This is a genomic window from Nonomuraea sp. JJY05 (assembly GCF_043496855.1).
Taxonomy (GTDB): Bacteria; Actinomycetota; Actinomycetes; order Streptosporangiales; family Streptosporangiaceae; genus Nonomuraea.
On record NZ_JBIEIS010000011.1, the window covers coordinates 1 to 57,671 of the forward strand.

At 71.9% G+C, this 57,671-nt stretch carries 42 protein-coding genes and 3 pseudogenes (1 of these 45 running past the window's edge); 23 read left to right on the plus strand and 22 right to left on the minus strand.

Annotated elements, in window-relative coordinates:
* Positions 1–56: 56 nt before the first annotated feature.
* Positions 57–1,529: an RICIN domain-containing protein gene (locus tag ACFKCF_RS18650; protein ID WP_394495119.1), complete on the minus strand. Its 1,473-nt coding sequence runs from the start codon at positions 1,527–1,529 to the stop codon at positions 57–59.
* A 361-nt stretch (positions 1,530–1,890) separates the two neighbouring features.
* On the opposite strand from ACFKCF_RS18650, the gene ACFKCF_RS18655 reads away from it, so the two are divergent.
* From ACFKCF_RS18655 to ACFKCF_RS18670, 4 genes are all read left to right on the plus strand, one after another.
* On the plus strand, positions 1,891–5,730 hold the full coding sequence (locus tag ACFKCF_RS18655; protein ID WP_394495121.1) for a Pls/PosA family non-ribosomal peptide synthetase: 3,840 nt from the start codon (positions 1,891–1,893) through the stop codon (positions 5,728–5,730).
* Positions 5,727–6,998, plus strand: coding sequence for a M1 family metallopeptidase (locus tag ACFKCF_RS18660; RefSeq protein WP_394495581.1), 1,272 nt, complete (start codon positions 5,727–5,729; stop codon positions 6,996–6,998). Before ACFKCF_RS18655 ends, ACFKCF_RS18660 begins: the two co-directional genes overlap by 4 nt.
* A 344-nt stretch (positions 6,999–7,342) precedes the next feature.
* On the plus strand, positions 7,343–7,639 hold the full coding sequence (locus tag ACFKCF_RS18665) for a DUF3817 domain-containing protein (protein ID WP_394495123.1): 297 nt from the start codon (positions 7,343–7,345) through the stop codon (positions 7,637–7,639).
* Between the two features lie 209 nt (positions 7,640–7,848).
* Positions 7,849–8,640 (plus strand): ArsR/SmtB family transcription factor, encoded by a 792-nt coding sequence (locus tag ACFKCF_RS18670; protein ID WP_394495124.1) that lies wholly within the window; start codon positions 7,849–7,851, stop codon positions 8,638–8,640.
* A 96-nt stretch (positions 8,641–8,736) separates the two neighbouring features.
* Here ACFKCF_RS18670 and ACFKCF_RS18675 read toward each other — a convergent pair whose 3' ends face one another.
* Both ACFKCF_RS18675 and ACFKCF_RS18680 read right to left on the minus strand, forming a co-directional pair.
* Positions 8,737–9,951, minus strand: a complete 1,215-nt coding sequence (locus tag ACFKCF_RS18675) for an RNA polymerase sigma factor (protein ID WP_394495126.1) — start codon at positions 9,949–9,951, stop codon at positions 8,737–8,739.
* Positions 9,951–10,366, minus strand: a pseudogene (locus ACFKCF_RS18680) (YciI family protein). Before ACFKCF_RS18680 ends, ACFKCF_RS18675 begins: the two are co-directional and overlap by 1 nt.
* Positions 10,367–10,675: 309 nt before the next feature.
* Between ACFKCF_RS18680 and ACFKCF_RS18685 the strand changes: the two are divergent.
* Positions 10,676–11,287, plus strand: a complete 612-nt coding sequence (locus ACFKCF_RS18685; protein ID WP_394495127.1) for a DUF3105 domain-containing protein — start codon at positions 10,676–10,678, stop codon at positions 11,285–11,287.
* Positions 11,284–11,910 carry a DUF305 domain-containing protein gene (locus tag ACFKCF_RS18690; protein ID WP_394495129.1) on the plus strand — a complete coding sequence of 209 codons (627 nt, stop codon included), beginning with the start codon at positions 11,284–11,286 and terminating at the stop codon, positions 11,908–11,910. The genes ACFKCF_RS18685 and ACFKCF_RS18690 overlap by 4 nt, the downstream gene beginning before the upstream one ends.
* A 68-nt stretch (positions 11,911–11,978) precedes the next feature.
* On the opposite strand, the gene ACFKCF_RS18695 is transcribed toward ACFKCF_RS18690, so the two are convergent.
* Positions 11,979–13,532, minus strand: coding sequence for a M28 family metallopeptidase (locus ACFKCF_RS18695; protein WP_394495131.1), 1,554 nt, complete (start codon positions 13,530–13,532; stop codon positions 11,979–11,981).
* Between the two features lie 105 nt (positions 13,533–13,637).
* Positions 13,638–15,440, minus strand: a complete 1,803-nt coding sequence (locus ACFKCF_RS18700; RefSeq protein ID WP_394495133.1) for a cytochrome c oxidase assembly protein — start codon at positions 15,438–15,440, stop codon at positions 13,638–13,640.
* 184 nt (positions 15,441–15,624) lie between these two features.
* On the opposite strand from ACFKCF_RS18700, the gene ACFKCF_RS18705 reads away from it, so the two are divergent.
* Complete coding sequence (locus ACFKCF_RS18705) at positions 15,625–17,586, plus strand: beta-N-acetylglucosaminidase domain-containing protein (protein WP_394495135.1); 1,962 nt, start codon at positions 15,625–15,627, stop codon at positions 17,584–17,586.
* Positions 17,587–17,598: 12 nt separating this feature from the next.
* Here the strand turns inward: ACFKCF_RS18705 and ACFKCF_RS18710 are convergent, their stop codons facing one another.
* Both ACFKCF_RS18710 and ACFKCF_RS18715 read right to left on the minus strand, forming a co-directional pair.
* Positions 17,599–17,829: a beta galactosidase jelly roll domain-containing protein gene (locus ACFKCF_RS18710; RefSeq protein ID WP_394495137.1), complete on the minus strand. Its 231-nt coding sequence runs from the start codon at positions 17,827–17,829 to the stop codon at positions 17,599–17,601.
* Between the two features lie 63 nt (positions 17,830–17,892).
* Complete coding sequence (locus ACFKCF_RS18715) at positions 17,893–18,600, minus strand: TetR/AcrR family transcriptional regulator (RefSeq protein ID WP_394495138.1); 708 nt, start codon at positions 18,598–18,600, stop codon at positions 17,893–17,895.
* Between the two features lie 136 nt (positions 18,601–18,736).
* Between ACFKCF_RS18715 and ACFKCF_RS18720 the strand changes: the two genes are divergently transcribed.
* On the plus strand, positions 18,737–19,399 hold the full coding sequence (locus ACFKCF_RS18720; protein ID WP_394495140.1) for a dihydrofolate reductase family protein: 663 nt from the start codon (positions 18,737–18,739) through the stop codon (positions 19,397–19,399).
* Positions 19,400–19,598: 199 nt separating this feature from the next.
* On the opposite strand, the gene ACFKCF_RS18725 is transcribed toward ACFKCF_RS18720, so the two are convergent.
* The 3 genes from ACFKCF_RS18725 to ACFKCF_RS18735 all read right to left on the minus strand — a co-directional run bounded on the left by ACFKCF_RS18725 (position 19,599) and on the right by ACFKCF_RS18735 (position 21,102).
* On the minus strand, positions 19,599–20,132 hold the full coding sequence (locus tag ACFKCF_RS18725; protein ID WP_394495142.1) for a hypothetical protein: 534 nt from the start codon (positions 20,130–20,132) through the stop codon (positions 19,599–19,601).
* 6 nt (positions 20,133–20,138) lie between these two features.
* Positions 20,139–20,321, minus strand: a complete 183-nt coding sequence (locus tag ACFKCF_RS18730) for a hypothetical protein (protein ID WP_394495583.1) — start codon at positions 20,319–20,321, stop codon at positions 20,139–20,141.
* 328 nt (positions 20,322–20,649) lie between these two features.
* Entirely contained in the window at positions 20,650–21,102 is a 453-nt protein-coding gene (locus ACFKCF_RS18735) for a hypothetical protein (protein ID WP_394495594.1), read from the minus strand.
* Here ACFKCF_RS18735 and ACFKCF_RS18740 point away from each other — a divergent pair.
* Positions 21,053–21,791 (plus strand): annotated as a pseudogene (locus ACFKCF_RS18740) (recombinase family protein). The gene ACFKCF_RS18735 and the pseudogene ACFKCF_RS18740 overlap by 50 nt on opposite strands.
* A gap of 206 nt (positions 21,792–21,997) precedes the next feature.
* Positions 21,998–22,417, plus strand: a complete 420-nt coding sequence (locus tag ACFKCF_RS18745) for a VOC family protein (RefSeq protein ID WP_394495143.1) — start codon at positions 21,998–22,000, stop codon at positions 22,415–22,417.
* 231 nt (positions 22,418–22,648) lie between these two features.
* On the opposite strand, the gene ACFKCF_RS18750 is transcribed toward ACFKCF_RS18745, so the two are convergent.
* Both ACFKCF_RS18750 and ACFKCF_RS18755 read right to left on the minus strand, forming a co-directional pair.
* Entirely contained in the window at positions 22,649–23,158 is a 510-nt protein-coding gene (locus tag ACFKCF_RS18750; RefSeq protein WP_394495145.1) for a GNAT family N-acetyltransferase, read from the minus strand.
* Between the two features lie 250 nt (positions 23,159–23,408).
* Positions 23,409–27,050, minus strand: a complete 3,642-nt coding sequence (locus ACFKCF_RS18755) for an NACHT and WD repeat domain-containing protein (RefSeq protein WP_394495147.1) — start codon at positions 27,048–27,050, stop codon at positions 23,409–23,411.
* Between the two features lie 369 nt (positions 27,051–27,419).
* On the opposite strand from ACFKCF_RS18755, the pseudogene ACFKCF_RS18760 reads away from it, so the two are divergent.
* The 4 genes and pseudogenes from ACFKCF_RS18760 to ACFKCF_RS18775 all read left to right on the plus strand — a co-directional run.
* Positions 27,420–27,740: pseudogene (locus tag ACFKCF_RS18760) on the plus strand (cytosine permease); the annotation flags it as partial.
* Positions 27,741–27,792: 52 nt separating this feature from the next.
* Positions 27,793–28,386, plus strand: a complete 594-nt coding sequence (locus ACFKCF_RS18765) for a cytosine permease (RefSeq protein WP_394495584.1) — start codon at positions 27,793–27,795, stop codon at positions 28,384–28,386.
* Positions 28,387–28,406: 20 nt separating this feature from the next.
* The gene (locus ACFKCF_RS18770) at positions 28,407–28,847 is read left to right on the plus strand and encodes a hypothetical protein (RefSeq protein WP_394495148.1); all 441 of its coding nucleotides are present in this window, start codon (positions 28,407–28,409) and stop codon (positions 28,845–28,847) included.
* Positions 28,844–29,356 carry a hypothetical protein gene (locus tag ACFKCF_RS18775; RefSeq protein WP_394495150.1) on the plus strand — a complete coding sequence of 171 codons (513 nt, stop codon included), beginning with the start codon at positions 28,844–28,846 and terminating at the stop codon, positions 29,354–29,356. Before ACFKCF_RS18770 ends, ACFKCF_RS18775 begins: the two co-directional genes overlap by 4 nt.
* A gap of 22 nt (positions 29,357–29,378) precedes the next feature.
* Here ACFKCF_RS18775 and ACFKCF_RS18780 read toward each other — a convergent pair whose 3' ends face one another.
* Positions 29,379–30,128, minus strand: a complete 750-nt coding sequence (locus ACFKCF_RS18780) for a response regulator transcription factor (RefSeq protein ID WP_394495152.1) — start codon at positions 30,126–30,128, stop codon at positions 29,379–29,381.
* 9 nt (positions 30,129–30,137) lie between these two features.
* Between ACFKCF_RS18780 and ACFKCF_RS18785 the strand changes: the two genes are divergently transcribed.
* On the plus strand, positions 30,138–30,323 hold the full coding sequence (locus ACFKCF_RS18785) for a hypothetical protein (protein WP_394495154.1): 186 nt from the start codon (positions 30,138–30,140) through the stop codon (positions 30,321–30,323).
* A gap of 100 nt (positions 30,324–30,423) precedes the next feature.
* Entirely contained in the window at positions 30,424–30,654 is a 231-nt protein-coding gene (locus tag ACFKCF_RS18790) for a hypothetical protein (protein ID WP_394495156.1), read from the plus strand.
* Here ACFKCF_RS18790 and ACFKCF_RS18795 read toward each other — a convergent pair.
* The gene (locus tag ACFKCF_RS18795) at positions 30,635–31,825 is read right to left on the minus strand and encodes an FAD-dependent monooxygenase (RefSeq protein WP_394495158.1); all 1,191 of its coding nucleotides are present in this window, start codon (positions 31,823–31,825) and stop codon (positions 30,635–30,637) included. The genes ACFKCF_RS18790 and ACFKCF_RS18795 overlap by 20 nt on opposite strands.
* Before the next feature lie 112 nt (positions 31,826–31,937).
* Between ACFKCF_RS18795 and ACFKCF_RS18800 the strand changes: the two genes are divergently transcribed.
* Positions 31,938–32,630 (plus strand): hypothetical protein, encoded by a 693-nt coding sequence (locus ACFKCF_RS18800; protein WP_394495160.1) that lies wholly within the window; start codon positions 31,938–31,940, stop codon positions 32,628–32,630.
* Between the two features lie 7 nt (positions 32,631–32,637).
* Here ACFKCF_RS18800 and ACFKCF_RS18805 read toward each other — a convergent pair whose 3' ends face one another.
* A complete protein-coding gene (locus ACFKCF_RS18805) occupies positions 32,638–33,264 on the minus strand; it encodes a TetR/AcrR family transcriptional regulator (RefSeq protein ID WP_394495161.1) in 627 nt (208 codons plus the stop codon).
* An 84-nt stretch (positions 33,265–33,348) separates the two neighbouring features.
* Between ACFKCF_RS18805 and ACFKCF_RS18810 the strand changes: the two genes are divergently transcribed.
* Together ACFKCF_RS18810 and ACFKCF_RS18815 are read left to right on the plus strand one after the other, a co-directional pair.
* Positions 33,349–34,551, plus strand: coding sequence for a cytochrome P450 (locus ACFKCF_RS18810; RefSeq protein ID WP_394495163.1), 1,203 nt, complete (start codon positions 33,349–33,351; stop codon positions 34,549–34,551).
* A gap of 78 nt (positions 34,552–34,629) precedes the next feature.
* Positions 34,630–35,529, plus strand: a complete 900-nt coding sequence (locus tag ACFKCF_RS18815; protein WP_394495164.1) for a CHRD domain-containing protein — start codon at positions 34,630–34,632, stop codon at positions 35,527–35,529.
* Here the strand turns inward: ACFKCF_RS18815 and ACFKCF_RS18820 are convergent.
* The 3 genes from ACFKCF_RS18820 to tatA all read right to left on the minus strand — a co-directional run bounded on the left by ACFKCF_RS18820 (position 35,511) and on the right by tatA (position 38,131).
* Entirely contained in the window at positions 35,511–37,475 is a 1,965-nt protein-coding gene (locus ACFKCF_RS18820; protein WP_394495166.1) for a cation-translocating P-type ATPase, read from the minus strand. The genes ACFKCF_RS18815 and ACFKCF_RS18820 overlap by 19 nt on opposite strands.
* Entirely contained in the window at positions 37,459–37,800 is a 342-nt protein-coding gene (locus ACFKCF_RS18825) for an ArsR/SmtB family transcription factor (RefSeq protein ID WP_394495168.1), read from the minus strand. The genes ACFKCF_RS18820 and ACFKCF_RS18825 overlap by 17 nt, the downstream gene beginning before the upstream one ends.
* A gap of 67 nt (positions 37,801–37,867) precedes the next feature.
* On the minus strand, positions 37,868–38,131 hold the full coding sequence (gene tatA, locus ACFKCF_RS18830; protein WP_394495170.1) for a Sec-independent protein translocase subunit TatA: 264 nt from the start codon (positions 38,129–38,131) through the stop codon (positions 37,868–37,870).
* A 209-nt stretch (positions 38,132–38,340) separates the two neighbouring features.
* On the opposite strand from tatA, the gene ACFKCF_RS18835 reads away from it, so the two are divergent.
* Both ACFKCF_RS18835 and ACFKCF_RS18840 read left to right on the plus strand, forming a co-directional pair.
* The gene (locus ACFKCF_RS18835) at positions 38,341–43,041 is read left to right on the plus strand and encodes an amino acid adenylation domain-containing protein (protein WP_394495172.1); all 4,701 of its coding nucleotides are present in this window, start codon (positions 38,341–38,343) and stop codon (positions 43,039–43,041) included.
* Positions 43,038–52,538: an amino acid adenylation domain-containing protein gene (locus ACFKCF_RS18840; protein ID WP_394495174.1), complete on the plus strand. Its 9,501-nt coding sequence runs from the start codon at positions 43,038–43,040 to the stop codon at positions 52,536–52,538. Before ACFKCF_RS18835 ends, ACFKCF_RS18840 begins: the two co-directional genes overlap by 4 nt.
* A gap of 55 nt (positions 52,539–52,593) precedes the next feature.
* Here ACFKCF_RS18840 and ACFKCF_RS18845 read toward each other — a convergent pair whose 3' ends face one another.
* Together ACFKCF_RS18845 and ACFKCF_RS18850 are read right to left on the minus strand one after the other, a co-directional pair.
* On the minus strand, positions 52,594–53,346 hold the full coding sequence (locus tag ACFKCF_RS18845) for a BTAD domain-containing putative transcriptional regulator (RefSeq protein WP_394495175.1): 753 nt from the start codon (positions 53,344–53,346) through the stop codon (positions 52,594–52,596).
* Positions 53,283–54,182 carry a hypothetical protein gene (locus ACFKCF_RS18850; protein WP_394495177.1) on the minus strand — a complete coding sequence of 300 codons (900 nt, stop codon included), beginning with the start codon at positions 54,180–54,182 and terminating at the stop codon, positions 53,283–53,285. Before ACFKCF_RS18850 ends, ACFKCF_RS18845 begins: the two co-directional genes overlap by 64 nt.
* Before the next feature lie 140 nt (positions 54,183–54,322).
* On the opposite strand from ACFKCF_RS18850, the gene ACFKCF_RS18855 reads away from it, so the two are divergent.
* A complete protein-coding gene (locus ACFKCF_RS18855; protein ID WP_394495178.1) occupies positions 54,323–55,051 on the plus strand; it encodes a DUF3592 domain-containing protein in 729 nt (242 codons plus the stop codon).
* A gap of 133 nt (positions 55,052–55,184) precedes the next feature.
* Here ACFKCF_RS18855 and ACFKCF_RS18860 read toward each other — a convergent pair whose 3' ends face one another.
* Together ACFKCF_RS18860 and ACFKCF_RS18865 are read right to left on the minus strand one after the other, a co-directional pair.
* Positions 55,185–55,715 carry a pyridoxamine 5'-phosphate oxidase family protein gene (locus ACFKCF_RS18860; protein WP_394495179.1) on the minus strand — a complete coding sequence of 177 codons (531 nt, stop codon included), beginning with the start codon at positions 55,713–55,715 and terminating at the stop codon, positions 55,185–55,187.
* Between the two features lie 130 nt (positions 55,716–55,845).
* A complete protein-coding gene (locus tag ACFKCF_RS18865; protein WP_394495181.1) occupies positions 55,846–57,237 on the minus strand; it encodes a cytochrome bc complex cytochrome b subunit in 1,392 nt (463 codons plus the stop codon).
* A 226-nt stretch (positions 57,238–57,463) separates the two neighbouring features.
* On the opposite strand from ACFKCF_RS18865, the gene ACFKCF_RS18870 reads away from it, so the two are divergent.
* Positions 57,464–57,671 carry the start of a SigE family RNA polymerase sigma factor gene (locus ACFKCF_RS18870; RefSeq protein ID WP_394495183.1) on the plus strand. Its footprint extends 278 nt past the window's final position, so 208 of the gene's 486 nt are visible here — the first part of the coding sequence; the start codon lies at positions 57,464–57,466; its stop codon lies beyond the right edge, outside the window.

The following is a 57,671-nucleotide window of genomic DNA, read 5'->3' on the forward strand; positions in this document are numbered from 1 at the left end:
CCTTTCCTGAGGTGGGGGTGCCTCGGGCCGGCCCTGGGACCGGCCCGAGGGGTCGGTCACAGGCCGATGCCGGCCTGCGGGCCCGCGTAGGTGCGAAGGAGCGCCGGGACCTGCGCCGCGGGGTCCAGGGTGTAGGAGTAGAAGGAGGACGGTGTGAAGGCGGAGCCGCCGGTCTCCCGCCGGCCCGTCGAGTTGACCACGATGCTGCCGCTCTGGCGGAGCTGGGCGGCGTCGTCCCTGTAGTAGGGGTCCTTGACGTTGTCGTAGTAGCTGTTCTCGATCACCATCTTGGTGGCGCCGCGCGAGTAGTTGCCGTAGCCCGTGATGTTCTGCAGGTAGTTGTTGTACAGGTGGGCGTAGGCGACGTTGTCGGTGCTGGGGTTGCGCTGGTTGTTGTCGTGGATCCAGTTGTGGTGGATCGTCATCCGCGACGTGACGTTGTCGGTCCAGCCGATGCCGAACGCCTTGTTGTTCTCCGACAGGACGTTCCAGGAGACGGTCAGGTAGCTGGTGTCCTTGCGGCTGTCGATCAGCCCGTCGTTCATCCGGGTGATCGTGTTGTGGTCGATCCAGATGTGGTGGGCGGTGTCCATCTGGATGCCGTCGTAGTCGTACAGCTTGTCGTCGGGGTCGTCGTCGGCCATGCGGGTGTCGCGGATGGTCAGGTTGCGGATGATGACGTTGCTGACGCCCGCTCCGAGGAAGAAGCCGCCGTTGACGATGTGGCCCCGGGTGCCGACGCCGACGATGGTCTTGTTGGAGGCGACCTTGATCTCGGTGCCGTACGGCGTGACGGTGACCGCGCCGTTGACCTTGATGACGTATGGCTCGGCGGCGGTGGCGTACCTGACCAGGTCGGCGTAGGTGGTGACGGTGACCGTGGCGCCGGCCGCGCCTCCCGTGGTGGTCGCCAGGCCGTTGCCGCTGGTGGCGGCGAACCCGTCGGCGTTGTTGGACCAGACCCGGTCGCCGGAGGCGGAGTTGACGGACCACTGCATGCGGGCGACGTCGGAGCAGGTCTCCTGGACGATGGGGTTGTTGCCCGCCGTGGAGCCGTCCTTGTCACTCACGCACAGCCCGGTCGCGACGCTCTTCACCAGGTACTTGCCCGAGGTGGAGGAGGGCGTGAAGGTCCAATGCTGGTTGGTCTTGCCGCCGTCGCCGCAGCCCCACTGCTGCAACTGCGTACCGGAGACCGTGGACGCGCCCGGCACGTCGACGCACCGGCCGCTGCCGCCGTTGACCAGATTGAACGCACTCCCCCGCGCCACCGCCTTGAACTGCTGGCCGGCGGCGGAGGGGACGCAGGCGGTCTGGACGAGCAGGGCGCCGTTGTCGGCCGACGCGCCCGTCACCTCGACGCACTTGCCGCTCGCCCCGGAGGCGAGCGTGTACACGCCGCCGTCGGCCGGGGCCGCCGCCTGCGCCGGTCCGGCGGAGGCTACCAGCACGGTGGCGGTGACCAGGACGGCTGCCGCGGGGACGGCGATCGATCGGGTACGGCCTTTGATGGTCAAGAGCAAATTCATTGATTGCATCCTCGAAGGTCGAGAGGAATCTCGCATCGGACGAATCAGCGCGCTTCACTGACGCGGAGGTTACGACCGCGTTTCCGATTACGTCAATCTATGAAACAAACAGGCGACACCTGGTCGAACCCTGGTTTTCCGCCCCGCTGACGGCCGGTCAGCCCGTCCTTCCGGCGTTTTTCGCTGGTCATTGCATGACGCGGGGCGAGGGGCGGTCGTCGCCACGGAGGGCCGTCGTCCGAAAAATTTCGATGATTCGACGGCGCGCCGATTGAAACTTTCCCCGGTCACCCGCCGGCCTGATCCTCGACGCGGTGGGCGTACCCTGGCATGTCCCCGTCGTCCATCCAGGGAGCACCGCTTGCGCAGCAATCCGGCCGACTTACGCCTGAGGGCCGCGACCGCGGTCTACCCCGCGGGCGTGCTGGCACCGCCGCCCCGTACCCTCATCGACGTCCTCGACGAGACCGCGCGCCGCCACCCGCACGCGCCGGCGATCGACGACGGCACCGTGATCCTCGACTACCGCTCGCTGCGCGCCGAGGTGGACCGGCTGGTCTCCGGGCTCGCCGACGCCGGGATCGGCCGCGGCTCCCGGGTCGGGGTGCGCCTCGCGTCGGGAACCGCCGAGCTGTACGTGTCCATCCTCGCCGTGCTCGCCGCCGGCGCCGCCTACGTGCCCGTCGACGCCGACGACCCGGCCGAACGCGCGGAGACGGTTTTCGCCGAGGCCGGCGTGGACGCGATCGTCTCCGGGGAGCTCACGGTGACCGGCACCCCCGGCCGGGCTCCCGCGCCGCCGGAGCCCGACGACGACGCGTGGATCATCTTCACGTCCGGCTCGACCGGCAAGCCGAAGGGCGTCGCGGTGACGCACCGGTCCGCCGCCGCGTTCGTGGACGCGGAAGCGGGGCTGTTCCTGCAGGAGCGGCCGCTGGGCCCCGGTGACCGGGTGCTGGCCGGGCTCTCGGTGGCCTTCGACGCCTCCTGCGAGGAGATGTGGCTGGCGTGGCGGCACGGCGCCTGCCTCGTGCCGGCGCCCAGAGCCCTGGTGCGCACCGGGATGGACCTGGGCCCGTGGCTGGCCGGCCACCGGATCACGGCCGTCTCGACCGTGCCCACGCTGGCCGCGCTCTGGCCGGCCGAGCACCTCGACGGCATCCGGCTGCTCATCTTCGGCGGCGAGGCCTGCCCGCCCGAGCTGGCCGAGCGGCTGGCCGTGCCGGGGCGCGAGGTGTGGAACACCTACGGCCCCACCGAGGCCACCGTGGTGGCCACGGCGGCACGGCTCACCGGCGACGGCCCGGTCCGCATCGGCCTGCCCCTCGACGGGTGGGACCTCGCGGTCGTCGACGGTGCGGGCGAACCGGTGGCCATGGGCGAGACGGGCGAGCTGGTGATCGGCGGCGTCGGCCTGGCCCGCTACCTGGACCCGGTCAAGGACGCCGAGAAGTACGCGCCGCTGCCCTCGCTGGGCTGGCAGCGCGCCTACCGCAGCGGCGACCTGGTACGCGCCGAACCCGAGGGGCTCATCTTCGCGGGCCGGGCCGACGACCAGGTGAAGCTGGGTGGCCGCCGGATCGAGCTGGGCGAGGTGGACGCCGCGCTGCGGGCGCTGCCCGGGGTCGCGGGCGCGGCCGCCGCCGTCCGCACCGCCGGCGGTGGCCACCAGGTGCTCGTCGGCTACGTCGTCACCGAGCCGGGGTTCGACCTCGGACAGGCCCGCGACCGCCTCGCGGACACGCTGCCCGCGGCCCTGGTGCCGCGCCTGGCGCCGGTCGATTCGCTGCCCACGAGGACCTCGGGGAAGATCGACCGGGCCGCGCTGCCGTGGCCGCTGACCGAGCCGGCCGCCGCCGAGGTCGCGCTGAGCCCGGCCGAGGCGCGGCTGGCCGGGCACTGGACCGCTGTGCTCGGCGTGCCGCCGAGCGGCCCCGACGCCGACTTCTTCACCGACGGCGGCACCAGCCTGGCGGCGGCCCGGCTGGTGTCGGTCCTGCGCGCCGACCATCCCGACGTGGCCGTGGGCGACGTGTACGCCCAGCCGACGCTCGGCGCGCTGGCCCGGCTGCTGTCCCACAGGGGCGAGGCCGAGCCGGCGCGGCGGCCGGTGGCCCCGATGCCCAGGCGGGCCGAGCTGGCCCAGGCGGCGCTCATGGTCGTGCTGCTGAGTGCCGGCGCGGCGCGCTGGATCGTGCTGCTCGCCGCGCTCGGCAACCTGCTCGCGCCCCCGTGGGCCCCGGCGTTGTCGTGGTGGTGGGTGGCGCTGGGCGCGCTGCTGTTCGTCACCCCCGCGGGGCGGATGGGCCTGTCCGCGGCCGTGGCCCGGCTGGTGCTGCGCGGCGTGCGGCCCGGCGCCTATCCGCGCGGCGGCGGCCTGCATCTGCGGGTGTGGTTCGCCGAGCGGTTCGCGGAGCGGCTCGGCGTGCCCGACCTGGCCGGGGCCCCGTACATGGCGTGGTACGCCCGGCTGCTCGGCGCCCAGGTGGGCGCCGACGCCGACCTGCACTCGCCGCCGCCCGTCACGGGGCTGCTCAAGCTCGGCAGAGGCGCCTCGGTCGAGCAGGAGGTCGATCTCAGCGGCTACTGGTACGACGGCGACCTGCTGCGCGTCGGCGAGATCAGGATCGGCGCGGGCGCGACCGTCGGCTCCCGCTCGACGCTGCTGCCCGGCACCAGGATCGGGAAGAACGCCCAGATCGCTCCCGGATCGGCGGTCGCCGGCACCGTTCCGGCGGGCCGGCACTGGGCCGGCGCGCCGGCGTTCCGGCAGGGCAAGTCCCGCCGGTGGCGCCCGGCGGAGCGGCCCGCCCGCTCCCGGTTCTGGGCCGCCGTGTACGGGGTGAGCGCCATGCTGCTCAGCCTGCTCCCCGCCGTCGCGGCCGCGGCCGGGCTCGCGGTCCTGGCCGCGTTCGCCGGTGACGCGCGCACGATCGGCGAGGCCCTGGCCGCCGCCCTGCCGGGCGTGCCGGCCGCGACCCTCGCGGGCATGGCGGCCTTCGCCCTGGTCACGCTGGTCAGCGTGCGGCTGCTCGGGCTGGGCCTGCACGCGGGCCGTCATCCGGTCCACAGCCGCCAGGCGTGGCAGGCGTGGGCGACCGGACGGCTGATGGCCTCGGCGCGCGTCTGGCTGTTCCCCCTGTACGCCAGCGTCCTGACGCCCGTGTGGCTGCGGGCGCTCGGCATGAAGGTGGGCCGTGGCGTCGAGCTGTCCACGGTTCTGGCGCTGCCCACGATGACGTCCGTCGGCGACGGCGCGTTCCTGGCCGACGACACGATGGTGGCCCCGTACGAGCTGGACGGCGGGTGGATGCGCATCGCCTCCGCGCGGATCGGCAAGCGCGCCTTCCTCGGCAACTCGGGGATGACCGCGCCCGGCCGCAAGGTGCCCAAGGACGGCCTGGTCGGCGTGCTGTCGGCGACGCCGAAGAAGGCCAGGTCCGGCTCGTCGTACGTGGGCATGCCGCCCATGGAGCTGCGCCGCATCGCCGAGGACGCCGACCGCAGCCGCACCTACGACCCGCCCGCCCGGTACAAGGCGGCCAGGGCGCTGGTCGAGGCGTTCCGCGTGGTGCCCGCGATGTGCGCGGTCGCGCTCGCCGTCCTGGTCGCCGCCGCCTTCGAGTGGCTCGCGGCCGGCCACGGCTTCGCCGTGACGCTGGCGCTCGGCGGCGTGGTGCTGCTGGCCGCGGGTGTGGCCGCCGCCCTGGTCGCGACGGCCGCCAAATGGCTGCTGGTCGGCCGGATCCGGGCGGGCAGCCGGCCGCTGTGGAGCTCGTTCGTGTGGCGCAACGAGCTCGCGGACAACTTCGTGGAGGTGCTGGCGGCGCCCTGGTTCGCGCAGCCGTGGCTGGGGACCGCGCCGCTGAACGTGTGGCTGCGTTCGCTCGGGGCGCGTATCGGGCATGGGGTCACATGTGACACGTACTGGCTGCCAGAGGCGGATCTGGTGACATTGGGTGATGGCGCCTGCGTCAACCGGGGCTGCGTCCTGCAGACCCACCTGTTCCACGACCGGGTCATGAACATGGACACCGTGACCCTCGAGACGGGCGCGACGCTGGGCCCGCACGGCGTGGTGCTGCCCGCCGCGCGGGTGGGCGCCGACACCACGATCGGGCCGGCCTCGCTCGTCATGCGCGGGGAGTCGGTGCCCGGCCGTACGCGATGGTTCGGCAATCCCATCTCGGCGTGGCGATGACACCGTACTTCCCCGGGCACGGCGACCACCGCTACATGGTGTCGCGCTACGACCTGACGCTGAAGTACCGGCTGGCCAACAACCGGCTCGAGGGCACGGCCCTGCTGACGGTGACGGCCGCCGAACCCCTCAGCGTGCTCGACCTGGATCTCGGCCGCTTCCGGGTCGAGGGCGTCACCGTGGACGGCATTCCCGCCCGCCACCTGCACGGCCAGGGCAAGCTGCGGGTGACGCTGCCCTGGTCGCTGCCGGCGGGCGCCGTCGCCGGTGTCGAGGTCCGCTACTCGGGCAGGCCGGTGCCGGTGTCGAGCCCGTGGGGCGGGCTGGGCTGGGAGGAGCTGTCCGACGGCGCGCTGGTCGCCGGGCAGCCCATCGGCGCGCCGTCCTGGTTCCCGTGCAACGACCGGCCCGGGGACAAGGCGTCGTACCGGATCTCCGTGACGACCGCGTCGCCGTACCGGGTCGTCGCGAACGGGGCGCTCGTCGACCAGCACCGCGCGGGCGGGACCACGACGTGGGTCTACGACCAGCCCGAGCCCATGGCGAGCTATCTGGCCAGCGTGCAGATCGGGCGCTACCGGCTCATGGAGGTCGCGGGCGCCCAGGTGGCCCATCCGGCGCGCCTGGCCACCCGCGTCCGGTACGACTTCGGACGGCAGGGCGAGATGATGGCGGCGTTCACCGACCGTTTCGGGCCCTATCCGTTCGGCGGCTACGTCGTCGTCGTGGCCGACGACGAGCTGGACATCCCGGTCGAGGCGCAGGGCATGTCGATCTTCGGCAGGAACCACGTGGACGGGCGGCGCGGGTCCGAGCGGCTGGTCGCGCACGAGCTGGCGCACCAGTGGTTCGGCAACAGCCTCACGGTGGCCTGCTGGAGCGACATCTGGCTGCAGGAGGGGTTCGCCACCTACGCCGAATGGCTCTGGTCGGAGGCCTCGGGCGGGCAGCCCGCCGCCGCCCACGCCCGGCGCTGGCACCAGCGCCTCACCGCCCTCCCGCAGGACTTCGTGCTGACCGACCCCGGGGTGGGCACGCTCTTCGACGACCGCGTGTACAAGCGGGGGGCCCTGACCGTGCACGCGCTGCGCCAGGCTCTCGGCGACGGGGCCTTCTTCCCCATGCTGCGCGCCTGGACGGCCGGGCGCCGGCACGCGAACGTCACCACCCCGGACTTCGCCGCACACGTCCAGCGGCACGCCACCCAGCCGGTGGGACCGCTGCTGTCGGCCTGGCTCCACGACCAGCCGCTCCCCCCGCTCCCCTGACGGGCTCCAAGCCCGCCCGCGCCCGGACTGGATCCGGTCCTTGGCGATCTGCCCGAGTGTGGGCAGGCTCCTGCGGTCCGGCCAGGTCTCGGGCTTCCACAGGGACGAGCGCAGGAACGCCGCGCGGCCGTTCACCCGCAGGGTCTCGTTCATCCCCCGCACGATGAACGGCAGCCCGACGTGGGGGTTGTCCAGCACGTTGCGGAAACTGTCGAGCCGGTGGTCGCCGGCAGCACGAACCGGTAGGGGGAGGCGACATCGCCCGGCGTTGCGTCCGGACCAGTGATCGGGTCGTGCTCTACGGCTTGTAGAGTAAGGGCGTTAACCGGACGAAAGGGTGGATTGTGCTGCGCTGGTTTCGACTCGTGGCGGTGGCCGAGGCGTGCTCGTGGGCGGGGCTGCTGGTCGGGATGTTCTTCAAGTACGTGACCGAGACCGGCGAGCTCGGCGTGAAGGTGTTCGGGCCGATCCACGGCGCGCTGTTCGTGCTGTACGCGGCGGGGGTGGTGCTCTCGGCGCGGGAGGCGGGCTGGAGCCGGGGCGCCGTGGTGCTGGGCCTGGTGTGCGCGGTGCCGCCGTTCACCTCGGTGTGGTTCGAGCGGCGGATGGCGGCGCGCACGGCGGCCGGGCAGCTCGCCTGATCCTGGAGGCGGGCTCGGTTGAGGGTGCCTGCCCGGGCGATGGCGATGCGGTGCCCACCGACCCGCCCGGAGCAGGCGTTCACGAATGGGCGCGGGGGAACGGGCACAGCGTAGCCGCATGCCTTGACAGGCAGCCATCTGGCTGCCTAAATTAAAGGCAGCCGGAAGGCTGCATATTGACAGGCGGCAACCTGAATGCGGGGGCGGGCATGGACGAGGTGTTCAAGGCGCTGGCCGATCCGAGCCGGCGCGCGCTGCTCGACTCGCTCAACGCCCGCAACGGGCAGACGCTGCGCGAGCTGTGCGCCGGACTCGACATGGCCAGGCAGTCCGTCAGCAAGCACCTCGCGGTGTTGGAGGAGGCCGGGCTCGTCACCACCGTGCGGCGGGGCCGGGAGAAGCTGCACTACCTCAACGCCGCGCCCGTGCACGAGATCGCCCACCGGTGGATCAGCCGCTACGACCGGGCCAGGGTCCAAGCCCTGGCGGACCTGAAACTCGCCCTGGAGGAGACCCCGATGGACGCGCCGACCTTCGTCTACACCACCTACATCCGCACCACCCCGCAGAAACTTTGGCAGGCGCTGACCGAGCCCGCCTTCACCCGCCGCTACTGGGCCACGGAGTTCACCACGGACTGGTCCGTCGGCTCGCCGATGACCTGGGACAACCACGGCGTGCTGATCAGCGACCCGGAGCAGGTCGTGCTGGAGGCCGATCCCTACAGCCGGCTCTCCTACACCTGGCACGCCGTCACCCCGGAGCTCGCCAAGCGCTTCGGCTGGGACGAGGAACTGCTCGCCCGGCTGTCCGGCGAGGCCCGCTCGAAGGTCACCTTCACGATCGAGGAGGCCGCGCAGGTCGTGAAGCTCACCGTCGTGCACGACGGCTTCGAGCCCGGATCGAGCCTGGCCGAGATGGTCAGCCACGGCTGGCCGAACGTGGTGTCGAGCCTGAAGTCGCTGCTGGAGACCGGCGAACCGCTGCCGGACGATGCGTGACCTCCCCCATCGGCTCGACGACGTCGCGAGGCGCCGCCGGGCCGGCCCGACCGGCACCAAGCTGCGCAGCGGGCACGACCGGCCGAGCTGGAGAAGTCAACTCAGCGTGGCCGCCTTGCGCAGCAGCACTGAGCGTTCGCGCTGGTTGGCGCACAGCCGGGCCGCCAGTTCCAGCTCGGCGCGCGCTTCCGGTCGCCGTCCGAGCCGGGCCAGCAGCTCACCGCGTACGGTCGGGACCAGATGCGAACCGGGGAGCCGGTCCGAGGCGATCAACTCGTCCACGATGGCCAGGGCTTGCGCCGGGCCCGAGGCCATGGCAACGGCGACGGCCCGGTTGAGCTCGACCACCGGCGAGGGCGCGACCCGGCCGAGTGCCTCGTAGAGCACCACGATCCGGTCCCAGTCGGTCGCCTCGACCGAGGGCGCCGACGCGTGGGTGGCGGCGATCGCGGCCTGCAGGCCGTAGGGGCCGAGGCCCCGAGTCGATGCCTTGGCCAGCGCGGCCAGCCCACGGCGGATCGCCGAGAAGTCCCACCGCCGCCGGTCCTGCTCGTCCAGCAGGACCGGCGAACCGTCCGGGCCGGTCCGGGCCGGGAAACGCGCGGCCGTCAGCTCGAACAACGCCAGCAGGCCGTGCACCTCCGGCTCGTCCGGCTGCAGCGCGGCCAGCGTGCGGGCCAGCCGGATCGCCTCGTACGCGAGGTCGGGGCGCAGCAGCCGGTCGCCCGACGTGGCCGTCGACCCCTCGGTGAAGATCACGTAGAGGACGCTGAGCACGCCGCCCAGCCGCTCCCGGCGCTCGGCGGCCGGCGGCAGCTCGAACGGCACTCCTGCCGCCGCGATCGTCTTCTTGCCCCGGGTGATGCGGGCCTGCACGGTCGGCACGGGTACGAGGAACGCGCGGGCGATCTCCTCGCTGGACAAGCCGCCGACCACGCGCAGGGTCAGCGCCACCCGGGCCTCGGGGGAGAGCATCGGGTGGCAGCTGATGAACATCAGCGCCAGCACGTCGTCATCGATCTTGTCGGGATCGATTTCTTCGTCAACCGCCAAGTCGGCCGCCAGCAGGGCGTACCGGTCCTGGAGGGCGGTCCGGCGGCGGATCGCGTCGATCGCCCGCCGCCGGGCCGTGGCCATCAGCCAGCCGGCCGGATTCGCCGGAGAGGCGAGCGGCCACGACACCAGCGCCTCGGCCACCGCCTCCTGGGCCGCGTCCTCGGCCAGCCCGAAATCGCCGGTGAACCGGGTCAGCGCGGCGACGATCCGCGCCGACTCGATCCGCCAGACGACCTCGACATCGGCCGCATCCATCAGATCCGGCCGTTGCTCTCGCGCCCGGCCCTGTCCTTGATGATCATTGGCCGACCTGCGGCACCTCGTCGCTCCCGGGCACCCGCCGGACCTCGATCTTGGACCCGGGGGCCGCCGGGACCCGCTTGGCCCACTCGACCGCCTCCTGTTTCGAGGCGACGTCGAGCAGGAAGAAGCCCCCGAACAGTTCCTTGGTCTCGCCGTACGGCCCGTCCGTGACCACCGGGGCCTCGCCGCTGAAGTCGACCACGACGCCCTGACCCGGATCGTCCAGCCCTTCCGCCGCGAGGAGAACGCCGGCCTTGACCATCTCCTCGATGAACTGGCGGGTCATGGCCATCATCTCGTCGATGTCGGCCATCATGGCCGCGTTCGACTCGTCGGTGCCCCGCATGATCAGCAGGTACTTCGGCATCGCGTTCTCCTCGTCCGGCGCGGCCGCCTCTCGGCCCTCGCACCCACACGTCGAACGAGCGGCCCGCGGATCGACACGGCCCCGGAGAAATCTCTCGCCGCGACGCGGCCGATCCCTCCCACCCGCGTTTCGCCCGTCAGAGCGGCCCCTGAGCGATGGCTGACGCGGACGCCCTGCTGATCAGCAGCTTATCGTCGCATCTTCGTAAGGCGCCAAGGCCAGTAGAGGTCCGTCGCCCTTATGGCCCCTGTATTCGACATGCGGTAGAACTTCTACGCAACGTAGAAGTTCGCAGGGAGAGGCAGTCGAATGGGCGACAAGCCGCAGGGCACGATCAAGGAGCGGCTCTCCGCGCTGCAGGCTCAGCAGCGACGGCAGGAGCTGCGGCGCCGGGTCGTCACGATCGGCGTCTCGGTGGCCGGGGTGGGCGCGCTGGCCGCGGCGGGAACGGTGTTCTGGCTCAACGACCGCGCCCGCACGTCGCTGGACGCGGTGCAGACGATCAACGTGACGCAGCGCAATCACACCAGCGATCCGGTCACGTATCCGCAGGCGCCGCCCGTCGGCGGGGACCATTCCCCGGCCTGGCAGAACTGCGGCGTCTACACCGATCCGGTCCGCAACGAGAACGCGGTCCACAGCCAGGAGCACGGAGCGGTCTGGGTGGCCTACCGGCCGGGACTGCCGAAAGAGCAGCTCGACATGCTGCTCGACCATGCCAGGGGACGCGACTTCGTCCTCCTGTCCCCCTACCCGGGGCTGTCGTCCGCGGTCGCGCTCAGCTCCTGGGGCAAGCAGCTCAAGCTGGACAGCGCCGACGATCCGCGCCTGCCGGCGTTCCTGAAAGCCAACATCAACGGCCCGGGGACGCCCGAGCCTGGGGCTACGTGCACCGGCGGGGTCGGGGAGCCGTCCGCATGAGGGTGCCGGCCGCTCTGCCGCGGCGCCGCGTGCTGGTGCCCGCGACCGCCGCGCTGGCGTTCGCGGTGGCCGCCCTCGGCCTCGCGCTGCTCTGCCCCCGGCCGCCCGCGGACACCTCGGTGGAGGCGGGTTTCGCCCGTGACATGCAGGCTCATCACGCTCAGGCCGTGCAGATGGCGCTGATGGTCCGGGATCGGACCGGCGATCGGGAGGTCAGGACGCTCGCGTACGACATCGCGACCACTCAGCAGCAGATCGGGCAGATGTACGCCTGGCTGGACATGTGGGGCCTGTCCCAGGCCTCGTTGCAGCCGCGCATGGCCTGGATGGGACAGAGCCACCACAACGTGACCAAGGCCGCGCCCATGCCCGGGATGGCCACCGCGGCCCAGATCAAGGAGCTGGAGCAGGCCGACGGCAAGGACGCCGAGGTCCTGTTCCTGCGCCTGATGATTCCCCACCATCAGGGCGGCGTGCAGATGGCTCAAGCGGCCGTCGGGAGCCGGCAGCCGCAGGTCCGCCGCATGGCCGGAGCCGTCCTGGCCGCCCAGAAGGCCGAGATCGACCTGATGCGGCGCATGCTCGCGGCACGCGGCGCCTCCGAGACCTCGGCCGCCGGCTGACGCGCCACCGAGCCGCTGACCTGCGGGATGAGGCGCCCGCACCACGCGGGTGCGGGCGCCGTCGAAGATCAGCTCGCCGAGTCGGCGGGCTTGTGGGTGTGCCTGGCGTCACCGCTCCGGGAGGCGGCGGTGGGCGCCGGGTCGGCGGGGATCGCGCTTGTGTCGAACGCGTACGTGCCCACCAGGGTCGCGATCGCGTCCGAGTTCACGTCGAGCGCCTTGTCGTCGATGTTCTTGATGGTGTCGCAGGCGGAGTGATAGCAGGGGTCGAGCGGGGCGCCCGCAGTGCCGCCGAAGACGGCGGCCTCTTCCTCGGTCTTGAGCTCCTCCGCCCCGGTGAACAGGCCGCCCGCCGGGATCCCGGCCGCGATGAACGCCCCGTAGTCCGAGCGGCCGGTGAACGCCGTCGCCGTGAACGGCAGCCCGCGCCGGGCGAAGAACTTCTCGAAGTCCTGCTCGATCACGTCGGATCCGGGAGGACCGGCGGTGCCGAACGCGTCGCCGTCACCGTCGTAGATCCCGAACGTGTAGTTGGTCGAGGCGATCATGTCGAAGTTGAGGTAGAGGGTGATCCTGGCCCGCTCCTCCGGCGACAGCGAGGCGACGTAGTGCTCGGAGCCGAGCAGCCCGAACTCCTCGGCGCCCCAGAAGGCGAAGCGCACCCGGTTCTTCGGCTTGGTCTTGGCGAACTGGAGCGCGACCTCCAGGGTGCCGGCGCTGCCCGAGCCGTTGTCGTTGATGCCGGGCCCCTCCTGGACGCTGTCGAGGTGGGCGCCGAGCATGACCACGTTGTCCGGGTTGCCCTTTCTGGTCTGCGCGATCACGTTGTACGTGGTCCGGGTCTCGACGATCGGGTCCCAGTTCAGCTGGACCGTCGTGCCCGCGGCGGCGGCCAGCTCCTGGCCGACCGAGAAGCGGGTGAAGAACGACGGGATCGTGATGCCCGGCCCGCCGAGCACCGGGTTGAAGTCGATCTCGGTGCGGCCCTCCTGCCCCTCGTTGAACACGACGGCCGCCGCCGCGCCCGCCGCGATGGCGTTCTCCACCTTGACGCGGAAGCTGCAGGTGCCGCGCTGCATGAGCGCGATGTTGCCGGCGGTGAAGCCGGCGAAGTCGCTCGCCTCGCAGCCCGAGCTCGAGCTGTTGGCCGCCGGACCGGGCGGCAGCACGAGGTCGACGGCCTGGAGCGTGCCGCTGACGGCGCCCGCCGGCGAGTCCTGCATCGCCACGTAGTCGCTGAAGAACCCGTACGTGTACGCCTTCGGGTCCGGGCTGGTCCGCTTGAGCACCGGCGGCGTCTTGTATCCGTCGAAAGTGAACTCGAACGGCTGGATCGTCACGTCGTACCCGGCGGCGCGGAGTTTGCGCGCCACGTAGTCGCGGGAGGCGTCGAAGCCGGGAGTGCCGGACACGCGGGTCCCGCCATTGGCTTTCGCGATGGCCTGTAAAGCCCACAGGTGCTTCTTGACGTTCTTACCGGAAACGGCTTTGACGAGCTTGCGGACGGCGGACTCACCACCCCCGTGGGCTCTGGCCGGGCCGGTGAACGCCAGTGGCGACAGGGCCACGGCCACGGCTGTCACGGCGCCGAGCACGCCCTTGCGCAGTCGGGAACGCATCATTGCTCCTCGGAACGTGGAGGGAGGACCCGGGTCGAAAATGCGCGCGTTTCCCGAACGTATTTATTAATCCCCACATAATGGAAGATTGACCATGTATCTCTTGGATCACGGACTTGGAACGTGCCGCGCCGGACGTACGACCAGGAGGGCGAGCGGGAGCAGCGGGACGAGCAGGTGGACGGCCCCGGCCAGCTGCTGGTCGGTGCGGAGGTCCGGCGCGTCGTCGGGGCCCACCAGGTAGAACCAGTCGGCCGCGACCGGCGGGCCGAGCAGCAGCAGCGCCCCCACGGCCAGTTGCGCCACCAGCACGCCGCCCAGCAGCCCGGCACGCAGCGGCCGGGAGACGGGGCGCGGCATCGGGTCCGCCCCGGCCAGCGCCCAGAAGACCAGCAGCCCGCCGCCCAGGAACAGGGCCATGGTGAACAGGTGGGCGGCGTGGCCGGCCAGCGACCAGGCCAGCCAGCCGGTGCGGTACAGCAGCGGAAACGCCACCATGTACGCCGCCGGCAGCAGGGCGAGGAAGGTCAGCCTGCGCTTGCGGAGCCAGGCGCCGAGGTCGCCGTACTGGGAGGACTCCGAGGTGGCCCGGGCGGCGAGGGTGAGCGGGGCGCCGAGGCAGAGCAGGAGCGGAGCGACGACGGCCAGCACGACGTGCTGCAGGGCCTGGACCGACAGCATCGCCCGCGCGTAACCGCCGATCCCGCTGAGCAGGACCAGCGCCAGGAGCGCCAGGCCGGCGTACCAGGCGATCGTGCGGCCCGGTGGCCAGTCCCCCACGCGGCGCACGCCGACCAGGTACCCGACCGCGGGCAGGGCCAGGAGCAGCAGGACGAGCGAGTCCGGGCGGAGCTCGGTGAGCAGCGCGCCGGGCGTGAAGGGCGGCAGGTCGTACTCCAGCAGGCGCTCATGCGCGTCGACGGCGCCCGGAGGCGGGGGCGGCGGCGGGGTGCGGGACAGGCCGACGGCCAGGCCCATGGCCGCCGTCATCACGATCATCTCGCCCGCCGCCAGCCGGACGAAGACGTGGCGCGCGCTCCGGTCGGCGACGTGCGCGACCGTGCGGCGCCGGTGGGTCCAGCCGAACAGGCCGAGCAGGGCGAGCGCGGCGGTCTTGGCCAGCAGGAACTGGCCGTACTCGGTCCGCCAGAGATCGGACACCGCGCTCAGCCGCACCCACGCCCCCACCGCCCCGGAGACGGCCACGGCCGCGAAACAGCACAGGGCGATCGTGCTGAACCGGGACAGCACGACCCGCAGGTCGCCGGCGCGGCGGAAGTGGATGAGGACGGCGCCCAGCCCGCCGACCCACAACGACACCGCGATCAGGTGAGCCGTCAGCGCGGAGACCGCGACGTCGTGGTCGGCGGCCGAGGCGGCATGCCCGACGTAGGCGGGCGGCAGCAGCCCGAACGCGGCGACCGCGAGCGCGATCCAGCCGGGCAGGCGCGGCAGCCGCGTGGCCAGGACCACCATGGTGATCGCGCCCAGCACCGGCAGCAGCGCCCGCGCCTGCGGGATGGTCAGGCCGTAGCGCAGCAGGCCGGGATCGGCGACCAGATCCGTGACGGGCAACGGCAGCACGTACGACATGGTCAGCGGGTAGCTCAGGGCGGCGGTGACCGCCCATCCCAGCGCCCACCACCGGGCCGCCCGCAGGCAGGCCGCCTTCTCGGGCGAGCCGGCCGGAGCCAGGACGACGGCGGCCAGCAGCGTTCCCAGGGTGGCCACCGCGCACAGGTCGTAGCAGAGCTTGACCAGCGGCAGGCCCCACTCGGTGACCGGGCCGGCGGTGGGCAGGCCGGCGATCACCGGCTCCGTCCTCGCACCCCCGAACCGCAGGGCCGCGACCAGCACCACGACGCCCGCCGCCACCACCCAACCGGCGTAGATCCGCGTCGCTGCCCTCATATCCATCGGATACGCGGAGGGGCACAGGCCGGTTCATTCGCGAGGTTTGCCGGACATGTGCTGCATCGCAACTCTTGACAGTAAAGATCCCGATATTAGGGTGATGATCAGATTGCCGGTCTAGACCGCGGCAAGAAAGGCGCGAGCCCTCACCCGTCATGGGTATGGACCAGTGGAGACTTCCGTGAGAAGACGCAAGATCACCCCTGCGGCGTGCCTCGCGCTGGCCGCGACCCTGGGTGCCGGGGCGCTCCTGCCCGTCCCCGCGGCCCATGCCGCTCCCGCCCCGCCCCTACCCTCGGTGTCGCCGACCCCGCAGTCGCTGACCGGCCTCGGCGCCGCCGCCGCCGTCACCGGACGGGTGCTCGTGGTCGCCGACGCGCAGACCGACCCCGCCGCCCGAGACCGCCTCGTACAGGAGCTCAAGTCGCACGGCGCCGGCCGGGTGGACACGGTCGCCCCCGACCGGATCCCCGCGGGCACGTCCGGCCTGCTCAAGGTGCGCCTCGGCCCAGCGGCCCGCCCGGACATCGCGCAGGCGCTCGGCGACACGGTCGTGCCCGGCCAGGCCGAGGGATACGCGCTGCGGGTCTCGGGCGGCACGCCGCGCCAGATCGCGCTCGGCGGCAAGGACGCCGCGGGCCAGTTCTACGCCGTGCAGACGCTGCGCCAGCTGTTCGTCCCGTCCGGCGGCGGCTGGAAGGTGGCGGGGGTCCAGGTCAGCGACTTCCCGTCCATGCCGCTGCGCGGCACCATCGAAGGCTTCTACGGCGCGCCGTGGACCCACGCCGAACGCCTCGACCAGATGGACTTCTACGGCGACGTCAAGGCCAACACCTACATCTACGCCCCCAAGGACGATCCCTACCACCGCGACAAGTGGCGCGACCCGTACCCGGCGGACAAGCTCGCCGAGCTGGGCGAGCTGGTGGCCCGGGCCGGCGCGAACCACGTCCGCTTCACCTTCGCGCTCTCCCCGGGCGTGTCGATCTGCTACTCCGACCGCGCGGACCGCGACATCCTCAAGCGGAAGCTGCAGGCGCTCTACGACCTGGGCGCCAGGGCGTTCTCCATCCCCCTGGACGACATCAGCTACACCCGCTGGAACTGCGCGGCCGACGAGGCGGCGTACGGCGCGGCCGGGCGCACCGCCGCGGCCAAGGCCCAGGTCGACCTGCTCAACGACCTGCAGCGCGACTTCATCGCCACCCACGAGGGCGCCCGGCCCCTGCAGATGGTGCCCACCGAGTACGGCGACCTGACCGACACCACGTACAAGCAGACCATGCGGGCCTCCCTCGACCCCGCGGTCGAGGTGATGTGGACCGGCACCGACACCGTGCCGCCGGAGATCACCAACGCGCAGGCCGAGAAGGCGGCGCAGCTGTTCGGGCGCAAGGTCTTCGTCTGGGACAACTACCCGGTCAACGACTACGGCAACACCAGCGGCCGGCTGCTGCTGGCGCCCTACGACAAGCGTGAGGGCGGCCTGGCCGCGCACCTGTCCGGCATCGTGGCCAACCCGATGAACCAGCCGTACGCGAGCAAGGTCGCGGTCTTCGGCGCCGCGGACTTCACCTGGAACGACAGGGCGTACGACGCGAGGAGGAGCTGGCCGCGCGCCATGGCCTATCTCGCCGGCGGCGACCAGGCGGCCACCGCGGCCCTGCTGGTCTTCGGCGACCTGGAGCACATGGCTCCGACCTTCGGCGGCACCCCCTGGCAGACCCAGGCGCCCGAGCTCGCCGCGCGGGTGGCCGCGTTCTGGCAGGCATGGGACTCCGGGCGGCGCGCCCAGGCGATCGCCGCGCTGCGGCCGTACGCGAAGGCCATCGCCACGGCGCCGGCCACCATCCGCGGCGGAGCGGTGCAGAAGGGCTTCGCCGACGACGCCGCGTCCTGGCTGGACGCCACCGAGCTGTGGGGCAGGGCGATGGCAGACCTGCTGGACGCGCTCCAGGCCCGGGAGGCCGGGGACGAGGCCAAGGCGGCCGCGTTGCTCGCCGAGTCGCGTGACCTGCAGCGGCAGGCGCGCGCCGTCCGGGTCAGCCCGCCGCGCAACCGCTGGGGCGCGGCCCAGCCCCGGATCGGGGACGGGGTGCTCGACGTCTTCCTGGCCGAGGCCGAGGCCCGGCTCCAGCGGTGAGCGGCCGGCGGGTCAGCCGAACTCCTCGACGTACTCCTCCGGCGGGCCCAGCTCGGGGCGCTCGCGCAGCTCCAGGGTCGCGCCGAGCCGTTCCAGTTCGAGGACCGTCACGGTGTTCTCACCGGCGCGCAGCAGCGGTGCCGGGCAGTACAGCGTGACCTGCGGGCCGATGTCCCAGTAGCGGCCGAGCAGGAACCCGTTGGCCCAGACGAGTCCCCGCCGGGCGTCCGGCGGGGCGGACAAACGCCTTCCCTGGGCGGCCGCCCAGGGAAGCACTGCCCGGCTGGAATGGGCCGGCTGGCGCGGTCATGTCCGTTGCGCGATGAGAGCGGCCAGGCCGTCGAGGATGCGGTCGAGGCCGAAGCGCCGGGCGTTGTCCGTCAAGGCGTCCGCGCCACCGGAGATGGCTTCGGCGAGTGCGGGGAACTCATCACGCCTGCTGTGCAGCAGCTCGGTCAGGGCGGTGGCGAAGCGTCCGCCTGAGGCCCAGGGCTGAGTTCCCGCCGTGGCGATGGACTGGGTGTTGCGGATGTGAGCGAACAAGATGAAGGCGGCCGCCAGTCGTTCGTCGCCACCTAGGCCGGTGCCCGACAGCGCCTCGACCGCCCGGTCGGTCCAGGCCACTTCGTTGGGTCCCATCGGCCGTTCGCCGACAGTGGCTCCGGGTAGCCAGGGATGGCGAGACCACGTCTCCGTCAGGCACTGGAGGAGATACTCCGTGCGTGGGCGCCAGCCCCCGGGGACCTCCGAGACGGCGGGCGGCTCGCCCACCGCCATGTCGATCATGATCGCGAGCAGCTCCGCCTTGTTGCTGACATGGCGGTACAGCGCCATTTTCGTGAAGCCGAGGTCGGCGGCGATCCGTTGCATGGAGACCGCGTCCAGGCCCTCGGCATCGGCGATGCCGATCGCGGTGCGCGCGATCTTGTCGTGGGAAAGCGGGGGTCGCCTGCCCCGGCTGCCGGCCTTCGACCACAGAAGCCGGGAGGTGTCCGGCAATGGGGAGCTCGACATGTCAGGTCCTGCTCTCGGGTGGGGTTGCAATCTCTCAATGCCTGTGTCTAGCTTATACCACTGTATCCGCCGGATACATCTGTTGCCGTAGGACACAAACCACCGTCGCCGCGGCCGTTCACAAGGGAGCACTGACATGCCCAAACTGCGCGTACACAACTTCACGATTTCGTTAGACGGATACGCCGCCGGTCCGAACCAGCGCCTGGACGCCCCGTTCGGCGACGGCGTGGAGGGAATGCACGACTGGATGTTCGCCACCCGCGCTGTACGAGCGGCACAAGGACTCGACGGCGGTGTGGAAGGCCTGGACAACGACCGGATCCTGCTGGCCGAGAACGGCGTCGGCGCCACCATCATGGGCCGCAACATGTTCGGGCCGGTCCGAGGCGAGTGGCCGGACCACTCGTGGACGGGATGGTGGGGTCCCAACCCGCCCTACCACAACGACGTCTTCGTGATGACCCGCTACCCCAGGCCCACTTTCAGCCTGGAAGGGGGCAACACCTTCCACTTCGTCGACCAAGGCCCCGAGGCCGCGCTGAAGCTTGCCTTCAACGCGGCCGACGGCAAGGACGTCCTGCTGGCCGGAGGGGCAACCACCATCCGGCAATTCCTGCGGGCCGGGCTGATCGACGACCTGTACCTCGTCATCGCCCCGATCTTCATCGGCGGCGGGGAGCGCCTCTTCGACGACCTGGACGGCGGCCTCGACCGCTACCAGTGCATCGAGCAGGTCAGCACCAGCACCGCCACACACCTGCACATCACGCGCCGCAACCCCGATCCCGCACTTTGACGCGGGGGTGCGCCTCCGGGGGAGGCCCACGCCCAGCGCGTTGGCCTCGGCGATCTCACCGGCAGCCGCCAGGTCGCCGCGGACCAGCGTGTCGCGCATCTGGTCGAGATCGGCGGGGCCGGCCTGGACCCACGCCGGATACAGCGGCGAGGTCGCCGCATGGCGCCCCTGCTGGACACCGTCTTGGGGCCGGCATCGGTTACGGCGATGACCACGGTCCACGCGACGGCGCCGACCGGCACCGGCTCGGCGAAGGAGCTTTCGTCCCCCTCCTGCCCGGTCCCGGTGCCGACGTGCCAGTGCACGAAGCCGCCGAACAGCGACCGGCAGGCCGACCCCGCCGCGCCGGCCGCGACCGCGCCCGCGCGTCCAGTTGCGGCCCATACACCGACGCGGCGGCGACGGTCAGGGTGGCGACGACGCCAGCCCCACCCCCGGTCGGCCCCTGGTTCCGCGACCGGACCACCGCGTGCTCGCTGCGGCCTGCCCGTTCGCGCACCAGGTCCAGCAAGCGGCGCACCCGACCGGCGGCGTGGTGCCCGTTCAGCACGAGCCGGTCGGCCGACGCCTGGGGCGTCACCGTCACGCACGTGGGGGTGGCGAAGATGTCCACGGTCATCGACAGGTTGCCGGTGACCGGCAGCGCCCAGGCCTCATCCCGCTTGCCCCAGTACTTCACCAGCGCGATGTTGGGATGGGCCACCACGGTGGTGGCGGGAGTTGGCGTCGTCACCGCGCCCTACCCCCGCTGTCGAGCGGCGCGGTCCAGGTCCGGGCAGCGTCGGCCTGCCGCAGCCGCTCCGCCAGCCGCGGCCTCGGCCGGGCCGGCGGCCAGGGCCAGGACGCAGCCGCCCGGCCCGCCGCCGGTGAGCTTGGCGCCGAACGCGCCCGCATCCAGCGCCGTCTCGATCAGCTGGTCGATGCCCGCGGTGCTACGCCCTCACCCAGGAACTGCAGTCACAACTGGACGCACTCGCCGGTGGTTAGCTCGGCGGTGGGTCAGAGCGTTGACAGTCGTTGGCGAGGGTGGCTCGTAGCCGATCGTGTTTGAACTGGTATCTGGCTCCGGCGGTGCGCAGCACATGACGCCGGCGGGCGTCTTCGAGGAACCGCATCCCGCGCAGAGGAAACAGTCCGCGTATCCGGAGCTGGGCGAAAAGCAGGCCGGTGCGCCAGATGTCGGAGATCGCCCCGACGGAGCCAAGGGTGATCATGATGCAAGCGATCCGGGCGTCTGTGCCCGCTCAGTTTCAGGGAGTCGGAAGGTTGATCGCGATTCCGATGGGGATCGACAAGATCACCCCCAGGATCAATGAGACTCGTGAGCTGCGTTCGGAGGAGCGGCGGTAGTCGTTGAACGCGTGCAGAATCTTCTCCAGGTCCACGCTCGCACCGTGCGTCGGAATAGCGTTGACGGCGTCCTTGAGCGCGTTGACCCTGCGTTCGAGGTCGCGCAGAGCACGTTGCCGCTCCATGATCTGGCGGCTCAGGTCGTCCAGGTCGCCGGTCTGGGGTTCGGCGGGCGGAGCGGCGGTCTGTCCGGGCGGCTCCTCTGCGTACGCCGACGTGATCAGGTCGGATACGCGGTCACCTAGATCACGCGACCGGCGGATAGCGAGCGGCATTTCGAGGGCGACGCGAGAGATCACGCCTGTGAGCGCCGTCCCAGCCCCCGTCGACCCCGACCGGCCCTCGGCCGACATCCGCATCGGCTACGCCCGCTGCTCCTCCCCCACCCAGGAACTCCGATCCCAGCTCGACGCCCTGGCCGCCCACGGCATCAGCCGCGACAAGATCTTCTCCGAGAAGATCTCCACGCGCGTCAGGGCCCGGCCGGAGTTCGAAAGGGCCCTGGCCACCGCGCGGCAGATCAAGGCTCACGCCCCGCACTGCCGCGTCATCCTGACGGTGTATGAGCTGAAGCGGCTCGGCCGCGACGCCGGCGAGCTCACCACCCTGGCCGACCACCTCACCGCACACGGCCTGGTCCTGGAAATGCTCGCCGGGCCGCTCGCCGGGATCTACGACCCGGCCGGGCCCCGGACGGATGCTGTTCGCGGTCTTCGCCGCCATGGCCGAAACCGAGCGGGAAGCGATTCGCGAGGCAACCCTGGAGAGGCTGGATGCCGCAGCCCGCAAGGGCAACCACGGCGACCGTCCCGCCGTCATCACCGACGACATGATCCACACCGTCCTGCGGCGCCGCGCGGCCGGTGAACCCGTCGACAAGATCCGCAAAGACCTGATCATCCCCGCCGGCAAGCGCAAGGGACACAACCCCTCCCTCGCCAGCGTCTACCGCGCCCTCGCAGAACACGAGAAGACCCAGCACCACTCCGACGCTGTCGAACAAGCCCGCGCCGAGTACGCCATCCTGCGCCAGGAATTCTGATCTCGCTCACTCGCGGATCAGCCCTTAACTCCATAGCCAGGGCGGATCGCCCTTCTTCTGCAGCACTGAACACTACGTCACCGCAGGTCAGGGGCGGGTTCGTTGGATTCTGCTCGATGGCTACTGAGACCCCCGGTGGGCAAGCCAGACGCCCACCCCCTGCGGTTCTGCTCCGCTGATCACCCATGACCGGGTAGCTTCGGGACATGGTGCCCCATCGGGCGTCGCCCGCCATCCGGAAGGTCGACGCGGTCATGGTCCCGGTCCCGGACCTCGACAGCGGTCTTGGTTTCTACCGGGACCGTCTCGGCCACGAGCTGCTGTGGCGCAACGACGAACTGGGGCAGGCGGGCCTCGGGCTGCCCGATACCGATACCGAGATCGTGCTGACGACCCGGCTCGGCCTGGTGCCGACCTGGCTGGTCGCCTCGGTGGACGACGCCACCGCCCAGGTGGTCGAGGCCGGCGGCCGCATGGTCGCCGAGCCCGTCGATGTTCCCGTCGGCCGTCTGGCGGTTGTGGCCGACCCGTTCGGCAACGACCTGGTCTTGATCGATCTGTCGAAGGGGACGTACGTGACCGACAAATCCGGCGCGGTCACGGGCGTCCAGGACCCAGCCGGGTGAAGCGCAGGCCGAGGCCTGGAGCGGAGTTGCCGTAGTCTCCGGAAATGCGGTCGGATATCGCTGAACCGGTGATGACTTGGGCGGCCGTAATCAATGCGGGTGGACGCCGCCCAGCGCCGCATCCGGCAGGCATGATGAGCAGGGGGCAGACCAAGTACGGGAGAAAGGGACAGTGGGCTACTGAACTGCTAGAACTGGCCGGACCTGCCTGTACGAGGTTCTCTGCTCGGCTCATAGATTCTTGCGCATGAGAACGCACGTGGTCTCGTGGCGATGGATCGAGCCGTCCGGCGCTTCCTCGTCCCAGGCCTCCGGCTTTCGGCCATAGGCGATATAGCCCAGACGTTCATACAGAGCGCGAGCTCGAGGATTGTCCTCCTCGACGGCGAGTTCCGCCCTGCGCAGGCCGCGGTCACCGATGCGCTGCTCGGCGGCCTGGATTAGCAACGTTCCCAGGCCACGGGACTGGAGCGCCGGAAGCACGGCGAGCTGCCACAGGGTACCGGCCCCCTCACTGAGCCGGTAGTCGACGCCGCCGATGGCGACTGGCAGGTTCACAGGAGTGCATACCGCCAGATAGTCCACCTCTCCCTTCGCGGCACGCGCCAACGCCCGCTCCACGTGGCGCAGGTGGCCGGCCGAACCCGACCATGTGCACGCGGGCAGGTCGCGGGGCAGGAGGTCGCGTACGGTGACGGGGATGGCGACGGTGGCCTTGATGGGGCGATGAGCATCGATCACCGGTGTAAGGATGTCAAGCGACGCAGCAGCATGGCAACGCGTTCACCGGTGGACGATCCGGCGGCGCTCTCTTGATCTGAACGGGGGAGCGTGATCTCGTTGCGCACCCCATAGAGCCTTTGCTGCTGCAGCCGAGCAGCCGAGATCCCACCGCGGTTCATCATGGGCAGGACCCGCCGCAGGAACCCGCGAACCGTCATGCGCTACGTCCAGCCCGGCGGCGCAGAGCACCCTCTGTAGCGACAAGTGGTCAAGGGCACACCTGCCGGAACTCCTCGGCCTCCACGTAACGCCGCCACTCGGCGCGGGTGAAGGAGCGGCCCGCCTGCGCACACACCGCGGCGGCAGGGTCGGCGGGCGCCGCGACGTTCCACAGCCGCAGGGTCAGATCGGCGCTTACCGTGGCGAGCAGGGCCCCGTCCGGGCTGAAGGCCACATCGGCCACGGTCTTCGTGTGACCGGTCAGCGCGGGGCCGATCTGGCGGAGGGTCGGTACGTCCCACAGCCGCACGGTGCGGTCCCCCGAGCCGGTGGCGAGGGTTCTGCCATCGGGGCTGAACGCCATCGCACCGACGGAGTTGGTGTGACCGGTCAGGATGACCCCCTTCTGAAGCCGGCTCGCCACGTCCCACAGCCGCACGGTGCCGTCAGCCGCCGTGGTGGCCAGGAGCCTCCCGTCGCCGCTGAAGGCCAGGGCGCTGTGCTGATCCGTTGCGGCGCCGTGCAAAGGCTCACCGATTTGACGGCGGGTGGCGACGTCGAACAGCCGTACGGTCTGGTCGCTGCCCGCCAGCGCCAGGATGGAGCCGTCAGGGCTGAACGCCTTCGCGGGCACAAAACTGGTGTGACCCTTGACGACGATGCGAGGTCCGACCTCGCGGCGGCCCGCGACGTCCCAGATCGCGACGGAACCGTCGTTGCCGGTCAGCACCCAGAAGGCGCTGAGCCCGCCGTCGGCGCTCAGCTCGCCGAACGAGCCGAGCCTGTCGGCGGGGCCGAGCTGGCGGCGGGTGACGGCGCCCCACCGCCGGATGGCGCCATCGGTCCCGGCCGTGGTGAGCGTCCTGCCGTCACGGCTGAACCTGATGGCGCGGACGCCAGCCCATTCGCGGGGCACCGGATCGTCCTCAGGGCGCAGGCGGGGGCCGGACTCGCGGCGGGTGGCCACGTCGAAGAACCGGACGGCGCTGTCCTTGCGGTCGGTACCCATGGCGACCACGGGGTCGGAGGCGGCCAGGGTCTTTTCGCCGGGGCTGAAGGCGACGTCGTACGTGCCGGGCATCGCCGCGCCGAGCTGCCGGTGCGCCGTCGGGTCCCACAGCCACACCTGGCCGTCCGCGTCGGCGGCCGCGAGGGTCCTTCCATCAGGGCTGAATGCCAGTTTCTCGTTCCGGAACCGCCTGTTGGTCAACGGGTCACCCACCTGCCGGCGGCTCGCGGTGTCCCACAGCCTGGTGTAGCCGTCTCTGCCACCGGTGGCGAGCCTCGTCCCGTCCGGGCTGAAGGCCACCGCGTAGAAGCCGAGGTCGCTGCCGGTTCCCCGCAGGACGCCACCGATCTGCTCGTACGTGGTCAGATCCCACAACCTGGCGGTCCGATCCGCGATGCTGACCGTCGCGAGCGTTCCGCCATCCGGGCTGAGGGAGATGCCGCTGATGTCGCCGGCGTGCCCGGTGAGCGCCCTGCCGATCTTGCGGCGGGTGACGAGGTCCCAGACGCGTACGGTGTCGCCGGCGCTGATCAGACGCTTTCCGTCCGGGCTGAAGGCCACCTGACCGATGGAGCCGCGGACGGACTCGTGGCCGATGGGGGCTCCGGCCTGCCGGCGCTCGACGGTGTCCCACAACCGCACGGTGCCGCTCGCGGTCGCGGTCGCGAGGGTCCCGCCGCTCGGGCTGAACGCCATCGCCCGTACCCCGTCCACGACGTCCATCGGGGGCCCCAGCGGCCGGCGGGTGGCCACGTCCCAGAACACGACCTCGTGAAAGCATGCCGTGGCCAGCACCTTCCCGTCGGGACTGAAGGCCGTCTCGAATCCGAAGACGCACAGCCCGTCATGAACGATCGGCTCGCCGAGCTGCCGGTGGGTCGCCGAGTCCCACAACCGGACGGTGCCGTTGTAGCCGGTCGCGATGATCGAACCGGTGGGGCTGAACAGCAGCTGGTCGATGGAATCGTCCTGCGCGGAGAAGATTCCCCGGTCCGCGCGGGCCGCTACGTCGAGCAGGCGCCGACGAGTCTCGGGGGTTTCGGCCAGCCGCCACGCTGCCACGGCCAGCAGCGCGGAGGTGACCGGATCGTCGGTGATGTCACTCTCCGTGGCGAGCCGGCGCGACACCGCCAGTTGCCGCTCCTGAACCGCCAGCAGGCGCTGCCGGTCGGCGTTGTCCGCCGCGTTCACGGCGATGCCGGCAGCGAGCAGGGCGAGCACCGACAGCGTGGCCAGACCGGCCATGACGAAGGCGCGGCGCCGGCCCGCCCGCCGCGCGGCGGCGACGGACGCCGCGACGAAGCGGTTCACGACGGGGCCGGGCGGCGGGAAGCTGCGCGGGTCGCGGTCCCAGCGCGGCCGGCTGTCCTGTACGGCCAGCAGCCGGGCCCCGCGGTAGAGGAAGGCAGGGTCGCGGTGGTTCTCGGCCCATTGCCCGGCGTCCTCCACGAGCCGGTCGTACACCGCGTGCGCGGTCAGGTCAGGTTCGAGCCACTGCCGCAGAGTGGGCCAGGCGGTCAGCAGGGCGTCGTGAGCGATCTCCGCGCGGTCCTCGTGCAGCGTGATCAGGCGCAGTCCGGCGAACGCCGACAGCAGCTCCTCGACCCGGGCCCTGCGCTGCTCCGAGTCCGCGGCCGCGGCGGCGTGGAGCTCGGTCCAGGTCGCGCTGCGTCGCGCCATCCGCCCGCCTGAGGTGATCAGGGTCATCCGCCGGAAGATCCGCAGCGTGGCCTTGCGATCATCGGGAGACAGCCGGTCGAGCACCTCGTCAGCCGTGCGCTGCACGGAGGCGCGTACCTGGCCGGAGTCCTCGTACCCCCGGATGGTCAGCCTGCCGTCCTCGCGTCTTTCCCACGTGTTGAGCAGCGCCTGCGACAGCAGGGGCAGGGAGGCGGCCTCGAAGCCGCCGCCCGCACGCAGCTCACGCAGAATGATCTCGACCAGCCCAGGTTCGAGCTCCAGGCCCACAGCGGCGGCGGGACCGGCGATGGCCAGCCGCAGGTCCGGCTCCGTCATCGGCTCGACGATCACCTGGCCGTCCTGGATGGCCCCGGCGAGCTTAGGGTAGGCGGCGCAGCGGTCCCAGTAGTCCGCGCGCACCCCGATGATCACCGCGGCGCCGGCTCCGGCCAGGGCGTGCAGGGTCTGGACGAACGCCTGGCGCTCCAGCTCGTCGGCCACCAAGGTGAACAGCTCCTCGAACTGGTCCACCACCAGCACGAGCCGCCCGTCCGGCGGGCCGGCCTTCCCCACCCGCTCCTGCGCTCCCTCACCGGCCTGCTCCGGATGCTCCCTCGACGGCTCGCCGGCCTCTTCCGGAAGCGCTCGTAATCGCTCGCCGGCCTGCTCCGCGCTACCGCCGTACGCCTGCACCCAGGCTTCGGCGAGCGCGCGGAACGGCTCCGCAGTCGGCGTGACGAGCAGCCGGGGCCAGTCCCGCGACCCGGGCAGCAGCGGCGTATCGTCTGCGAGCGCCGGCATCAACCCCGCCCGCAGCAGCGACGACTTGCCCACGCCCGAGGCCCCCGAGACCAGCAGGATGGAGCCGCGCTCCCGCAGCCGGGGCGCGAGCCGCTCCAGCAGGTCGCGGACCGCCTGCCGACGGCCGAAGAACAGCTCGCTCTGGTCGCTTTCGAACGGCGCGAGCCCCTGGTACGGGCACACCTCATTCTGGTCAGGCACCGTTCCGACCGCCTCGCGCCATCCCGAAAAGCGGGAACACGTTGCAGGGTTTCACCACGGATACCGTATTGATCAGGCCAAACACCCGTCAAGCGACGACCTGCCCGATCCTGGCGTCGAGGGTGTCGTTGGCCGCCGCGCGGTGCACGCCGGGCTCGGGTGAGCCGGCGAGCAGGGCGTGGTATCGGGTCACGACGCCGGTCCCGGCTGGTCTCGCTTGCCCGGATGTTGCCGCTAGCTTGCCCGCCGCCCGCAAGCCGGGCGTCCACTCCCCCGCAACAGGCGTGGCCGATCGTGATCTGGATCGCGATCGGAAGGGATGCCGTCATGGAGCAGCGCGTGGGGATCGAGCGGCACGGCGTGTCCGCCATGGCCGAGCACCGCCGCACCGCCCGGCCCGTGACCGTGATGTGGGTGCTCGTGGGCTCGAACCTGTCGCTCAGCGCGACGGTGTTCGGCTGGCTGCCCGTCACGTACGGACTGAGCTGGTGGCAGATCGTCGTGGCCGCCACCGCGGGCACGGCGCTCGGCCTGATGCTGGCGGCGCCGCTGGCGCTGCTGGGGTTCCGGGCCGGGACGAGCAACACGGTGGCCGCGGGCGCGCACTTCGGCGTGCGCGGCCGGCTGGTGGGCTCGATGATCGGGCTGCTGCTGTCCCTCGGGTACACGGCGGTGGCGATCTGGACGGGCGGCGAGGCGGTCGAGGTCGGCTCCTACCGAGCTGAACGGCGCGTCGGCCAGGATTCTCGCCCTCGTCACGGCCGGGATCAGCGGACCCGTCGCGTACGCCACGATCATCGGCGACTACACGCGATACCTGTCTCCCCGGAGGCACAGCGCGGCAGGCATAATGTGGTCCTCGGCCGCCGGGCTGTTCTGCGGGCTGCTCGCGCCCACGCTGTTCGGCGCCTTCGTGGCGATCTCGACGCGGGCGAAGGGGGCGTACCTGGAGAGCGTGGCACGGGCGGCGACCGCCTGGTACCTGCCGCTGCTGCTGTTCGCCGGCGTGGCCGGGTGCCTGGGCGCGGCAGGCGTGCCGCTCTACAACATGGGGCTGGAGCTGCACGGACTGTTCCCGCGCACGTCCAGGACGGCGGGGGCGGCGGCCGCGACGGCGATCACGCTCGGGCTGGTGTTCCTGGGGCGTTTCACCGTGGGAGTGGAGGAGGCCGTGACCGGGTTCGTCGTGGTGCTGACCGGCGGCCTCGACGTCGGCTACCTGCTGTCCGCGCTGGTCTCGGCCTGCGTCTACCTGCTGCTCGGCACCGGGCACGTGACCGGTGAGCCGATCCCGGACTGGCGGCAGACCTATCTCTGGCCCGCCGCCACCCGCTGAAGCCTGGAAGGAGAACGAACATGCTGGTCATCGTCGCCGTGCCGGTCGCGGTGGTCGCCGTGCTGGTCGCGGCGCTGGTGTTCGTACGCAACGGACCCTGGGGGTTCACCGCGGCGGCGGAACGGGATTTCGCCGAGCTCAAGAAGCGGGTCGGCGCCTGCCTGGAGCAGGACGTGACCATGCTGGACGCGAAGCTGCCGCCCGGCGCGGGGACTGCCCGCGAGTACCGCCGCCTGGCCGAGAACCACGCGCTGCGTGCCTCGGTCGCGGATGGCTCGACGTACTGGCGGGAGGTGTCGGCGTGCACGGAGGCGCTGGCCAGGGCCGGGCGGGAGCTCGCGCCGACAGCGGGCAAGGGCCCGCCGTGCCTATTCGACCCGGCGCACGGGCCGTCCACGGAGACGGCCGAGTGGCGGCCGCTCGGTGCCCATTTGCCCGATCTCATCAGGGGGATGTCATGAGCTTGGACTACACCAGAGCCACCCGGCTGTGCCCGGTGAGCGGACTGGATGACCGGCTGCGGACGGCGGTCACGGAATACGCCGGACAGCAGCTCCTCGGCGACCTGGAGGAGACGGCCGAGATCTGCTGCGAGACCCGCAGCGTCCCGGTCCTGCCGCCGGGCGGCTTGCGGCGCGGCCTGCTGAACGGGCTGTTCAGCACGTTCCGGGTGGTCGGGCTGGAGATCGGGCCGTTCACGACGGCGGCCGTCGTCACGCCGGGCGTGATCGTGATCGCCACCGTCACCGACCGGGGCACGGAGGTGCGGCTGGGCGCCAGGCTGGCGGACGTGTCACTGCGCGTCGCGGACCCGGCGCTGTACGGGCAGGCCACGGGGGTCGACGTGCAGGCGCGCTGGTTCGGGTCGTCGGAGGCGAGCTCGTACCTGCTGCCGCTCGACACCGGCGCGAACGGCCAGTCGTTCCTGGCGCGCCTCCGCGAGCTGACCGCCGCAACGAGACACGGGTGATGGGCGAGACACCGGTGAACGGTCAGGCCCGGCCAGCGCCGGCGTCTTCGTTCAACCGGACCGCGAGCTGCGTCCGACTGCGTACGCCCAGCTTGCGGTAGGCACTGGACAGGTGCGTCTCCACGGTCTTCACCTCGATCACCAGCTCCTCGGCGATCTCCCGGTTGGACCGGCCGCGCGCCGCGAGCGTGGCCACCCGCGCCTCCGACGGCTTCAGCCCGTACGGCCCCGGAGGCCTGGCCGGCTGCGCCGCCGCCCCGGCCCAGCGGGGCGCGCCGAGCTCGGCGAACAGGGTGGCGGCCTGCTCGGCGCTCTGCTTGGCCGCGGCTCGCCGGCGTAGCCGCCCCTGCGCCTGGGCCAGCGCCAGCAGCGTACGGCCGAGCTCGAACGGCATCCCTCCGGCGGTGAACTCCGCGCAGGCCGCGCCCAGCTCTCCGGCTGCCCGTTTTGGCGAGCCCGTGGCAGTGAGCAGCAGGCCACGGGCCCGGCCCGCGACGCCCCTGGCCAGCGGCCGGTCGATGAGGCGCGCCGACCTGGCGGCCCGTTCGGCCAGCTCGGCGGCCCGGTCGAGGCGGCCGAGCGCCACCAGCGCCTCCACATGGTCGGACACCGCGGTCGGGCACACGGCTTCGAGCGCCGCTCCGAGAGAGGTGGCCGCCTGCTCCATGTGTTCCAGGTGCCGTACCGCCTCGGCGGGGTCACCCGCGGCGAGCTCGACGAAACCGAGCAGGGCCCGCAGGCACAGAGCGGCCGCGCCGACGGCATCGGGCACGACCGGTCCGTGACGGGCTTCGGCACCGTCACGACCACCCTGCTCCGGGTGTCGCTCACCGGCAAGGTGCCGAGCGAGGTCTACACCCCGACGATGACCGAGATCGCCGTCTACCGCGCGGCCTGGCACGCGGGCGGGTTGGCTGCTGTGGGCATCCAACCCGCCCCTTCACCCACGCGCCCCTCCCCCGCATAAGCCCGCAAACCCGGATATGTTGCCTGACCTGCAACAACACTTCGAACAACCACCGACAACCGAGCATCAAACCCGGCAGACCACAACACCGGGGAGCACCATGAGAACTGGAACGAGAGCCGCCCTCGCCGTCATCACCGGCGCCCTCACCACCACCGTCACGTTCCTCGTCACCGCCGCCCTCAGCCCCGTCCCGACCCCCGCCCAGCCGAGCCTCCAGCCGCCCCGGCCCCACTGCGCCGGCGGCCACGGCACCTGGCACCCTGCCAAGCGGATGTGCCGCCGCGACCCCATCGGCCGGAACCGGGAGCTCAGCCCCGCCCGGCCATGACGCGGTCAGCCGCGCAGCAGCGGTAGGAGCCGGTCGCCCTGGCGTTCGATCTCCCGCAGGTAGGGAGTGTCGGAGAGGATGAAGTGGGTGATGCCGAGGGCCTGGTGGTCGCGCAGCGACTTGGCCACGTCCTCGGCCGAGCCGACCAGCCAGGTGGAACCCGCGCCGCCGCCGCCGAACCTGCCGGGCGCGGTGTAGAGGTTGCCGTCGAGCACCTCTCCCCGCGCGGCCAGGTCGAGCAGCCGGCGCCGGCCGACGGCGGCGCGCCAGTTCGGCGGCTGGAACGTCGTCGTCCGCGCGGCCAGCGCGGTGGCGACCGTGAAGGTGTCGACCCGTCCCCAGCCGGCGCCGATGAGCGCCCCGCTCCACCCGTGCTCCTCGAAACCCTAAAAGCCCAGTGGACGTGGCCGTCGGGGCGGATCAGGGCCGCGCCGACGGCTCTCCACTCCGCGGGCACGTCGTCCCCCAGCGCCCCCTCGTACGTGGTGGCGCCCAGGTCGCGGGCGTGGCCGGCGACGCGGTGGTGGCCGCCCGGCATCCCGACGACCATCACCCCGCCGTCGAGGGTGTGGGCGGACATCGAGGGCCCGGACGGCGGGTCGTCCAGGTGGACGTCGCCGAGGAACCCCCACACCGTGGCGTCGGTGCCCGGGAAGTCGATGCCCGCGGCGCGGCGCACCGTGCTGCCCGCCCCGTCGCACCCGGCGACGTAGCGGGCGCGGACGGCGTACGGGCCGTCGGGTCCTTCGACGCTCACCTCGACGCCGGCGGAGTCCTGCGCGAGCCCGGTCACGGCGTGCCCGCGCAGCACGCGGGCGCCCAGCGCCACCGCGCTCTCCTCCAGCAGCCGCTCGGTGCGCGCCTGCGGGAAGAACAGCGTGTACGGGTGACGCGTCGGCAGCGGCCGGAAGTCGAGCCGGGTCTCCAGCATCCCGAAGTGCCCGTTCGGGATGGCGATGCCCTCCTCCAGGAACGTCTTCTCCATCCCGCGCATGGCCAGCACCTCGATCATCCGCGGGTGCCGCGTCAGCGCCTTGGAGTGCGGGCCCGGCCGCTCCAGCCGGTCGAGCACGAGGACGGGCACGCCGGCGCGGCGCAGCTCGGCCGCCGGCACCCTGCTCGGCGTCGAGGCCCTCGGCCTGCCCGGGTGGCTGATCGAGGTGGAGGCCACCGCCCTGCTGCCTCCCGCGAAAGTTTCACCCGGGGTTGACTGAAGGAGTCAGACTGTTCTTTAGTTTGGATACCAGCCAAACTAAACACAGGCAGGCAGAAGGGATCCAGCAATGCGCAAGATCGTGCGTTCGGCCGTCCCCGTTTGCGTACTGGCGCTCGTCGCCGTCCTCTTCGCCCCGCCCGCCCTGGCCGCCACCTGGTCCTCCACCGACCGGTGGGGCACCTGGTCCAACGGCGGCTACACGCTCTACAACAACATCTGGGGCAGCGGCGCCGGCCCGCAGACCATCTGGGCGAACTCCTACAGCAACTGGGGCGTATGGGCCAACCACCCCAACACCGGCGGGGTGAAGTCGTACCCGAACGCCACCAAGTACGTCGGCAAGCGCATCAGCGCCCTGGGCAGCGCCACCAGCAGGTTCAGCGTCACCGTGCCGAACGGCGGCTCGTACACGACGGCGTACGACATCTGGGACTCCGCCAACGCGTACGAGATCATGCTCTGGATGAACAAGCACGGCGCCGTCGGCCCGCTCGGCTCCCGCCAGACCGGCGCCACGGTGGGCGGCCACAGCTGGGACGTCTATCGCGGGAGCAACGGCGCCAACCAGGTCTTCTCGTTCGTCAGGACCGGCAACACCAACTCGGGCACCGTGGACATCAAGGCGGTGCTCAACTGGCTGCGCACCAACGGCTGGATGGGTGACGTGACGCTCGGCAACGTGCAGTTCGGCTACGAGATCACCTCCTCCAGCGGCGGGATGGACTTCGTCACCAACAGCTTCTCGGTGTCCGCGAGCTGACCGCCCCCTATGCCTGGGGGCGGTCGTTCCCGCGGTAGACGGCCATCAGCAGCGGGCGGGTCAGGGTGGCCATCTCGGCGGGCGATCGCGGGCAGCCGTGCTGGAGCCAGTCGATGGCGACCCCGATGAGCGCGCCCGCCGTGAACGCGGCGGGCACGTCATGCGGGGTCTGGGCCGTGAAGTCGGTCGGGGCGTCGTCCTCCGTGGCGGCGCGGCGCGCGCCGACGTAGGCCGCGACGGTGGCGTGCCGGCGCACGTGGTTGATCACGCGCGCGCTGCCCTGGGGCCCGAGCACGCTGCGGTAGAGGCCGGCGTGCTCGTCGAGGTGGGTGAAGAAGGTCAGCAGCGTGTCGGGGGCGGCGTCGGGCACCTTGCGGGCACCGGGGTCGGGGATGGCCTCGATCAGGTCGTCGATCATCGTGGTGCACGCCGCCTCGGCCAGCTCGTGCACGTCACGGTAGTGGTCGTAGAACGTGGAGCGGCTCACCCCGGCACGTTCGGCGACATCGGCGACGCTGATCCTGGACAGGTCACGGTCCTGGACGAGGTCGATCAGCGTGCGTTGTAGGGCCGCCTGGGTGCGGCGCACCCGCGGGTCGCTCAGGTCGCTCTTTCTGTCTCTGGTGAGGGCCACGCCTCAGTGTACTGTGCCCTACATCTGTAGGTTAGCCTACAGATGTAGGGAAGTTTGGGAATGGCACGCTGATTGGGGACAACCGTGACCGCTGACTCCGCTGAGACGCTCCAGATCACCCGCACCTGCCCGTACGCACCGCCCGAGCAGCACCTTCGACTCCTGCGTGAGCAGCCGGTCACCGAGGTCACGCTGCCGGGCGGTTCGAGCGCCTGGGTCGCCGCCCGCTATGAGGACATCCGTACGGTCCTGAGCGACCCGCGTTTCAGCGCCGACCGCCGCCATCCCAACGCTCCCAGGCTGAACGGCGAGATGGCGCCCGGCGAGTCGCCGCTGCCCAAGATGATGCTGGAGATGGACCCGCCCGAGCACGGTCCGGTGCGACGCGCCGTGATCGGGGAGTTCACTCTCAGGCGCATCGCGGGCCTGCGGCCGCGCATCCAGCAGATCGTGGACGAGCACCTCGACGCCATGCTGGACGGCCCGCGCCCGGTCGACCTGGTGCGGGCGTTCGCCCTGCCGGTGCCCTCGCTGGTGATCTGCGAGCTGCTCGGCGTGCCGTACGAGGAACACGACTTCTTCCAGACGCACTCCGCCCAGTTGCTCAACCGCGCCGCCACGCCGCAGGAGCGCCAGCACGCCTCCTTCGAGCTGGCCATCTACCTGGACAAGCTGATCAGGGCCAAGGAGGAGAACCCGACCGACGACCTGCTCGGCCGCCAGGTGGTCAAGCAGCGCGAGAGCGGCGAGGTGGACCACGGCGCGCTGCTCAGCCTGGCGTTCCTGCTGCTGATCGCCGGGCACGAGACCACGGCGAACATGATCTCGCTGGGCACGTACATGCTGCTGCGGCACCCCGACACGCTCGCCGCGCTGCGTGCGGACCCGAGCAAGACGCCGGGCGCGGTCGAGGAGCTGCTGCGGCACTTCACCATCGCCGAGTTCGCGATCATGCGGGTGACCACCGAGGACGTGGAGCTCGGCGGCACGGTCATCCCCGCCGGGGCGGGCGTGCTCACGCTGGCCAACGCCGGCAACCGCGATCCGGAGGTGTTCGCGGACGCCGACACGTTCGACATCGAGCGCGACGCCCGCAGCCACCTGGCGTTCGGTTACGGCCCGCACCAGTGCCTGGGCCAGAACCTCGCCCGCGTGGAGCTGGAGATCGTCTTCGACTCGCTGTTCAGGCGGATCCCCGGCCTGCGGCTGGCCGTGCCGGCCGAGCAGCTCTCGTTCAAGGACGAGGCCAGCGTCTACGGGATGCACGAGCTGCCCGTCACCTGGTGATGCCGTCCCGTTGAACCAAGTTCATGAATCGGCCCGTACCTCCCAGGAGTAAGCAATCACCTAACCAAGGGCCGATTCATGAACAAGCGCACCCTCGTTCTTCCTGGCCTGGCCATCACCACCGCACTGGTCGCCGCCCCCGTGCCACCGGCCGCCGCGCAGACCAGCACCCCCATCTACCTGGCCGCCAGCCTCGCCGGGAAGAACGAAGTACCGGCCGCCGGCACCAAGGCCGGCGATGACGACGGCAGCGCCTTGGCCGTTTTCCGCATCCACGGCCACCGCGTCGACTACGCCGTCCGCTGGAGCAACGTCAACGCCCCCAGCGGCTTCCACATCCACAAGGGCACCGCCGGCCAGAACGGCGAGGTCAAGATCCCCTTTGTCACCACCGCCCTGCCCGCCCAGCTCCACGCCATCAAGGGCACCGTCATCGCCAAGGACCTCAACCTCCTCGGCCGCATCCTCAACAACCCGCAGGGCTGGTACGCCAACCTCCACAACGCCGAGTTCGGCGGCGGCGCCGTACGGGCCCAGCTCCACCGCATCCGCCCCGTCGCCCTGGAGACCATCCTGGCCCACGGCTTCGGCCGCACCCTGACCACCCTCGCCGACGGCAAACAGGAGATCCCCGCCCCCGGCACCAAGGTCGGCGACCACAACGGCCGCGCCGCCTGGCTCGTCCAGCCCGAAGGCGACCGCGTCTGGTTCGCGGCCACGTGGAAGCACGTCGCCACGCCCACCGCCGCCCACGTCCACCGCGCTCCCAAGGGCAAGAACGGCCCCGTCGTCGTCCCCTTCTTCGAGGCCAAGGGCGGTCTGCCGCCCAGCGTCAACGGCCTGGCCGGCAGCGCCCCGACCGACACCGCCACCGCCCGCCGCATCTGGAACAACCCCAAGAACTGGTACGCCAACCTGCACAACGCCAAGTTCCCCGGCGGCGCGGTCCGCGGCCAGCTCTACCGGGGCGACTGGTAGGGCGGCAGCCTCGGCGTCCTCGGCCCAGCGCGGGTGTGCTGGGCCGAGTGGTCGACCGCGGCGAGATCCTTGGCCGCCAGCACGACGTCGGCCGCCTCCCGGGTGACGTCCACCGCGCCCCTCGGGCAGATGCCGACGTCGGCGGCGCGCATGGCGGCCAGGTCGTTGACGCCGTCGCCCAGGAAGCCGACGGTGTGTCCGCGGGCGCGCAGCGCGCGCACGACCCGCGCCTTCTGCTCCGGGGTGCAGCGGGCGACCACGGTCGCCCGGCCGGCGGCCTCGGCCAGCTCGGAGTCGGACAGGTCGTCCAGCTCGCCCGCGTTGACCACCGCGCCCACGCTCAGCCCCAGGTCCCGGCAGGTACGGGCGGCGGTCGCCGGATGGTCGCCGGTCAGCACCTTGCGCGTGATCCCGCGGCGGGAGAGCGCCGCCAGGGCGCCGGGCGCCTCCGGCGACGGCTCGTCGGCCAGGGTGACGAAGCCGGCGAAGGCCAGCCCGCGCTCCTCGCCCAGGCGGTGGACGGCAGGGCGGTCGGCCACGGCCACCGCGAGCACGCGCAGCCCTTCCTCGGCCAGCCGATCGGCCAGGCGGGCGGCACGCAGGCGATCCGGCGGGCTGAGCGTGCAACGTTCCAGCACGCGCTCCACGGCGCCCTTGACCACGACGCGGTGCGCGCCGCCGTCGCGGACGAGCGCGCACGAGACGCGGCTCACCGGGTCGAACGGCGAGGCGTCCACGCCCTCGACCTCCCCGTGATCGGGCGCGCCGAGCAGGATCGCCTCGTCCAGGGCGTCGGGCACCGGCGGGTCGGCCAGCTGCAGCGTCCAGAAGCTGTTGATCGCGGCCCAGCGCAGCACCTCGGGATCCGGAGCGCCGTCCGGGCCGATGGAGTCGCGCAGCACGGGACGGTCGCGGGTGAGCGTGCCGGTCTTGTCCATGCACAGCACGTCGATCGCGCCCACGTCGTGCAGCGCGGCCAGCCGCTTGACGATCACGCCGCTGCGCGCCAGCAACGCCGACCCCCTGGCCAGGGCGGTGGTCACGACGACGGGCAGCATCTCGGGCGTGAGCCCGACGGCCACCGCCACCGCGAACGGCAGCGCCTCGAACCCCCGGCCCCGCAGGACCGCGTTGGCCACCAGCGCCACCGGCGGGATGATCACCATGAGCCGGACCAGCGTCCAGGAGATGCCGTTCACCGAACGGTCGAACGCCGACGACCTGCGCACCGGCGCGGTGGAGGAGCCCGCCAGCATCGTGTCCGCGCCGGTGGCCGCCACCACCGCCAGCGCGCTCCCCGAGACCACGCTGCTGCCCTGCCGGCACAGGTGATCGTCACCCTGGGGCAGGTCGAGCGCCCGCTTGGGGACCGGCGCCGACTCCCCGGTCAGCGGCGCCTGGTGCACGGTCAGCCGCCTGGCACGCAGCAGCCGGACGTCGGCCGGCACCAGGTCCCCCGGCCCCAGCTTGACCACGTCGCCCGGTACGAGCTGATCGACCGGGATCTCCCGCTCCCGCGGCTCGGCGTCCTCCGACGAACGCCGCCGGACCGTCGCCGTGGTGGCCACCAGCTCCCGCAGCGCCGCGGTCGAGCGGTCGGCCCGGTATTCGCCGTTGGAGCGGAGCGCGCAACTGGCCACGACCAGGAGCACGATCACACCCGCCGTGCCCCAGGACGCGATCAGGGCCGACACCAGCCCCAGCGCGAGCAGCACCATCGTGAACGGGTCCCGCAGGCTGCGCGCCAGCCGGCGCGGCCACGACACGGGACGATGACCGGGAAGGACGTTCTCACCGTGGCGCAGCAGCCGGGACTCGGCCTCCGCCTCCACCAGGCCGCGCGGCCCGCTGTCCAGCAGCCGCAGCACCTGCAGCCTGCTCAGGGCCGCGATCTCGCCCTGCGCCGGCCGGGACGGCGTGCTCGGCGCCTCAGGCGCCCAGACCATGGGCATGTCCCCCTGGGCGGCCCGCTCGCTCGGCGAGGCGCCCCACCAGCACCTGGACCGTGGCGACGATATCCTGATCGTCGATCAGGTAGACCACCCGGCGGCCCTCGCGCCTCGACCGCACCAGGCCGGCCAGCTTCAGCTTGGCCAGGTGCTGGCTGACCGCCGGAAGCGCGCCGCCCACCCGCTCGGCCAACCCGGTCACGTCGCACTCGCCCTGCGCCAGCGCCCAGACGATGTGCAGGCGCGGAGGGGACGACAGCAGCCCGAAAGCGGCCGCGGCTTCGGCCAGCACGTCGGCGGGCGGGTCACCGACCTCACCCATCGCCACCGTCACTCCTCCTCCGGACACAGCTGCCCAGTGTAGGCCGTCAGGCGCGCCGGCCGGGCGATCAGGCCTTGGCCTGGCCGTCCTCCCGAATGCCCGCACGCAGCCTGGCCGCCTGCTCCTCCAGCCGCCGCGCCTGCTCCTCCAGCGACGGGCCGGCGGCCGGCGGCGCGGCCGGTTCGTCGTCGTGGAGCTTGCCGGCCTCGGCCTTGAAGATCCGCAGGGAGCGGCCGACGGCGCGAGCCGTCTCAGGGAGCTTCTTCGCACCGAAGAGCAGCACGAAGACCAGGGCGATGATGAGGATTTCAGCCCATCCGAGATCCTGCATGAGGAGTCCTAACGTTGCTCGGATGCGCAAGTATAGGAGTGTCCAGGCACTACGAAGGACGCCCCCTGCCGGTTGAGCACCTCACGCCCGCCCCCGCCCATGGATCGCATGATCATTCGATGGTTGACAGAGATCTAATGACCAGGTCATTCTGTTCGGCGGCCCACCCCAAAAGGTCCTAAAAAACTCAACAATCGGCAGGCGTGACAATGACGTCAGATGCGTCACCCTTTGCATCTGTTCTGCACCTTTACCAGGAGCAGTTGTGCGCGGCCCCCGAAAGGGTCGCTGTTTCGGCCGGACAAGAACACCTCACTTACCGGCAGTTAGATCGCCTGGCAAACGGCATCGCCGCCCAGCTGCGTCATCTCACGATGACCGGACAGCGCTGGGTGGCCGTGCTCGCCGGCCGTTCGATCCGGCTGGTCGCGGGGCAGCTCGGCGCGATGAAGGCGGGCATCGCCTTCGCGCCGATCGACCCGGCCACGCCCGTGGAGCGGATCCACGCCATGCTGGCGGGCGCCGCGGCCGTGATCACGGCGCCGGAGTGGAGATCGCTGATCCCCGACGGCATCCCGGTGATCGACGCCCCCTCCGAGTCGGACGCGCCGCCCCCGCCCGACGTCGAGCCCGACGACCTCGCCTACGTCGTCCACACCTCCGGCTCCACGGGGACGCCGAAGGGGGTGCTCGTCCCTCACCGCGCGCTGACCAACCTGATCAGGTGGTCCCACGAGACCTTCGGCCCCGGCGGCCGTGCCCCGCTGCTCACCAGCCCCAACTTCGACCCGTCGGTCTGGGAGATCTGGATGTACCTGACCGCGGGCACCACGATGGTCATCCCCACCGAGCGGATCAGGCTCTCGCTGCCCGCCCTCCGCGACTGGATCGTGGAGCAGGAGCTGACCACCTGCTACGCGCCCACTCCCATCGCCGAGGGCCTGCTCGGCCTGTCCTGGCCGGAGGGGACCGAGCTCGCGACGCTGAGCACCGGCGGCGACCGGCTCACCACCTATCCCAGGCCCGGGCTGCCCTTCCGGCTGATCAACCTGTACGGCCCGGCGGAATGCGCCGTCAACGCCATCGCCGGCGTGGTGCCCGTCCACGACGGCCAGAGCCGCCCGCCCGCGCTCGGCACGCCGCTGCCCGGCGTCACCGTCCACCTCCTGGACGAGGAGCTTCGGCCGGTCGACGAGGGCGAGATCCACCTCGGCGGCGTGTGCGTCGGCCTGGGCTACCTGGACCAGCCCGACCTCACGGCCGAACGTTTCGTCCGCGACCGGGACGGGCGGCTCCTCTACCGCACCGGCGACCTGGCCCGCCGCAACCGGGCGGGCGAGATCGAGTTCCTGGGGCGCCTCGACGACCAGGTCAAGATCCGTGGCAACCGGGTGGAGCTCGGCGAGGTCGAGACCGTGCTCGCCGGGCACGAGGGGGTACGCGCCGCCACCACCGCCGTCCGCGGCCACGAGCTGGTCGCCTACGTCGTGGGCACGGCGACCGAGCAGGAGGCACGCGCCCACCTGCGCCGGTTCCTGCCCGACTACATGGTCCCCACCGCCTGGGTCTTCCTGGACGAGCTCCCGCTGACCGGCAACGGCAAGGTGGATCGGGCCGCGCTGCCGGACCCGGTCCGCGCGTCCCGCTCGATCACGCCGCCCGCCACCCCCACCGAGGTGCTGCTGGCCGAGATCTGGCAGGACGTCCTGGACGCCGGGCCGGTCGGCGCCGAGGACGACTTCCTGGCCCTGGGCGGCCAGTCGCTGCTGGCGATGCGCGTCGCCGCGCGCGCCTTCGAGACCCTGGGCAAGCCGGTCGAACCCCGGATGCTCTTCGAACATCCCGCGCTCGCCGAGCTCGCCCGCGCGATCGACGGCCTGCCGGAGGCGACGGCCGTGACCCCGGCCGTCGCCTCCGGGATCACACCCGCGCAGCGCCGGCTCTGGTTCATCGACCAGGTGGCGCCCGGCGCCCAGTACAACGTGCCCATCCTGTTCGCCCTGGACGGCCCTCTCGACACCGGGCGCCTGGAGGACGCGATCAACGAGATCGTGCGCAGGCACCCGCCCCTGCGCACCCGCTACGAAGAGCGCGACGGCGAGCCGGTGCCCGTGGTCGACGAGGCGGCGCCCGTGCGGATGAAGGTCATGGACGCCACCCCGCGCGGCGCGCACGCCCTGGCGCTGCACCACGCGCGTGACCCCTTCGACCTGCGCAACGGCCCCGTGCTGCGGGCGCTGCTGCTCCGGCTCGCCGACGACCGGCACCGGCTGCTCGTGACCGTCCACCACATCGCCTTCGACGGCTGGTCGGCCGGGGTCTTCCTGGACGAGCTGGCGCGGCTCTACGCCGGGGAGAGCCTGCCCGCGGTGGCCGGGCCGTACCGGCGCGGGCAGGGCCTGGACAGCCTGCCGTACTGGAGGAAGGTCCTGGACTCGCCGCCCGAGCGGCTGGGGCTGCCCGCGGACCGCCCGGGTTCGGCGGGACCCGCGCGGCGCGGCGCCCGCGTGCGGGCCACGCTGCCGGACGGGCTGCTCACCGAGCTGGAGTCGCTGGGCAGGCGTGCCCAGGCCAGCCCGTTCATGGTGCTGTTCGCCGCCTTCCAGGCGCTGCTGCACCGCTACAGCGGCCAGGACGACATCGTGACGGGCGTGCCGTTCTCCGGCAGGGAGACGCCGGGCGCGGACTCGATGATCGGCTTCTACGTGGAGACGCTGCCGATCAGGACCGGCCTGGACGGCGACCCGACCTTCGAGCGCCTGCTGGCACAGGTGCGGGCGACGGTCCTGGCCACGCCTTCGGACGTGCCGCTCGAGGAGATCGTACGGGAGCTGTGTCCCGACGGCCGGCCGCCCTTCGACGTGATGTTCGCGATGCAGGAGCCGGCGGACGCCAGGCGGGGCGGCGGGGTGAGCTTCCGGATCCTCGAGGAGGTCGAGAACGGCGGCGCCAAGGCCGACCTGGTGCTCTACGCCGAAGGGCGGGAGATGAGCCTGGAGTTCGCCACCGACCTGTTCGAGCGCGCCACCGCGGAGCGGCTGCTGGGCCACTACGTGCGCGTCCTGGAGCAGGTGGCGGCCGACCCGGCGGCGCCGCTGTCCGCGCTGCTCGCCCGCGAGCACGAGCCCCCCGGCCGCGGCCCCGACCAGTGCCTGCACCGGCTCTTCGAACAGCAGGCCGACCGGACGCCCGACGCGGTCGCCGTCGAGTTCGAGGGCGCCGCCCTCACCTACGCCGAGCTCGACCGGCGGGCCAACAGGCTGGCCCACCTCCTGCGGGGGCTGGGGGTCGGCCCGGAGGTGCCGGTCGCCCTGCACGTACGGCGCTCGCTCGACCTGCCCGTGGCCCTGCTGGGGATCCTGAAGTCGGGCGGCGCGTACGTACCGCTCGACCCCTCCTACCCCGAGGGACGCCTCACCCAGGTGCTCGGCCGCGTCGACACCCCGGTCCTGGTGACGCACCGGGCGCTGGCCGGCGGCCTGCCGCACGAGCGGCCCGTGCACGTCGACACCGACCTCGACGGACAGCCCGAACACCGGCCCGACAGCGGCGTCACGCCGGACGACCTGGCCTACATCCTGTTCACCTCGGGCTCGACCGGACAGCCCAAGGGCGTGGCGATGCCGCACCGCCCGGTCGCCAACCTCATGGCCTGGCACAGCGGCGCCTACCGGAGCCTGCAGTTCACCGCGCTCGGCTTCGACGTCTCGGTGCAGGAGATCTTCAGCACCTGGGCGTACGGCGGGACGCTGGTGATGGTCAGCGACGAGGTGCGGCGCGACCCGGCCGCCCTGCTCGACCACATCGCCCGGACCCGCGTGGAGCGGATCTTCCTGCCCTTCGTGGCGCTGCAGTCGCTGGCCGGCGCCGGTGTGGAGCCGCCCGCCACGCTGCGCGAGGTGATCACCGCGGGCGAGCAGCTCCAGGTCACCCCGCAGCTCGAGCGGTTCGTCAAGCCGTGGATGACGCTGCACAACCAGTACGGGCCCACCGAGGGCGCGATCATCGACATCGCCCACACGCTCACCGGCCCTCCGGCGGACTGGCCCCGGCTGCCGCCCATCGGCGTGCCCGTCACCGGCGTCCAGGCGCTGATCCTGAACCGCCTGGGCCACGAGGCGCCCGACGGCGTCCCCGGCGAGCTGCACCTCGGCGGCGCCTGCCTGGCCAGGGGCTACCACGGCCAGCCCGAGCTCACGGAGGAACGTTTCATCACCTGGAGGGACGGGCGCCGGCTCTACCGGACCGGTGACCTGGCCCGCCGCAACGAGGCCGGGGAGATCGAGTTCCTGGGCCGCGCGGACGACCAGGTCAAGATCCGCGGCTACCGGGTCGAGCCCGGCGAGATCGCCGCGGTGCTGGCCGGGCACCCGGCCGTGCGCGAGGCGTTCGTCATGGTCGTGGAGGGCAGGCTGGTGGCCTACGTGGTCGCCGACGGGACTCCCGAGCTCCGTCCCTACCTGGCCGAACGGCTGCCCGAGTACATGGTGCCGAGCACGTTCGTCGCGCTGGACGCCCTGCCGGTGAATCCTTCCGGCAAGGTGGACCGGCACGCCCTGCCGGACCCCGGCCAGAGCGTGCGGACCGTCGCCGCGCCGGTCACCCCGGTGGAGCAGACCATCGCCGCCATCTGGCAGGAGGTGCTGGGCGGCGAGGTCGGGCGGCACGACAACCTCTTCGAGCTGGGCGGCCACTCGCTCAACGCGACCCAGATCGCCTCCCGGTTGCAGGAGGCGCTGGACGTGCGGGTGCCGCTGCGGACGCTCTTCGCCCACCCGACCGTCGCCGAGCTCGCCACCCAGCTCGCGTCGCCGGACGTGGAGGCGGCCGCCGAGCTCTATCTCATGGTCGCCGCGTATTCAGATGACGAGGCCGAGGCCCTGCTGCGGTCGATGGAAGGTGACGAATGAGCCTGTCAGCCCAGCAGCGCCAGCTCCTGGAAGCGTTACGGAAGAAGAAGCAGCAGCAGGCCGAGCGGCCCAGGCCCGACCGGCTGCCCATGTCCTTCACCCAGCTCCGCGCCTGGTACCTGGACCGGATGGCCCCGGGCGCCGCGCACTACCTCATACCGCTCGCCTTCCGCATCGAAGGCCCGCTCGACCGCGACGCGCTGCACCGCGCGCTGAACGCCCTGGTGGCCAGGCACGAGAGCCTGCGCACCACGTTCGCCATGGACGAGGACGGCCCGTACCAGATCGTGGCCGCCTCGCTGGCGATCGACCTGGCGGACGCCGCCGACGGCACGCCGATGGACCTGACCACCGGCCCGCTCATCCGCGCGCACCTGGAGCGCGAAGGCGCGGACCGGCACGTCCTGCACCTCACGCTCCACCACATCGTCGCCGACGCCTGGTCGCTGGACGTGCTGCGCCGGGAGCTCGGCGCGCTCTACAACGGTCAGGAGCTGCCGGCGCTGCCCCGGCAGTACCCCGACTACGCGATCTGGCAGCGGGAGAACGACTACGGCCGGGATCTGGACTTCTGGCGGGAGGCGCTGGCGGGCGCGCCGCCGATCAGCGAGCTGCCGGCGGACCTGCCGCGGCCGGCCGTCCAGACGTACGCGGGCGCCGAGCTGCCCTTCTCCCTCGACCTGCCGCGCGAGGAGTTCAAGGCGTACTGCCGGAGCCTGGGCGCCACTCCCTACATGGTGCTGTTCGCGGCCTATCTGGTGGTGCTCTCCCGGCGCTCGGGCGGGCGGGACCTGGTGGTGGGCACGCCCATCGCCAACCGGGACAAGGTCGAGTTCGAGGGCCTGATCGGGTTCTTCACCAACACCCTGGCCATCCGCGCCGACCTGTCGGGCGACCCGTCGTTCGCCGAGGTGGTCGAGCGGGTCAAGGACGCGGTGCTCGACGCCCACGACCACCAGGGGATGCCCTTCGAGCGGCTGGTGGAGGAGCTCAACCCGGAGCGCCGCCTGGACCGCAGCCCGGTGTTCCAGACGATGTTCAACATGTTGCCCGAGGCCACGGCGGCGCTGGAGCTGGACGGGCTGACGGTCACCCCCGTGGAGATCCCCGAGCGCACGGCCAAGTTCGACCTGACCGTGGGCGTCCGCGAGACCCTGGACGGGCTCGTGGAGTACAACACCGACCTGTTCCACGCGGGCACGATCCGCGATCTGGTGGCCGACCTCCGGCGAGTGCTCGCCCTGGCGATGAGCGGGGACGAGGCGTCCGGGGGAATGCCGCGTCATCAGGTCTCCCAGCTCGTCACCCGGGCCTGGCGCGAGGCGCTGGGCAGCGACGCCTTCGGCCCCGACGACAACTTCTTCGACGTGGGCGGCCACTCGCTGCTGGTCCTGCAGGTGCACGAGCGGCTGCGCAAGCGGTTCAGCCTGACGGTCACCGACCTGTTCAGGTACCCGACGATCGCCTCGCTGACGGCCTACCTGAGCCCCGACGCGCCGGCGCCGGCGGCGGTCGCGAGCACCGCGCCCGCCGCCGGCGGCGCGCTCGCCATCGTCGGCATAGCCTGCCGCTTCCCCGGCGCCACGGGGCCCGAGGAGTTCTGGGCGGCGATCCGCGACGGCGTGGAGGCCGTACAGGACTTCACCGACGAGGAGCTGCTCGCCGACGGCGAGGACCCCGACCGGCTGGCGGACCCCGCCTACGTGAGGTCGGGGACGGTGCTGGACGGCATCGACCTGTTCGACGCCACGCTGTTCGAGTTCACCCCGCGCGAGGCCGAGATCCTCGACCCGCAGCAGCGCCTGTTCCTGGAGACCGCCTGGGAGGCGCTGGAGGACGCGGGCTGCGACCCCGCCCGCCACCCGGGACGCATCGGCGTCTTCGCCGGTTCGGCGATGAGCAGCTACTACATCGAGAACCTGCTGGCCGCGCCCGACGTGCTCAAGGCCGTGGGCGACTACCAGGTCATGCTCAGCAACGACAAGGACTCCCTGCCGACCAGGACCTCGTACAAGCTCGACCTGCGCGGGCCGAGCGTCAGCGTCAACAGCGCCTGCTCCACCTCGCTGGTCGCCCTCCACCTGGCCAGGCAGAGCCTGATCGCGGGCGACTGCGACCTCGCGCTGGCCGGGGCGGTGCGGGTGAACGCCTGGAGCCGCCGCGGCTACCTCTACCAGAGCGGCGGCATCGGCTCGCCGGACGGCCACTGCCGGCCCTTCGACGCCGAGGCGCAGGGCACGATCGGCGCCAGCGGCGTGGGGATCGTCGTGCTGAAGCGCCTGGAGGACGCCCTCGCCGCGGGCGACCCCATCCACGCCGTCGTACGCGGCTCCGCGGTCAACAACGACGGCACCAGGAAGATCGGCTACACCGCGCCGGCCGTGGACGGGCAGGCCGAGGTCATCACCGCGGCGCTGGCCTCGGCCGGCGTCGACCCCGGCACGATCGGCTACGTCGAGGCGCACGGCACGGGCACCGCGCTCGGCGATCCCATCGAGGTCGCGGCGCTGTCCCAGGTGTTCACCGGGGATCGCCCGATCGCGCTGGGCTCGGTCAAGTCCAACATCGGTCACGCCGACGCCGCCGCCGGGATGGCCGGGCTGATCAAGACCGTGCTGGCGCTCAAGCACCGTACGCTGCCGCCGACGGTCAACTTCGCGACGCCCAACCCGCGCATCGACTTCAGCCCGTTCTACGTGCCCACAGCAAGCGCGGAATGGCCGCAGGGCCCGGGACCGCGCAGGGCGGGCGTCAGCGCGTTCGGGATGGGCGGCACCAACGCCCACGTGGTGCTGGAGGAGGCGCCCGAGCCGTCCGCCGCCCCGCCGGCGGACGGCCCGCACCTGCTCGTCATGTCGGCCGCCGGCGAGTCGGCGCTGGCCGAGACGGCCACGCGGCTGCGCGTCCACCTGGCCGCGCGTCCGGACACGGATCTGGGCGAGGTCGCCGCCACCCTCCGGCACGGCCGCCGCCAGCTGCGGCACCGCGGCGTCCTGGTCGCCGAGGACCACCGGTCGGCGCAGGACGCCGAGCTCATCACAGGCGAGTCACGCCCGCGCGAGGTCGCCTTCCTCTTCCCCGGCCAGGGCGCCCAGCGCCGCGGCATGGCCGCGGGCCTGTACCGAGCGGAGAGCGTCTTCCGCGCCGGCGTCGACACCTGCGCCGGCCTCCTCGAGCCGCACCTCGGCCTCGACCTGCGCGAGGTCCTGTACGGCGACGCCGGCGACCTGGACCAGACCTGGCTCACCCAGCCCGCGCTCTTCGTCACCGAGTACGCGCTCGCCCGCACGCTGATCGAGCGCGGCGTCCGCCCGGCGATGATGGCCGGGCACAGCATCGGCGAGTACGTCGCCGCCTGCCTGGCCGGGGTCTTCACCCTGGAGGACGCCCTGCGCCTGGTCGCCGCCCGCGGCCGCCTGGTGCAGAGCCTGCCCCCCGGCTCGATGCTGGCCGTGCCGCTGCCCGAGTCGGAGGTCGGCGACCTGCTCGGCGACGACATCTCGCTGGCGGCGGTCAACGCCCCGGAGCTGTGCGTCCTGGCCGGCCCGGAGCAGGCCGTCGCCGAGCTGGAGCGGCGGCTGGTGGAGCGCGGCGTCGCCTGCCGCGCGCTGCGCACCTCCCACGCCTTCCACTCCGCCATGCTGGACCCGGTGCTCGACGCCTTCGCCGCCGAGGTCGCCTCGGTGCAATTGGGCACGCCGGAGCTGCCGTACCTGTCCAACGTCACGGGCGGCTGGGTGTCCGGCGCCGAGACCAAGGACCCCGCCTACTGGGTGCGCCACCTGCGGGAGACCGTGCGGTTCGCCGACTGCGCCGGCGCCCTGGTGGCGGCCGACGCGGCGGTGATCGAGGCAGGGCCGGGCCGTACGCTGACCACCCTGGTACGCCGCCAGGGGGGCCAGGCGGCGGTGGCGCCGTTCACCGAGCCGGACAGCGGGCTGTCCGGCCTGCTGGAGGGCATTGGACGGCTGTGGGTGAGCGGTGCCGGCGTCGACTGGACGGCGTTCGGGCCGCCGGGACGGCGGGTGCCGCTGCCCACGTACCCGTTCGAGCGGCGCCGCTACTGGATCGAGCCGCGCGCCCGGCGCTTCTCGGCGGCGTCCCCGGCGCCGCTGACGGCGGCCGAGCCGGTGGCGGCCGCGGTCCAGGAGCTCGACGCGGTCGCCGCCGCCTGGCAGGACGTGCTCGGCATCGCGCCGGCCGGCCCGCAGGACGACTTCTTCGGCCTGGGCGGCGACTCCCTCGTGGCCACCCAGCTCGCCTCCCGCCTCGGCCTGCCGATCGAGGCGATCTTCGAGCACCCGACGCTGAGCGGCCAGCGCGCGCTCGTCGCCTCCGCGCTCGCCCCCGCCGTCGCCCCCGCGGTGATCCCCGCCGTCGCGTCGGTGGGAGCTCGTGAGGTCATCCCCGTAGTCGAGGAGCCCGGCCCCTCTCCCGTCTCGTTCATCCAGCGGCGCATGTGGTTCATCGACCAGGTGCACGGCTCGGCCGCGTACGCCGTGGCCACGGCGCTGGACCTGCGGGGCGAGCTGGACGTGGAGCGGCTGCACGGCGCCCTGCGCGAGCTGGTGCGGCGGCACGAGTCGCTGCGGACCGTCTTCCGCGAGCTGGACGGCGAGCCGGTGCAAGTGGTGCTGCCCGCAGGGGAGGTGCCGCTGCCGGTCGAGGACTGCGACGACGCCGAGCGGGCGCTGAGCGAGGCCGCGGCCGAGCCGTTCGACCTGGCGCACGGCCCGCTGTTCCGGGCCCGGCTGCTGCGGCTCGCCCCGGATCACCACGTCCTGTCGCTCGGCTTCCACCACATCGTGGTGGACGGCTGGTCGATCACCCTGCTGCGGACCGAGCTGGCCGCGCTGTACAACGGCGAGACGCTCCCCGAGCGGCGGGTCAGGTACCGCGACTACGCGCGCTGGCAGCGGGAGCAGGTCGCCGACCTCGGCTTCTGGAAGGAGCGGCTGCGCGGCATCCCGCACAGCCTGGACCTGCCCACGGACCGGCCGCGCCCGCCGATGCAGACCTTCGAGGGGGCGGTCGCCACCCATGTGCTCCCCGCGGAGCTGGCCGGGGCGCTGCGGAAGCTGAGCCAGGAGCGCGGCGCCACCCTCTACATGACCCTGCTGGCCGCGCTGCACACGCTGCTGTACCGCTACAGCGGCCAGGAGGACATCTGCGTCGGCTCGCCGGTGGCCGGGCGCACCCGCCCCGAGTTCGAGGGCATCGCGGGCTGCTTCATCAACACCCTGGTCATGCGGGCCTCGATGGACGGCCACATGCCGTACACGCAGCTGCTGGCGCAGGTGCGCGAGTACGCCCTGGGCGCCTACGCCCATCAGGACGTGCCGTTCGAGCAGCTGGTGGAGGAGCTCAACCCACCCAGGGACCTGTCGCGCAACCCGCTCTTCCAGGTGCTGTTCAACCTGCTCAACCTGCCCCAGAGCGACCTGGGCATGGCCGGGCTGGCCGTGGAGGAGCTGGCCGTGGAGGCCGGCACCGCCCAGGTGGACCTGGTGCTCTACGTCTACGAGCAGGGCGACGAGCTGCTGTGCCGGCTGGAGTACAACACCGCGCTCTACGACGCCGGCACCGCCCGGCGGCTGCTGCGGCACTACGAGACCCTGCTCTCCGCGATCGCCGCGGCGCCCGGCACCGCGCTGTCCGGCCTGGTGTTCCTCACCGGCGAGGAGCTGGCCGAGCAGCTGGCCAGCGAGGACGTCGAGGTGCCCGACCTGTGCATCCACGAGCTGGTGGAGGCCCAGGCCGACCGGACGCCCGACGCCGTGGCCGTCACCTTCGAGGGCGCCTCGATGACGTACCGGGAGCTGGAGGAGCGGGCCAACCGGGTCGCCCGGCGCCTGCGGGCGGCGGGCACGGGGCCCGAGACGCTGGTGGGCGTCGCGATGGAGCGGTCGGCCACGATGCTGGTCACCCTGCTCGGCGTGCTCAAGGCCGGTGGCGCGTACGTGCCGCTCGACCCGATGTACCCGCAGGAGCGCCAAGACTACATCCTGGAGCACTCCGGCATCGGCGTCCTGGTCACCGAGCACGAGCTGGCCGGGCGCTACACCGGCTACCAGGGCGAGCTGATCCTCACCGACGACGGCTTCCCGGAGGAGAGCCCGGAACGGCTGCCCGCGCTGGCCACCCAGGAGAACCCCTGCTACGTCCTGTACACCTCCGGCTCCACCGGGCGCCCCAAGGGCGTGCGCGTCCAGCACTCCTCAGTGGTCAACTTCCTCGCCTCGATGAGCCGCGAGCCCGGCCTGACCGGCCAGGACACGCTCCTGGCCGTCACGACGTTCGCGTTCGACATCTCGGTGCTGGAGCTGTTCCTGCCGCTCACGGTCGGCGCCCGCGTGGTGATCGCCGGCCGCGAGGCGGCCTACGACCCGGTGGGCCTGGCCGCGCTGCTGGAGGACGCGACGGTCATGCAGGCCACCCCGGCCACCTGGCGGCTGCTGCTGTCGGCCGGTTGGGAGGGCAAGCCGGGGCTGAAGGCGCTTTGCGGCGGTGAGGCCCTGCCCGCCGACCTGGCCACCGGCCTGCGCGGGCGGGTGGCCGAGCTGTGGAACATGTACGGGCCCACCGAGACCACGATCTGGTCCACCCTCACCCGCGTCACCGACGGGCCGATCACGATCGGCCACCCGATCGCCAACACCCGGATCCACCTGCTCGACACCGCGATGCAGCTGGTTCCGACCGGCGTGGTCGGCGAGCTCTACATCGGCGGGGCGGGCCTGGCCCGCGACTACCTCCACCAGCCCGAACTGACGGCCGAACGCTTCGTCACCTGGCAGGACGGCAGCCGGCTGTACCGGACCGGTGACCTCGCCCGCCGCCGGGCCGACGGCTCGATCGAGTTCCTCGGCCGGGCCGACGGGCAGGTGAAGGTCCGCGGCTACCGGATCGAGCTGGGCGAGATCGAGTCGCTCCTGCTGGCGCATCCGGCGGTCCGCGAGGCGGCCGTGGTGGTGCGCGGCTCGGACGAGGACAAGAGCATCGCCGCCTACCTGGCCGCCGACTCCGATCATGATTGGCGCGAGTACCTGCGGCGCAAGCTGCCCGACTACATGATCCCTTCGGCGTTCGTGCCGCTGGAGGCGCTGCCGCTCACCCCCAACGGCAAGGTGGACCGCAAGGCGCTGCCCGAGCCGGTGAGCCAGGCCCGCGCCGAGGGCGCGGCACCGCGGACGCCGGCCGAGGTCAAGCTGGTCGAGCTCTGGACGGAGATCCTGGGCGTGAAGGGGATCGGGATCGACGACGACTTCTTCGGGCTGGGCGGCGACTCCTTCAAGGCCGTGCGTGCCGTACGGGACTCGGGGATCCAGGCGACCGTGCTGGACCTCTTCAAGAACCCCACGATCCGGGCGTTCGCCACGCTCGACGGCTCGTCGCAGAACATCGGCCTGCTGCATGAACTGACGCCTGCGCGCCCGGCGGCCTCGCTGACCCTGGTCTGCCTGCCGTTCGCGGGCGCCGGCGCGATCACGTACCAGCCGCTGGCCGCGGCCCTGCCCGAGCACATCAGCATGCTCGCGCTGGAGCCGCCGGGCCACGACACCGGCAACCCCGGCGAACCCGTGCTGTCCTTCCACGAGCTCGTCGAGGGCTGCGTGAAGGAGATCAAGGAGAAGGTCGACGGGCCCCTCGCGCTCTACGGCCACTGCATGGGCGGCGCGCTCACCGTCGAGCTGGCCCGCAGGCTGGAGGAGGAGGGCGTCGAGCCGGAGAAGGTGGTGATCGGCGGGCACTTCCCCGCGCCCCGCCTGCCGGGCAAGGCCTTCGCCTGGTTCCGCAGGACCTTCCCGATGGAGCGGTGGACCTCCAAGCGGCAGGCGCTGGAGTTCCTGCGGGCCATGGGCTTCTTCACCGAGGCGCTGGACCCTCGCGAGCGCGACTTCATCATGGGCGTCTTCCTCCACGACACCCAGGAGGGCGAGGACTACTACACCGAGCTCTACAAGGAGCCCATCAAGAAGCTGTCGGCGCCGCTGGTGTGCGTGGTCGGCGAGAACGACCGCGCCACCGAGCTGTACGAGGAGCGTTTCCGCGAGTGGGAGGCCTTCTCCGACTCGGTGTCGCTGGAGGTCATCCCCAAGGCCGGGCACTACTTCCAGAAGCACCAGGCGCCGGAGCTGGCCGGGATCCTCGGCGGCGACGACCGGCCCCCGGCTCCGCTGCCGCCCCGCTACCAGCAGGCCAGCCTGAAGACGTTCGGCCTGGTGGCCTTCGGCCAGCTGGTGTCGCTGATCGGCACCGGGCTGACCACCTTCGGCCTGGGGCTGTGGGCCTACCAGCAGACGCAGTCGCTGTCGATGTTCGCCCTCGTCTCGGTCATGGCGCTGCTGCCCGCCGTCGTGCTGGCACCGATCGCCGGAGCGGTGGCGGACCGCTTCGACCGCAGGCTCGTCATGATCGCCGCCGACTCGGCGGCGGGGTGCGCCTCCATCTCGCTGGCCGCCCTGCTCTGGACGGGCGGGCTCCAGCTCTGGCACGTCTACCTCATCGTCGCCGTCGGCGCGGTGTCGACGGCCTTCCACCAGCCCGCCTACATGGCGGCCGTGGCCCAGCTGGTGCCCAAACGCTATTACGGCAGGGCCAACGGCCTGACCCAGCTGGGACAGGCCGCGGGAACCGTGCTGGCGCCGCTGCTGGGCGGCGCGCTGGTGGCCGCCGTCGGGCTGAGCGGCATCATCCTGATCGACCTGTCCACGTTCGCCTTCGCGGTCGTCGTGACCTTGGCGGTCCGCTTCCCGGACACGCTCTTCAAGAAGCGGGAGGAGCCGTTCTGGCAGGAGGTCACCGGCGGCTGGCGCTACATCAGCCGCAGGCACGGACTGCTGGCGATCATCCTGTTCACGGCGTTCCTGAACTTCCCGTTCGCCATGGTCGAGGTCCTGTCCACGCCGCTGCTGCTCAGCCTCACCGACACCCGCGGCCTGGGCGTGGCGCTCTCGATGACCGGCATCGGACTCCTGCTGGGCAGCCTGATCATGACGGTGACCGGTGGCCTGGCGCGGCGCACCAACGGCATCCTCGGCTCCTTCATGGCGCTGGGCGTCGCCTTCGCCGTCATCGGGATCGCGCCTCACCCGGCGCTGCCGGCGATCGGGCTCTTCCTCGTCGGGCTGCTCACCGCGCTGCTGAACGCGCACTGGTTCGCCATCGTGCAGCAGAAGGTCGGGCTCGACCTGCAGGGCCGGGTCATCGCCACCAACCTGATGCTCAGCTGGGCGCTGGTCCCGGTCGGGTTCCTGCTGGCCGGGCCGCTGGTGGAGCAGGTCTTCGACCCCATCGCCGGCTCCGCGCACGGCCGGGGGATCGCCCTGCTCACCATCGTGGCGGGCGCGGTGACCGTGCTGATCGGGCTGGCGGCCTTCCGCTACCGGCCGGTCCGCTTCCTGGAGGACGAGCTGCCCGACGCGACCCCCGACGGGGTGGTCATCGCCGACAAGGACCTGATCCAGCGGGAGGCCGACAGGCAGCTCGTCGCGTGACCCTTCCCTCCCCCGGTACGGCGCGTACCGGGGGACGACCCCCGTCCGAGCGCGGTCAGCTCGGCGCCGGAAACTCGACCAGGCCCGTGAACTCGGCGCTCGGCCGGACCTTGATCTCCTGCCACAGCAGCTCCGTGAACGCGTGCACGGCGCGGACCGCCTCGACCAGGTTGCCCTCGGCGAGGTGGATGCGGACGACCAGGCGCTGGGAGCTCTCGCGCAGCGGTTCGTACTCGACGGCGGCCAGGGCGAGGTCCAGCGCCCGGCCGTAGGCGCCCTGGTCGAGCTGCCGTTCGGCCATAGCCTCCACGGTGTGCAGCTGGAGCTGGCGGACGCGCTCGCGGACGGCGACGACCCACTCGTCGTACCAGCCGGGCAGCAGCACGCCGCGCGGCGGCACCCACGAGCCCTCGTCCTCGGCCTGCGCCGGTCGCCGCACGTGCAGCCGCCTGCTCAACGCCTGCAGCTCGTCGACGTCGACCGAGACCCGCGAGTCCAGCCGCATGGCCGGGCCGCCCGTGACGATCAGCCCCGGGCAGGCCCGGCCGGCCCGCCAGAGGGTGGTGCGGAGGCCGGCCTGCGCGTGGGCCTCGCTGGAGTCCGGCCACAGGCTGCCTGCGGCGGCGCGGGGGCGTCCGGTGCGGGCTGGGCACGCGAAGCCGCCGTCGCGGTGCTCGACCACTTCCGTGGTCCGGCGCAGGGCGCTGACCTTGCTGATCCCGGCGACGTATTTGTTGTCCCACTTCACCCGGAACTTGAAGTTCTTGTACGGGTCCAGGCGGGTGGTGTTGACGGAGAACTGAACCATGTCGCTCCCAGGGAGTGGCCGATCGTCAGGCGTCGGGACGCTTCTGCTGGATCCGGATACGCACGAACTCGGCGGGTTTCAGCGGCTGGAAGCCGACGTCCACGTTGACGACGCCGACGTCGATGTCGGCCTGCGGGTTGTTCTCCCTGTCGCACTTGACGAGGTACGCCTCCCGGGCCGTCCTGCCCTGGAAGGCGCCCTGGCGGAACAGGCCGTATGCCGGTGCGCCGGACCGGGTCGCCGATCACGTCGGCGGCGGCGAGCGTCACGTCGGCCGCCTGGGTGACGGTTTTGTCCCCTTCGGCGGGCCGCCTGTCGACCGGGCTGCCGTCGGCCGGCCCGACCAGCCGGGAGGTCTCCAGCGCCCGGTCCAGCCACCTGCCGCGCAGGGCCGGGTCGATGGAGATCTCGTACGTCTCGGTCGTCTTGCCGGAGACCTTGATCGTCAGCGTGTAGTGCTTGCTGTCGGCGGGGTCGTGCTTGACGGTCGCCGTCAGGGCGTTGCCCGCCGTGCCCGGGGTCCTGGCCCGCAGCTTGACGCTGTCGCCGAGGTCGATGGTGGCGTACTGGATGTCGGCGCCGACCCGTACGACGATCGCCTTGGCGCCGCCGTTGAGGAAGAACTGGTAGACCGGGTAGCTCAGCTCGCTGCCGGTCCACAGCCCGCCGAAGGTGCCGTCGTACTCGGTCCAGCCGTTGATCGTCGTGGGGGTGCGCGGCCCTCGCAGAGCCAGGCCGACGAACGCCGCCACGGACGTGTCGACGCCGACGATCGGCCGGACCGCGCTCTCGATCTCCTCAAGATAGACACCGGGATAGGTGAATCTCGTCGCCATCGGCCTTCCTCGTCCCGTAGCCGCAGAGCCTCTGCCGGTAGTGTCGGCCCCAGCCATAACCCGGCCGTCACCCCGCCATCACTGCGCCATCACCCAGACCCTCCACACGACGCATTGCTCTGGTTGGGCACACTCGTCCTATGCGTAACGGACGGCTCTTCACCATCGTGGGCGGGATCTTCGGTCTAATCGGGCTGGTGCTGCTCTGCGTCGGCATCGCGCTCGCCGCCTCCACGGCAGGCTTCCTGGCCTCGGCCGAACGGACCGACGGCACCGTGGTCGCGCTGGACGCACGGACCACCACGACACGGAGTTCCGACGGCCGTACCCGCAGCACCACGATGTGGTACCCGACCGTGGAGTTCACCGCCGGCGGCAGGCGGTACGCGTTTCAGAGCTCCACCGGCACCAACCCGCCGTCCCACGAGAAAGGCGAAAGCGTACCCGTCGCCTACGATCCGGACGATCCATCCGATGCGCGGATCGCGTCGTTCTCCTCAGCGTTCCTCGCCCCGCTGATCGTCGGCGGGCTGGGGGTGGTGTTCACCCCGATCGGCGCGGTCCTGTTCGTCAAGGGACGACGGATCACGCGGCTGCGAGCCTGGCTCCGGCAGGAGGGCCGGCCGGTGTGGGCGGAGATCGAGCACGTGGGACGCGACTTCAGCGTGCGGGTGAACAACCGGCACCCCTACGTTGTCCACGCGACGTGGCGGGATGAGCGGACAGGCCGGACATACACCGCGGCCAGTGACCATCTCCGCGACGACCCAGGTCCTCGGCTGCGGGGCCAGACCCGCGTTCGCGTGCTCTACGACGCCGCCGACCCCGCTCGCAATCTGATCGACCTGGACGCGCGTCCCTCCTCCTGACGGCAGGGGTGTGCAGGACAGGCGGTCCGTCCGCGCCGGGCCGGAGCGCCGTCGACCCGGGCTCGATGGGCAGGGCGCCTGCGGCCATGCTCACCGCGGGCGCAGCGCCCCGCCCGGGGCCTGTCGCGGCGGGTCAGGACGGGGACGTCGCGGTGAGCTTCGCGAGGTCGGGCGCGTAGACGGTCATCCAGTGCGGACGCAGCCGGTAGTAGACCACGTCCTTGTCCCAGTCGAAGGCGTCGTCGTCGCCGTAGAAGTCCTTGAGGTACGCCAGCAGGTACGGCCAGTCCGCGGCCGGCTCACCGTCCTCAGGGTTGAGGATCTCCACCGTGCCGTGGGTGAACACGCCCAGATCCTCCCCGCGCAGGTGCGCGACGCTGGCGGCGGGGCGGGCCGCGAGGTGACGGGCCTTGGCGGCGCTGCGCGCCGTGCCGAAGTGCCACTTGCCGTGCAGGAAATGTCCGTCCGCGCCGCTGATCCGCGGCTCGCCCTTCGCCGTCACGGTCGACAGGGCGAGCGTGCACATCCCGGTCAGGATCCGGGTGAGCTGCTCCGCGGTCAGGGTGTGCTCGGTGACGATCGAGCGCAGGTGCGAGGTGGAACGGGAGAGAGAGGCTTCGAGGAGAGCCTGAAGCTCTTTGAGCTCTTCGGGCGTTTCGCGCATTGAGGTCCTTGTCTATCCGTGGGCCGGTCCGCGTCCGCCATCGACGCGGACCGGTGAACCCATGCTCCACCCGAAACCCGACACCTTGTGTCCTCTTTCTTCACCCGTCTTCCGGGCCGCCGGGCTGCTGTCATCGCCCCGAGGTGATCGCCGGCTCCCGGTGCTCCCGCCGCGCCGGCGCCAGCCGTTCGTGGAATCCGCCGTCCGGGGACCGCACGATGATCCCGGTCTCCACTCCGTGCTCGGCCACGTGGCGATCCGTCTGCTGAAGTGCCAGGCAGATCCACCGGGTGCCGACGAAGGCGATGACGGGGCCGATGACCACGGCGAACCTGAAGAAGATCGTCACGGCGTCGACGGTGAGCTGGAACTGGTGGGCGAACTGGTCGTTGGCCGCGGCTGCCCACAGCACGCCGTAGAACGTGACGCCGGCGGCCGCGACGGCCGTCTTCACCGGCGTCTCGCGGGGCCGGTCGAGCAGGTCATGCGCGTGCGTCTCGCGAGCAGTGCGGCTCGCCGTCCTGGGCCTGCCCAGCGCGTCGCGGCGGCCGCGTCGCGAGGCGAGGAAGCGCTCAGCCATCGGGTAGGCGGCCAGGGCGGTGAAGAAGACTCCGGGGACCACCAGCGTGGGGACGATGACGGCGAGGCTGAGCGTGTAGTCCCCGATGGTGAGCTCCCACCCGGGCATGATCCGCAGGGCGCCGTCCAGGAACCCCATGTACCAGTCGGGAACCGAGCCTGCCGAGATCTGGGTCGGCGACGCGGGGCCGTACAGCCATATGGGGGCGATCTGGAACCCGAACCCGAGGATGATCAGCATGCCGATCGTCGCGAGGGCCATCATCGGGCGTGCGTTCCGCCGCGCCGGCAGCGAGGCGACGAACCGGGAGTGGCCGTGCCTGCGCACCAGCAGCTCACGGGCGATCAGCAGCCCGGCCATGACGACCGCGACCAGCAGGTGGCCCCCGTACATGACCGGGATGACCCTGTCACCGGGGAAGTCCGGGCCGAACAGCAGCGACAGCGCCCAGGTGCCCACCACGGGGATGGACTGCACCACCGACTTCATCAGCCACAGACTGCCGCCCGACAGCATGTCGTCGGGCAGGGCGTTGCCGGTCTCGCCCGCGGCCATGCCCAGCGCCAGCAGCGTCACCCAGACCAGCCACTGCCCGGTGCGTGGGCGGCGGAACGCTCCGGTCAGGAACATGCGCAGCAGCTGCAGCACGACGGCCGCCACGAAGACGAGCGCCGCCCAGTGGTGAACCTGGCGGATGAGCAGGCCGCCGCGCACCTCCAGGCTCAGCTGCATGGTCGAGTCGAAGGCCTTGCTGACGAAGAGTCCGCGCAGCGGGCCGTACGAGCCGTCATAGGCCACCGAGGACATGCCGGGGTCGTAGAACACCATCAGCACCGCCCCGGTCACCGCCAGGACGACGAACGACCAGACGGCGATCTCGGCGAACATGAACGACCAGTGGGAGAACTGAAACGAGCGGCGCTTGGCCGACAACGAACGCATTTGGGCCCCCTTACCGTGCCTCACTGACAAGACGAAATCGGGGCCGGAGGTGTGACATCGAGGAGGGGCCGGCGACGGTGATTCACGTCACCATGGGCCCGGCGCCTTTACGCTGTAGATTCATTTGACGCCGGCACCGGACGAGCGTGCCGAGGTCTGATGCCGGGAAAACGGCGGATTTCGCGGGGGCCCCAACCGTTCACCGCCTCTCGGGCGTCTTGTCTATATGACGGATTCCGAGGCGTTCGAGGCCTTCGTCACCGCCTGGCACCCGCGGCTGCTGCGTGCGGCCATTCTCATCAGCGGTGACAGGGATCTGGCCGAGGACGTGCTCCAGGATGCCCTGATCAAACTGGCGCGCCGCTGGTCGAAAGTGCATACCGACCCGGTCAATTACGTCCGCACCACCCTGTACAGGGAAGTGGCGTCCAGGT

Excerpts from the sequence above, each read along its gene's own strand:
- ACFKCF_RS18800 (WP_394495160.1), top strand. The coding sequence starts at position 31,938 with ATGCGCAAGATCGTGCGTTCGGCCGTCCCCGTTTGCGTACTGGCGCTC.
- ACFKCF_RS18720 (WP_394495140.1), top strand. The coding sequence starts at position 18,737 with ATGCCCAAACTGCGCGTACACAACTTCACGATTTCGTTAGACGGATAC.
- ACFKCF_RS18855 (WP_394495178.1), top strand. The coding sequence starts at position 54,323 with ATGCGTAACGGACGGCTCTTCACCATCGTGGGCGGGATCTTCGGTCTA.
- ACFKCF_RS18790 (WP_394495156.1), top strand. The coding sequence starts at position 30,424 with ATGAGAACTGGAACGAGAGCCGCCCTCGCCGTCATCACCGGCGCCCTC.
- ACFKCF_RS18690 (WP_394495129.1), top strand. The coding sequence starts at position 11,284 with ATGAGGGTGCCGGCCGCTCTGCCGCGGCGCCGCGTGCTGGTGCCCGCG.
- ACFKCF_RS18660 (WP_394495581.1), top strand. The coding sequence starts at position 5,727 with ATGACACCGTACTTCCCCGGGCACGGCGACCACCGCTACATGGTGTCG.
- ACFKCF_RS18815 (WP_394495164.1), top strand. The coding sequence starts at position 34,630 with ATGAACAAGCGCACCCTCGTTCTTCCTGGCCTGGCCATCACCACCGCA.
- ACFKCF_RS18835 (WP_394495172.1), top strand. The coding sequence starts at position 38,341 with ATGACGTCAGATGCGTCACCCTTTGCATCTGTTCTGCACCTTTACCAG.
- tatA (WP_394495170.1), bottom strand. The coding sequence starts at position 38,131 with ATGCAGGATCTCGGATGGGCTGAAATCCTCATCATCGCCCTGGTCTTC.
- ACFKCF_RS18770 (WP_394495148.1), top strand. The coding sequence starts at position 28,407 with ATGCTGGTCATCGTCGCCGTGCCGGTCGCGGTGGTCGCCGTGCTGGTC.
- ACFKCF_RS18650 (WP_394495119.1), bottom strand. The coding sequence starts at position 1,529 with ATGAATTTGCTCTTGACCATCAAAGGCCGTACCCGATCGATCGCCGTC.
- ACFKCF_RS18695 (WP_394495131.1), bottom strand. The coding sequence starts at position 13,532 with ATGATGCGTTCCCGACTGCGCAAGGGCGTGCTCGGCGCCGTGACAGCC.
- ACFKCF_RS18745 (WP_394495143.1), top strand. The coding sequence starts at position 21,998 with ATGGTGCCCCATCGGGCGTCGCCCGCCATCCGGAAGGTCGACGCGGTC.
- ACFKCF_RS18685 (WP_394495127.1), top strand. The coding sequence starts at position 10,676 with ATGGGCGACAAGCCGCAGGGCACGATCAAGGAGCGGCTCTCCGCGCTG.
- ACFKCF_RS18670 (WP_394495124.1), top strand. The coding sequence starts at position 7,849 with ATGGACGAGGTGTTCAAGGCGCTGGCCGATCCGAGCCGGCGCGCGCTG.
- ACFKCF_RS18860 (WP_394495179.1), bottom strand. The coding sequence starts at position 55,715 with ATGCGCGAAACGCCCGAAGAGCTCAAAGAGCTTCAGGCTCTCCTCGAA.
- ACFKCF_RS18865 (WP_394495181.1), bottom strand. The coding sequence starts at position 57,237 with ATGCGTTCGTTGTCGGCCAAGCGCCGCTCGTTTCAGTTCTCCCACTGG.
- ACFKCF_RS18825 (WP_394495168.1), bottom strand. The coding sequence starts at position 37,800 with ATGGGTGAGGTCGGTGACCCGCCCGCCGACGTGCTGGCCGAAGCCGCG.
- ACFKCF_RS18850 (WP_394495177.1), bottom strand. The coding sequence starts at position 54,182 with ATGGCGACGAGATTCACCTATCCCGGTGTCTATCTTGAGGAGATCGAG.
- ACFKCF_RS18775 (WP_394495150.1), top strand. The coding sequence starts at position 28,844 with ATGAGCTTGGACTACACCAGAGCCACCCGGCTGTGCCCGGTGAGCGGA.
- ACFKCF_RS18715 (WP_394495138.1), bottom strand. The coding sequence starts at position 18,600 with ATGTCGAGCTCCCCATTGCCGGACACCTCCCGGCTTCTGTGGTCGAAG.
- ACFKCF_RS18735 (WP_394495594.1), bottom strand. The coding sequence starts at position 21,102 with ATGTCGGCCGAGGGCCGGTCGGGGTCGACGGGGGCTGGGACGGCGCTC.
- ACFKCF_RS18840 (WP_394495174.1), top strand. The coding sequence starts at position 43,038 with ATGAGCCTGTCAGCCCAGCAGCGCCAGCTCCTGGAAGCGTTACGGAAG.
- ACFKCF_RS18700 (WP_394495133.1), bottom strand. The coding sequence starts at position 15,440 with ATGAGGGCAGCGACGCGGATCTACGCCGGTTGGGTGGTGGCGGCGGGC.
- ACFKCF_RS18845 (WP_394495175.1), bottom strand. The coding sequence starts at position 53,346 with ATGGTTCAGTTCTCCGTCAACACCACCCGCCTGGACCCGTACAAGAAC.
- ACFKCF_RS18820 (WP_394495166.1), bottom strand. The coding sequence starts at position 37,475 with ATGGTCTGGGCGCCTGAGGCGCCGAGCACGCCGTCCCGGCCGGCGCAG.
- ACFKCF_RS18675 (WP_394495126.1), bottom strand. The coding sequence starts at position 9,951 with ATGGATGCGGCCGATGTCGAGGTCGTCTGGCGGATCGAGTCGGCGCGG.